Genomic DNA, 57,671 nt, shown 5'->3' on the forward strand with positions numbered 1-57,671 from the left:
CCCAGCCTTCGGCCGGGGGGACCCCCAGAGCACGCACCGGACGCCGCGGGGCCCGCCCTCCGGGCGGACGACGGGACTTTGCGGACACGACCTAGCTGCCGGAGAGTGTCCGAGCCGCCTGGCGGATGACGGCCGCCACAGCGGCCGGGTTGGACACATGGACAGCATGGCTGCCCGGTGTCTCGGTGACGGTGGCGCCGGCCCGCTCGGCCATGGCGCGCTGGGCAGTCGGCGGGATCATGCGGTCGTCGGTCGCGACCAGATACCAGGACGGCTTGGTCTGCCAGGCCGCCTCGGTGACGACTCCACCCAGCGCGGCGAGGCCCCAGGGAACCTGCGAGTCGGCCATGAACGCCGCCAGATCCTCGGGCACGTCCGCGGCGAAGGAGGCAGCGAACTTGTCGCGGTCCAGGAACAGGAAGCCGTCCCGGGGCGGCAGGATCGGCGGTACCGGGTCCCCCTGTGCGGGATCGAGGACCTGCTCGACACCATGGAGGACTGGCGCTACAGCGCCGATCCGTGGCTGCGGGTGTGGGGCGTGAAGTTCGCCCTCGACGGCGGGCTCGAAGCCGGGGCCACCGAAGAGCCCTACGCCTGCGACCACGCCTTCTCCGGCATCCTGACCTGGGATCCCGACGCACTGGCCGAGTCGGTCGAGGCCGTGGTCCGCCGCGGCTGGCGGGTCGGCACCCACGCCTACGGCGACCGCGCCGTACGCATCCTGCTCGACGTCTACGAACGGGTCTCGCCCGCAACCCCGGACTGCCCGCCGGCACACTCGTCATGGAGCACGGCGGTCTCGCCGGACCCGAACAGCGCGCCCGAGCCGTCCAGTTGGGCATCCCCGTCACCATCCAGCAGCCGCTCCTGCACGACACCGCCGAGGTCGAGCGGGGGTTCTGGGGCCCGGAGCGGGTCGCCGCGCTCTTCCCCGCCCGCGGCTGGATCGACCAGGGCGCCCAGGTCACCGCCGGATCGGACTTCCCCGTCGGCCAGTTCGGCGCCATGCGCTCCGTCTGGGGCATGACCACCCGGCAGACCGTCATCGGTGTCCAGGGACCCGAGCACGCCATCACCTACGACGAGGCCGTCGCCCTGCACACCACCATGGCCGCCCGCCTGCACGGCGAGGAACACCTGCGCGGCACGCTCACCCCGGGCCGTCTCGCCGACCTCACCATCTGGGACCGGGACCCCGCCCAGTGCCCGAGCGACGCCCGCCGCGACCTGAACCCCACGCACACCCTGCTGGGCGGCCGTTTCGTGCACAGCCCGAAGTCCACCGGCTGACCCCGGCGACAGGCGGCCGGGGCGACCGCACCCCGCGAGACCACCCCCCGGTTCCTCCGACAGCCGCCGCATCGGCACGAAGAACACCGAGAAGGGAAGCATCATGAACGACTCGACAGCAGGCATTCAGGTCGCCACGACAAGCGGCCTGGTGCGAGGCGCACACCAGGACGGGCTCGCCGTCTTCAAGGGCGTGCCCTTCGCGGCTCCCCCGGTCGGCGACCTGCGCTGGCGCCCCGCTCGGCCCCACCCGGGATGGGACGGCGTCCTGGACGCCACAGTCGCCGGGGCGAGCGCACCTCAGCCCTATGCGGAGGGCGGAGACCCGGTACTCGGCGGTCATGGTTCCCCGCCCTTCGACGAGGACTGTCTGACCCTCAACGTCTGGACACCGGCCGCCGACAGCGCCGCGCGGCCGGTCCTGATCTGGATCCACGGCGGCGGGTTCGTCTCGGGATCGGCCAACGTGCCCTTCTACGCGGCCGACACCTTCGCCCGCGACGGCGACCTGGTCGTGGTGACGGTCAACTACCGCCTCGGAGCACTGGGTTTCCTCTATTTCGGGTCGGAGCACGGCGGTTCGGACACGGAACCCGGCAACTACTGGCTCACCGACCACGTCGCGGCCCTGCAATGGGTCCGGGACAACATCGCCGCCTTCGGCGGGGACCCCGACAACATCACCATCGGCGGACAGTCCGGCGGCGCCTACTCCGCGGTCGCGCTCGCCGGGCACCCGCAGGCCAACACCCTCTTCCACCGCGCCATCCTGCAAAGCACGCCCTTCGGTTTCCATCTCCCCGACCGCGCCGAATCCCAGCGGATCACTGCCACGTATCTGGACATCGTCGGCGCGAAGGACCTCGACGAACTGCGTCAGGTCCCCTGGACACGCCTGATCGAGGCGTGGCCCGAGGTGTTCGAACGCGCCGACAAGTGGGGCCACTTGCCGGTGCCGATCAAACCGGTGCTCGACGGCGTGACCATGACTCGCGACGCGGTGGAACTGGTCCTCGACGGAGCCGCGCTCGACATCGACATCCTGATCGGGTGGGACCCGGCACTGGTGGTGACCCACGCGCACCTGGATCACCTGGGAGGCGCCCACGAGTTCGACAACTGCTACGCCCACGCGGCGGAGACCGTCGACACCCCGGCACCCGGCACCCGGCACCCTACGGACCGAGCGGCTCGCGAGCACGCTCGGCCTGCGGGCGGCGTACGCGGCGGAGTTTCCCCGGCTGATGGTGGACGCCGCGCCCGTCCCGGGATTCGACCCGGACTCCTATGCGCTGCGCCCCCCGAAGTCCTGTCTGCCCGTCGAGGACGGAGACGTCATCGACCTCGGTGACCGCACGCTGACCGTCCTGCACCTGCCGGGTCACAGTCCCGGCAGCATCGCGCTGTTCGACCCGGACGAGGGCGCCTTGTTCTCAGGAGACGTGGTCTACGACCTTCGTGAGGGCGAGGAACTGCTCGACGCGATCAGCGGCGCGAACGTACCGGACTACGTCGACTCACTGACACGGCTGAGCGAACTGCCCATCTCCATGGTCTATCCGGGCCACGGCGAACCCTTCGGCCGCGGACGCCTGCTCGAACTGATCCATGGTTACGTCGACTCCCGCACCCGCCCGGGAACGATCTGACGGAGCCTCACGCACGGTCGGACAGGGCACGGCGCCGCGCCCTGGTCGGCAGCGCCCCGGGCGCCCTGGAGATGCTCATCGCGCTGTGTGCGCAGGTCACCGTTGCGGTGACACGAGACGGCAAGAAGGCCGGCACCCGAAGTCGAGGTGATCCACGTCCGGCCGCTGGGCGCACCGGCGCTGACACACTCGTGGCGCCAACGACGTGCCGTCACCCCCGACTCCGCCGACACCATTGGTGACGGGCTCGTCGGCCGGCCGACCCGTCCCGGCTGTCCTGGACGACCTCCTCCTGGTCTCTGACGACGCCGTCCTGGTCCAGGAAGCGTCGATCATCGCCGGTATGCGGATGCTCCTCGAACACGTCGGCCTCGTCGTCGAACCGTCGGCCGCGCTCGGCGTCGCAGCAATCCTCGAAGACCGTGTCCGCTTCGCCGGCCGGCACGTGGTCACCATCGAACCGCAGGCGGCTTCTCATGCCGTGGCCCGGCATGACGACAGGCGCGGTGCCGCCCGTCCGTGACATACGTGAGGTCCATGACGTCTGCGAGGTCTGTGACTGCCGTCGGACCACGCTCAGCCGCGCGGTGGTGTCCAGTGCCCCACCGTCATGGCCACGGCTTCGTTCGCGTCGAGGGACTGGAGGCGGTCGGCCACGTCGGTCAGCATCTCCGTGATGCCCGGCCAGCGGGGCGCCCGGTGGTGTCCGGTACGGGTGAAGGGGACGACGCAGCCGTGGAGTTGCCCCGGCCGCAGGTCGGTGAACAGGCCGCCGCCTCCACCGTCGACGGCCACGGGCAGCCACTCCGGCAGCCATACGGGTACTGCTTCCGTGGGGTACAACGTGCCCGCGGGATCGGCGCTGCGAGCACGGGTGTGATGTTCCCAGGCTGCCGCGAGCGGCGGGGGCACGATGTCCTGCGCCGCCTGGAGGTGGATCGTCCGGCGTTCGTCGGCCTCGGCCGCGCCGCAGGGGTCGTAGAAGTCGGGGATCAAGTGGCCTGCCGGGGGCGGTGATTCGGGGGCCGGCGCACGGTCGAGGCCGTCCGTCCGGGCCCACCAGCACAGCAGGGCCGGGGGCAGTTCGGCGCCCGCCGAACGCTCCGCGACCCGGCGCAGCACCTCGCTTTCGGCGGGCGGGCGCAGGCGGGCGCGGTAGCCGGGGGCGTGGTCGGACAGCCAGCGGTCGATCCGGTCCCAGGCGTCAGCCGGTGCATGAGTCACGGTCACCGCCTCCTTTCCCATCGCAGTTGTGATCGTCGGCCTCACAGGTAGGTCACAACATCTCCCCGCGCACATCGGGGGTTTCAGCCAGTGTGCCCCTGTGCGTCGTCGCAGGTGCCTCGCGGGTGTCCGGTGAACCGTATGGTCACAGCGGACACGCACCCTGCCTGGTTATCGCGCGTACCCTTCCCGGCCCAGCCGTGATGATGGCCGTGTTCGGTCAAAAACGGGGGCCGCTCCATGCGTCACATCTGTACGCGAGTGCACAGCCTTGCCCTGACGGGGTGGCCCCTCTTGCATCGAGGGGGAACACCCGCATGTCGTTGTCTCGCATCAGGAGGCGGTTGCGCTGGTTCGCAACCGGGCTGCTGATACCGCTGGCCATCGGTCTGTCCGGCCCTGCGGCACACGCGCAGGACGCCAGGACCGCAGCCACCGCATCCACCGCCGGCACGAAACTGATCGGCGAACCCGTCCTCCTGCCGTACAAACTCGGCAAGGTCCGTCCGGGCGAGAAGGTGGGCAGGCCCGCGCCCGCCGCGCAGCCCGACCGTACCTCCGCGCTGTCCGCGAAGACCGTCGCGAACGCGCTGCTCAACGCGGGCAAACAGGACCAGCACAGCTACGCCGACACCTCCGAGGTGCCCCTGACCAAGGACGCCACGGTGCCGAGCTCCGAGGCGGCCGCCGCGGCGGCACCGCCGACCGGCTGGGGTGACGAGCCGCCCCCCGACAGCGCGGCGTGCCTGGACCGGGACGGTTCCGAGACGGCCGCGGGAGAGACGTACAACCGCTGGCTGTGGTGCAAGAAGGGCCGGCTCGGCATCGACTACTACACCGTCAACAGTGACGGCACCCGCGAGTTCCACGGCACCGCCAGCGTCGCGTACGACGCGGTGACCGTGGGCAACGGCAAGGAGCGCGCGGTACGCACCTACTTCCAGGCGCAGTACGGCTCCGTCTCGTACGACGGGTGGAACCCCCTCGACGGCTGGATCTGGGAGGTCGACGACCTGTCGATGTACGTCCTGTCCGACTGCACCCAGGACGCGACATTCTGCTACGGCACCGGTAGCGGGATCGAGCACACCTGGGACGAGTGGGACTACCACGACGAGTGGCTGCACTGGGACATCTACTCCAACGAGACCGCCTCCACCGCCGCTGACAAAGTCCTGTACCACCAGTGGCACTTCCGCTTCGGCGGCAGCGGCGGCGACTACGTCTACACCACCGGCACGACCGAGAACCACACCATCCGCTGCGACTCCGCCAACTACTTCACGTTCTTCCAGGACTATCCGAAGGCGTGCGTGAACTACGACGTCATCCCGCATCTCCAGTACAGCGTCGGTGACAGCCGGGTCACCTCGGTCGCCCAGCACATCCGGTTCGCCCAGAACGATCCGACGCGTACCTATCCGATCGAGATCGAACCCAAGGACATCCCGGGCAAGTACACCGGCTCCCGCGACGAACGCGGGCTGCACCGGGTGCCCGCCGGGCCGATCACCAGTACCAACAGGTACTACAAGGACGCGGCCTGCAACCGCACCACCCCGTACAACGACCAGACGGGCCTGCCCGCCTACGACACGGCGACGCGGGACTGCGACGAGTACCCGTTCCAGTCCACCGACGAGGGTGCGGGCAGTCCGGTGTGGGACTTCTCGGTACGGGCCGTGCCACGGACCGAGAACCAGGCCGCGGGCGGACTGCTGATCTGGTACTACTTCAGCGACCGCATTCTGTACAACACGGACGAGTTCTGGGTCGACATCACCGACTGACCGCCGGCGAACTCCGTCCACGCGACAGCGCCGACAAGAAGGACGGGCCCGTCCGGCACCTTGCCGTCCCGGACGGGCCCTACGCCGTGGCTCCGGCGTCAGAACCCCGCACGGCCTGAGACCGGCCGCCGCGCGCTCACGGGTTGCCATCACGCCGCCGTCACGTGTCCCACGAACGCAACCAGCGGGCCCGCCGTTTCCGGCAGACCCGCTGGTGAACACGGTCGGGACGACAGGATTTGAACCTGCGACCCCTTGACCCCCAGGAGTAAGGGTCAAGGTGATTTTCTGGATATATCGGGCCTAAGCTGGGCACGTGCCGTACCTACGACGGTACGTCGTGCATCATCGGGCACACCGTGTGGTCCCCAACTGGTCCCCAGAGCCATTGCTCTGCAGGCAGCCCTTCGCAGGACAGGGAATAACCTGCACGCCAATCAGCCGCGAGCCGATGCACTCCAGTGGGGCGCCCTAACCGGATCTGCCATACCAGGAGGTCACGTTCAGTGAGTCTCGCTGAGCTGAGGGCATCGCGGCGGAGAAAGCAACCCGTTCGAGACATCGACCTGTGCAATCAGATACTTTTCCGCCTGGCACTGGTGACGCCCCGCAGCACGGTCGAGCGCCCGGTGGACGGTTTCGGTGAGCGGGACCGGATCGGGAAACGCCTCACGCTCCATCGGCCCGATGCCCTCCACAGGGCCGCCGTGTTCCAGTGCCCTGCATACAGCCCCTGCCAGCAACGCTGGATCAAAGAACTGAGTAGCAGGGCCGGCCATGACGGGCGGAGCGCCATCGGAATCTCCGTCCTTGATGCCCCTCACCACACTGGCGCACGCAACTCGACCGAGCACCCGCTTGACGCCGCCCACCGTCACTGCGGCCCGGCCCGCCAGCAGTTGTCCTCCGGCCGAAAGATGGGGAAGTGCGTCCAGCAGGCCACGACGACCCGAATCGGTGCGCAATAACAGGACGACGTCAGTGACGGCCGCCGCGTAGGCCGTACGCCATGGCGTACGGCCCGGCGAGCGGTGCGGGGACCCTCACTGTGGTCAATGCGACCACGACCGCCATCGCCCCAACCAGCAGCATGACCCGTTTCGGCAGCGGTGTTCCGAGCACGGCCCACAACCTCAGTCCGTCAGCGGCGGGCGTACCGAATAACCCGGCGATTAACGCAGCCACCGTCCACAGAAGTGCCGACCGACGGGCCCGGCGTCCCAACCACGGTGCTCGTGCCAGAGAGGCACGGGCGAATGACAGCACCTGGGGAGCCCACGGCAGAACTCAAACCAAAGTCAGGGCCACAGCCGCTGGCAGGCCACCGGCTGGCCGACTCCAGCACCAGCAGGACAAGCCGCCACACCCCTTCGGTATCCAGCCGCTCGGACAGTCCCGACGGGATGTTGACCTTGCCAGTGGTGACGGACCCGGCCAGCCGTGCGCGACCGGCCTCTTGGCCAACTCCCGCTCCAACTGGGCGAACTGGGCCTCGCTCAGCCTCGGTGGCGAGGCCGAACCTGCCGAACGCAAAGCCAACGGACCGCCCCTGCCCCAGTCGCGTCGCCATCGCTGCATCAACCGGACACTGACACGTACCTCCTTCGCGCTCACCGAACTCGGTTCGCCCAGGGCGAACCGCTCGGCTGCCATCATCCGAATCCCTTCGCGGAACTGTCGGCGCTCATCCGACAGACCGCCTTGCGCATACCTGATGCCACTGGCGTACGGCGACGATCAAGCCCCGTCAGCAGCTACGACAATCCGAGTTCAAGGTCAGTAGTTCGGCCAAGACGTCATCGGCTCGAACTACCGCCCCGCTGGCTTCACACCGCCGCCGCGCCATGGTCAGCATGGTCTAGTGATGGACCATCACGATCTCGACGCCAAACTCAGCAGCCAGACGCACACAGAACCACCGCCCCACGCGAGGCATCCAATCTCCGCCTGATGCGCGGCCAGTTGACGGACGAGGCGGCGCAGATACGCGGTGAGCCCTGGTCCCCAGACCGCTGATCAGCGATTTCCTCGTCAACGGCTACCAGTCCAACGAGCACTTCTAACCGGCGAGATGGGGTCAGGTCAACGTGATAGCCGACACCCTTGACCTCCACGATCAGTCAACACATGATCCTCACAGCTTTCTGTAAGAAAAAGTTAAGAAAACGGGTGGGGTGTGGTTTCACAACAACGGCGGCACAGCTGGCGCCAGACGGTGCGAAATGGGGCGATAGCCGTCGCGCTCCTGGCATGTGCGGTTCCGGTGGCCGGGGCGTCCCCGGCGCTCGCCGATGACAAGGCGGTCTCGGAAACGGCTGACGGGACTCCTGAGTCGCAGGCGAGTTCTCTCGCGACAAAGACCGGCGACCGGGTGATCGTGGACGCAGCGACCACTGAGTCGTCCCAGGTGTTCGCCAACCCCGACGGCACCTTCACCCAGGAGATGAACGCGGCGCCGGTCCGCGCCCGCAAGGACGACGGCACCTGGGCTCCCATCGACACGACCCTCGTGCGTGAAGCCGACGGCTCTGTGCGGGCGGAGAACACCACGGCCGGTCTCACCTTCTCTGGCGGCGGCAGCGGTGACGGGCTGGTCACGCTGAAGGACGAGGGGCACGCGCTGCGGCTCGGCTGGCCCACCGCACTGCCCGAGCCCCGGCTCGACGGCGCCACCGCCACCTACACCGGTGTCCTCCCGGACGTGGACCTGAAGTTGACCGCGCTGGACTCCGGCTACACCTCGGTGTTCGTGGTCAAGACCGCGGAGGCGGCAAAGAACCCGGCGCTCGCGACGATCAGGATGACGGTGTCGGGCAGCGGTCTGGACATCGCCCCGACGGCGGACGGCGGATTCGTCGCGCGTGACAACGATGGCACCCCGGTCTTCGAGAGCCCGGCGGGGCGGATGTGGGACTCGGCCGGTGACACCCCGGCCACCAACGTCACCACTCAGCTCTCCCGCGTGGCCACTTCGGCAGAAGCCGAAACCCCGGACCCGGAGCCGACGGACGGCACCCCGCTGCCCGCTGCCGGCGGCGAGCCGGCCCCTTCGGAGGGCCCCGGCAGCGGTGACACGGCGGCCGAACTTCCCCTCAAGGTCGCCGGCTCCACCCTGGAGATCACGCCCGATCCGGCGCTGCTCCACGGCAAGGACACCGTCTTCCCTCTCTACATCGACCCGCCGACCAAGGGCATCGTCCTGGGTGACTGGACGGCGCTGGCCTCCAACGGCACCAAGTACTGGGAGTTCGACGGAGACAAGGGTGTGGGCCGCTGCTCCAACTACGCCGGCTACCTCTGCTCCAACACCCCGTACACCCAGCGCATGTACTTCGAGTACCCGCTCTCGTCGATCCACGGCAAGAAGGTCCTGGACGCGACGATGGAGGTCTACCAACTTTGGACGTTCAGCTGTGACCCGCACTGGTACGACCTGAGCCATGTCACCAAGGGCATCTCCTCCAGCACCACGTGGTCGACCCGCCCCACAGCGGACGACCTGATGGGCGACCGGAACGTGGCTTACGGGCGGGGCAGCCTGTGCAGTCCGTCGCAGCCGGCGAACTGGGTGCGCTTCAGCGACAACGTGGCCGAGGAGTCCAACGAGAACCTGACGACCACGCTGGCCTCCGCCGCCACCAACAAGGATGCGCAGATCACCTTCTCGCTGACCGCGCACGACGAGTCGGACGCCGGCGCGTGGGCGCGGTTCCGCAACGACGCGAAGCTGTCGGTGACCTATGTGTCCTACCCGGGCAAGCCGACCTCCTACGGCGTCCAGCAGGGCACCACCGGGCGTGCCTGCAACGCCTCCTCGCTGCCCTTCGCCACCAGCGCCACCAAGCCGAAGATGCTGGCCACGGTGCAGTCTGCTGACGGCTCCAACGCCCAACTGCGGGCCCTGTTCGAGGTGTGGAAGGCCGACGGCTCCAGCCGTGCCTGGTACGCGGCCTCGCCGGACGGCGCCTGGGTGGCGGACAACGCCACCCGCGACGCATCCTCCAGCGCGCTGCCGCCGCAGACCGACTACCGGATGCGGGTCAAGACACAGGCGTATTACAAGACGGACCGGGGCGTCACGGGTGTCCTGGACTCGTCCTGGTCGTCCTGGTGCTACTTCCGGGTCGACACCGATTCCCCGCCACCTCCGGTGGTGACCAGCGCGGACGGCGTTTACCAGCCGGCCGAGACCGATCCGGCCGCAGGCGGGGTGGGTACACCGGGCAAGTTCACTTTCACTCCCGCGGACACCAACCCCACCACTGCCGGTATCCAGTCGGACGTCGTCAGCTACAAGTGGAAGCTGAACAGCGGCGCTGTCTCGTCTCCGATCACCGTCGCCAAGGGCGCGGCCACCACCCAGACGATCACGCCGAACCAGGCCGGTGAGAACACCATCCAGGTCTGGGGTTTCGACGCGGCAAGCCACAGCTCGCTCACTGGTTACTACAGCTTCCTGGTGAAGGGCGCTGAACAGCCCTCGGGGATCTGGCATTTGGACAACGGCCTCACCGACTCCACCACTGCGACCCAGCACCCGCTGACCTCTTCGGGGACCACCTGGGACACACTGGCCCGCAGCGGCTCCGGCGCGGCGAAGCTGAACGGCACGACCGCGTACCTCTCCACCTCCGGTGCGGTGCTGGACACCACCAAGTCCTTCACCGTGTCGGCCTGGGCGCGCCTGACGAAGAAGGACGTCAACTACACCGTCCTGACCCAGGCGGGCACGAACGCCTCCGGGTTCCAGCTCTACTACTCGACGGCCTACAACGCCTGGGTCTTCAACCGGCACCAGACCGACGTCGCCAGTCCGGTACTCACCCGCTCGATCGGAACCAAACCGCCGGTTCTGAACGCCTGGACCCATCTCGCCGGTGTTTACGACGCGGCGGCGCAATCGATCCAGCTCTACGTCAACGGTGTCCCTCAGGGCGAGCCGACACCGTTCCCCGTGACCCCGTGGAAGGCGTCCGGCGGACTGCAGGTCGGCCGACTGCTGGCTTCAGGGACTGGCAAGGAGAACTTCGCCGGCACCATCGACGAGGTCAAGGTCTGGTCCCGCGCTCTCGCGGACACCGAACTCGCCCACGACGCCTGGCTGGAAGACGAGGATCTGAGCGACGGTACCGCCGGCGACCCGGTCCCCGCGCTTGTAGCCAAGTGGGACGCCACGGACATGGCCAACGCGACCGGCACCACGGTCAAGGACACCAGCGGCTTCGGCCGGAACCTCACCCTCAACGGCGCAGCGCTCACCCAGTTCACCACCGGCGACCCGGACATCGGCGAGGAGGTGACGACCACGCAGGCCATGACCTTGAACGGCACCAGCGCGTACGCCACCGCCACCGGTCCGGTCGTAGACGATGCCGGTTCGTTCACCGCGACCGCCTGGGTGACGCTGGACCCCGCCAAACTCGCCGACACCAGCAAGTCGTACGCGGTGCAGGTGTTCGGCCAGTCGGGCACGAGCCAGTCCGCCTGGGGCGTCTGGTACGAGCAGCCGGCCGGCAGCACCCAGGGACGGTGGACGTTCGGCCGCCCCGACAGGGACGGCACCGGAGCGGCCTGGACCAAGAACGAGTCCAACGCTTTCACCACAGCCCAGCTAGGTGTCCCGGTCATGCTGACGGTCGTCTACGACGCCCAGTCGGCAGCCGACGCCGAAGACACCTCCAAGCTCGGCGGACTCAAGCTCTACGTCGATAGCGCCCTGATGGGCGACGAGGACGGCGTGCCGTACTCCGCCCCCTGGCAGAGCGCCGGGGCGTTCGAGATCGGCCGGGCGAAGATCAACGGCGCCGCCGCACGCTACTTCCCCGGAAGCATCGACAGTGTCCGCATCTGGGCCGGAGCCACCTCCACCGACACCATCGCCAACCGGCGCAACACCGAGCAGCACTAAGAGCAAGGCGGGACAGGGCGGGCCAGTTGCCTGCCCTGTCCCGCCTTGCCTTCTTCCGCTCTTTTCCGTTCCGCCCTCGACGCTCCGCATGTCTGCGCGGATACGCGATCGAGATCCGGCGTCTCGGGCACCGACACCGCCGCCCGAGCGCCTCCTGCCCATTTCCCTTTCCGAAAACGGGACATCACCGTGTCTTCAACACCCTTCCGCACACGCTTGCCAGGGGCAGTCATACGCCGCTGGCTGGGCCGTGGAGCACTCGTCACCTCACTCGCTCTCCTGCCGCAAGTCGTGGCTCCCTCGGGCTTCGACTTCGCCGCGCAGGCCCAGTCCCAGACCGCCCGTAAGCCGCTGGAGGACCGGCCCGAGGCGAAGACCGACAAGGTGGGCGTGCTCAAGCCCGGCACGTCCAGAGCACCGAAGGACAAAGCCGCGTCGGCGGCCCGCGAGACTCGTGAACGGCTGAAGAAGGCCGCCTGGCCGAAGCCCGGAAAGGCCACCGCCGCGGTCGCGGCGACCGGCAGGGCCGCCGTCACCGTCGGCGGGCTCGGCATGACGCTGGCCCAGCAGCCCGCTGCCTCGGCAGCCAAGTCGGCGAAGACCTGGAAGAATGCGAAGGCCACCGGGCCGGCCGAAAAGGTCGCGCTCAGCATTCACTCCGAGTCGGCAGCGAAGAAGGCGGGCGTCAACGGCGTCCTGCTCACTGTGGACCCGGCCGGAGCCACTTCCGAGAACTTCAGCGGTGACAGCGACAAGCTCCGGGTCTCCCTGAACTACTCCTCTTTCAACGACTTCTACGGCGGCAACTTCGGCGCCCGTCTGCACTTCGTGACTCTCCCGGCATGCGCGCTGACCACCCCGCAGAAGAAGGCGTGCCGCACCCAGACCCCGGTGACGGGCGCGGACAACGACACCCAGTCCCAGACCCTGAACGGCACCCTCCCCGCCAGCACGCTGAAAGCCGGCACCCCGATGCTCCTGGCAGCGGCTCCCGACAGCTCCGGCGGCGGGGGCGACTACGCCGCCACCACACTGTCCCCCACCGCGACCTGGGAGGCCGGCGGCAGCACAGGTGACTTCACCTGGAACTACCCGCTGCGGGTTCCTCCGGCGACAGCCGGCCCGGCCCCCAGCCTGTCGATCTCCTACAACTCCGCCTCGGTGGACGGCCGCACGGCCGGGGAGAACAACCAGACCTCGGTGATCGGCGAAGGCTTCTCGATGACCGAGTCCTTCATCGAGCGCAAGTACGCCCCCTGCCGTGACGACGGCCAGTCCGGCAAGGGCGACCTGTGCTGGAAGTACGCCAACGCCACCCTTGTCCTCAACGGCAAGGCCGTGGAACTGGTCAACTCCTGCGCCGACAAGGCCGCCTGCGACACCGCGGCTTTGTCCCAGGCATCCGGCGGCTCGTGGAAGCTGAAGAACGAGGACGGCACCCGCGTCGAGCACCTCACCGGAGCCACCGGCAACGGCGACGACAACACCGAATACTGGAAGGTCACGGACGCCTCCGGTAACCAGTACTTCTTCGGCAAGCACCGGATGCCCGGCTGGAGCGACAACGGCACCGCCGCCGACGACCCGGTCACCAACTCCGTATGGACCGTGCCGGTCTTCGGCGACGACTCCGGCGAGCCCTGCTACAAGTCCACCGGCTTCGCCGACTCCTTCTGCAACCAGGCGTGGCGCTGGAACCTGGACTACGTCGTGGACACCCACGGCAACGCCTCCACGTACTGGTACACCCCGGAGACGAACTACTACTCCAAGAACGCCGACACCGCGGTCAACGGCACCGGCTACACCCGGGGCGGCTACCTCAACCACATCGACTACGGCCTGCGCAGCGACCTGATCTACAGCAAGCCCGCCGCCCAGCAGGTCCGCTTCACCTACGCCGAGCGCTGCGTCGTCTCGGACGGCTGCTCCAGCCTGACCAAGGACACCAAGGCCAACTGGCCCGACGTGCCCTACGACATGATCTGCGCGGCGAGCACCAAGTGCACCACCCAGATCGGCCCTGCCTTCTTCACCCGCGAACGCCTCACCGACATCACCACCTCCGTGTGGACCGGCAGCGGCACCACCCAACGGGACGTCGACACCTGGCACCTGGAGCAGAGCTTCCCCGACACCGGCGACGCCTCCTCGGCGAGCCTGTGGCTGAAGTCCATCCAGAACACCGGGAAGGCCAACACCACCACGGCCGCCATGCCGGCGATCGTCTTCGGCGGCGTCCAGCTCTCCAACCACGTCGAGGGCAGCGGCCCTGACACCCTGCGCTACCTCAAGTGGCGCGTACGCACCGTCAAATCCGAGACCGGCTCGACCCTCACCGTCAACTACTCCGACCCGGACTGCGTCTGGGGCTCCGGCATGCCGGCGGACGTCGACAAGAACACCCGGCGCTGCTACCCGGTCAAGTGGTCCCAGTCCGGGGCGACCCCGGTCACCGACTGGTTCCACAAGTACGTGGTGACCTCCGTCTTCCAGGACGACCCCTACGGCCACGGTGACACCGGCGAGAAGTACTACGACTACCAGGGCGGCGCCGGCTGGGCCTACGCCGACGACGAGGGCCTGACCAAGCCGTCCAACCGCACCTGGTCCCAGTGGCGTGGCTACGGCAAGGTCGTGGAGACCTCCGGCGACACCGACGGGGGCCCACGCTCCAAGAAGTCCACGCTCTTCATGCGGGGCCTCAACGGCGAGAAGGAACTCGACGGCACCGCCCGGGTGGAGAAGGTCACCGACTCCACCGGCACGGCCATCGACGACACCCGCCATTACGCCGGCTTCGTGCGCGAGACCATCGTCTACAACGGCACCGACGAAGTCACCGGCACCATCAACACCCCCCTTTCGTACAAGACCGGCAGCCACGCCTACAGCTGGGGCACCACCGAGTCCCGGATCGTCCAGGCCGGCGAGACGGTCACGCGCACCAAGACCTCCACCGGCACCCGCACGGTCAAGCAGAAAACCACGTACGACTCCGTCTACGGCATGCCACTGACTGTCGAGGACAGCGGCGACACCGCCAAGTCGGGCGACGAGTCGTGCGTGCGCACCAGCTACGCCCGCAACACCTCGGCCTGGCTCGTGAACACGGTCTCGCGCACCGAGACCTACTCGGTTTCCTGCGCGACCACCCCGGTGGTCCCCGACGATGTCGTCTCCGACATCACCACGGCCTACGACGGCCAGGTGGTCGGCGCGGCACCCACCATGGGCGAGATCACCTCCTCCTACCGGGTCGCAAGCTACGACGCCGACAAGAAGCCCGTCTACCAGCAGGTTTCCGGCGCCACCTACGACAGGTTGGGCCGCCCGCTCACAGCGGTCAGCGCCCTGAACCGCACGGTCAAAACCACCTACGTCCCCGACGACACCGGCTACGGCCCGCTGACGTCCAAGACCACGACCGACCCCAAGCTGTACACCTCTACCACCGAGGTGGACCCGGCCTGGGGCACGGCCACCAAGACAACCGACGCCAACGGCAATGTCACGGAGTGGTCCTTCGACGCACTCGGCCGTCTCAAGTCGATCTGGAAGCCGGACCGCTCCCGCACACTGGGCGACGCCGCCAGCATCGGCTACGCCTACAGCATCAACAACGACAAAGAGACCTGGGTCCGCACCGACGCCCTCAAGGCCGACGGACAGACCTACAACAGCTCCTACGAGATCTTCGACGGCCTGCTGCGCTCCCGCCAGAAGCAGACCCCCGCGCCGAGCGGCGGCCGGGTGATCTCGGAAACCCTCTACGACGACCGCGGCCTGGCCTACATGGCCAACAGCCAGATCCACGACGACAACGCCCCCTCGGGCACCCTGGCCAACACCTTCACCGGCTCCGTCCCCGCCTCCACCGAGACGGTCTTCGACGCCGCCGGACGCGCCACCGAATCGATCTTCCGGGTCTACGGCCAGGAGAAGTGGCGCACCAAGACCGACAACCAGGGCGACCGCACCGCCACCACCGCCGCCGAGGGCGGCACCGGCACCCTGACCATCACCGACGCCCGCGGCCGGACCACCGAGCGCCGCGAGTACGGCGGCCCCGTCCCGACGGGCAGCGACTACACCCTCACGCTGTACGAGTACAACCCCGGCGGCCAGATCAAGAAGATGACCGGCCCGGACGGGGCGGTCTGGACGTACGACTACGACCTGCGCGGCCGCAGGACCACCTCGACCGACCCCGACAAGGGGAAGGTCGACACCACCTACAACGACGCCGACCAGCCACTGACGGCCACCTCCACCCTCAATGGCGCCTCCCGCACCCTTGTCACCGACTACGACGAACTTGGCCGCACGACCGGCACGTGGGACGGAGTGAAGGACAACGCCCACCAACTGACCAAGTTCACCTACGACTCCCTGGCCAAGGGCAAGCCGACCGCCTCCATCCGCTATGTCGGCGGCACCACCGGCAAGATCTACTCCCAGGTCGTCACCGGCTATGACGCCCAGGGCCGCTCCAAGGGCACCAAGACCGTCATCGCCGCCACCGACCCCCTGGTCACCGCCGGCGCGCCCCAGACCTTCACCACCTCCACGGTCTACAACATCGACGGCACCGTCCAGAACACCTCCATGCCCGCGGTGGCCGGCCTGCCCGCCGAGACGGTCACCAACAGCTACAACGGTCTCGGCATGCTCACCGGCACCGACGGCATGACCGACTACGTCCAGAACATCGGCTACTCCCCGTACGGCGAGATCGAGGAAACCCGCCTGGGCACCTCCACCGCCGCCAAGCAGCTCCAGGTCCTCAACCGCTACGAGGACGGCACCCGCCGCCTGTCCAACACCCACACGGTCGACCAGACCAACACCGGGAACACCAGCGACGTCGACTACGTCTACGACACCTCCGGCAACGTCAAGTCGGTCACCGACAAGGCGGGCGGCAAGGACACCCAGTGCTTCGCCTACGACGGCTACCGCCGCCTGACCGAAGCCTGGACCCCGTCCTCCAACGACTGCGCGACCGCCCGCTCGGCGAATGCCCTCGGCGGACCTGCCCCGTACTGGACCAGCTGGGCCTACAAGCCCGGCGGCCTGCGCGACACCCAGACCGAGCACAAGGCCACCGGTAACACCGCCACGGCCTACGGCTACCCCGCCGTCAACGCCTCCGGCACCGGCCAGCCCCACACCCTGACCTCGGTCACGGTGAACGGCACCGCCGCGAAGCCGTACGCATACGACGAACAGGGCAACACCACCAAGCGCTACGGCTCCACCGGCACCGCACAGAGCCTCGTATGGGACATCGAGGGCGAACTCACCCGCCTCACCGAAGGCACCAAGACCACCGACTACCTCTACGACGCCGACGGCGAACTCCTCATCCGCCGCGGCCCCGTCAATACCGTCCTCTACCTGGCCGGTCAGGAACTCCACTACGACACGGGCGCCAAGAAGTTCACCGCCCAGCGCTACTACCCGGCCGGCGACGCCACCGCCGTCCGCACCGAGGCCGGCCTGTCCTGGATGGTCGACGACCACCACGGCACCGCCTCGATGACGGTGGACGCCACCACCCAGGCCGTCACCCGCCGCTACAACAGGCCCTTCGGCGAAGCACGCGGTGCAGCCCCGTCGGCCTGGCCCGACGACAAGGGCTTCCTCGGCAAACCGGCCGACACCGACACCGGCCTCACCCACGTCGGCGCCCGCGAGTACGACCCGGCCACCGGACGCTTCCTCTCCGTCGACCCCGTCCTGGCCCCCGAAGACCACGAGTCCCTCAACGGATACGCCTACGCCAACAACACGCCCGTCACCAAGTCCGACCCGACCGGCCTGCGGCCGATCACGGACTGCGAACGCGGGTGCAGCGACGGCAAGGGCGGCAGCTACCACGACTACATGACGATGGGCCCGGGTGGCACCTGGGTCTACCACTCCAGCAGGACCTACACCCAGACCTTCCAGTACCAGAAGACGGGCGGCGGCACCGGCAGCGGCACCATGACCGTCACAGTCCGCACGGACGGGGGCCACAAGTCAGCCCAGGTGGTGTTCAAGAAGGGACCCGACCCGAAGCCCAAGAAGGATGACGGCTACTGCAACGCCTGCTGGGCGATGGGTACGAATCCGCACTACGACCCCACCGCCAACGACCTACCGGACACAGGAAAGCTCGCAACCTGGCAGAAGGTCGTACTGGGCGCCGTCACAGTCGTGGCAGCAGTTGTGGTCGCCGCCCCGGTCGCCGTCGCCCTGGGCGAAGGCTGCCTGGCCACGGCCCCGGTGTGCGCCGCGGAAATCGCGGAGATGGTGACCGGTGGGGCGTCCGGCGGAAGCGCCACAGTAGGTGGAGCGGCGTTGTCTGCTGCAGGAGCTGCCGCTCTGCGGCGGGATCTCGCGGCAGCTGAAGTTGCGAACGATACGCTGGGGAGTCTCGTAAGCACTGGAAAACTTCCCAGCAACTACGTAACCAAAGCGGAAGCAATGGCGCAGGGCTGGAAGCCTGGAAAGGCGCTTGGGAACAAAATACCTGGCGCACAGCTTGGGGGCGACATCTTCGAGAATTCGGATGGTAAACTCCCATCTGCAAATGGACGAGAATGGTATGAAGCTGACATTGGAATCGATTCCACTCGGACGCGAGCTAAGCAGCCGGGTACTCGACTTCTCTATTCAAACGACGGACTCGCCTACGTCACAGCCGATCACTATGAGTCCTTCTACCAGTTGCCCAAATGGAAGTGATGCCGATGATAATCGAAATTGACGGAACGCGAATCGGCAGCGTGGATGACTTTCATGCCGCGATGGCTGGAGCGCTGAGCCTCGGCTCGTACTATCGCCCGAACCTGGCCGCCCTGTGGGACATTCTGTCGGCGGACGCCGAAAGGCCGATTCAGATCGTCTGGCGTGAATCAAACGAAAGTCGAATCGCTATAGGGAAGCAGGACTTCGATCTGATTCGCGACCTGTTGCTGCGGGTTCAGGCACAGGACGAAGAATTCGGATGGGATGAGCGGTTCACTGTTCGTTTCGAATAGACGATCAGGCCGCGTGCCATTCACAAAGCGGGCGTGTCGGCCGAGTGCCACCTGACCGACACGCCCGAACGGGCAATAGACCAGGCGCACAAAGGGTTTAGGGCTGACAATGTCCACGTCTTCACCTTGCCGGGAGATTGAAAATGGGAGATGGTTTCATTCGCTGATACGGGGAGTCGCGAAAGGATCCAGCCTTTCCCGACCAGGTAGCTGCATTCGATCGGCGCGGCGTCGCGATCGTTCACCCGACGACGGGTACCGCAACGGTGATCGATGTGGACGGCGACGACGTCCCCGTCACCCTTGAGGCGCTTGCATGGGTGATCGGCATAAGAGCATCGTCAATCACTGTGACCTGGTGGCTCTCACCTGACGTCAACGTGGTGGGCGAGTACTCGCACGAACCGCTGGGGTGTGAAATGCAGACCTTCTGGCTGGATGGTCTGAGCCTCGAAGAGGCGGAAGTGGTCAGGTTGGCCGTCAGGGGCTGGTGCACGATCGGGTGACATCTTGACCTGCACCAGCCCCTCATGTCCGCAATCGATGATGTATCGACACCGACGCGTGCCCTGGTGTGCGATGTCAAGGGAGCCACGGACGCCGACAGTTGGGATTCAGTGATCCTCTACGAAGGCACTGAACTTCCCGGCGTCGTCGATTCACTGCTTACGGCCCCAGAAGTCACGGACCGACTTCTCCCCGCTTCGAGGCTTCTAGCCCCGGCACGTTATGTCGACATCGGCCCTCCGATCACCCTGGATCCGCCAGCAGGCCCGCGGAGCGAGCCCGCGCAGGTCAGCAGCCCGAAGCCACCGTCGCGGCAGGTCACCAGGCTCGCAGGTCTCTTCCGGGACATCTGACCCCGAGGGCGCCCGAGTGCTGCGCTCCGGCACAGTCCCTTTAGTAGTGCACCGGCACCTTCCGTCCTGGCGTCGCTCACGAAGCGTGACCGGCACACTCATCCGGCGAGCACTCAGGATCACACTCAACGACTGTCATCACAGCCATCCTTGGGAGAATCCGGGGAGTCTGCGCCGCGCCGGGGAGCGCATGGAGCGAATCAACTGCGCAACGTGGCACGACACCGAAAGAGCCTGAAAGGACTATCCACGCAGGTCAGAGTAGGTAATTGCCGCATCGCCGCAGGTCAGCGTTACCAGGTAGACAACTTCAAGAAGATCTCAAGCTGAGCGGCGATTCTGTTTGCTCCCACATTCGTAGAGCTCGTAACACGATCTTGTCGGTGGCATTGGTGAGGTACGGGGTGCCGGTCGGATGCGGCTGGGATGAGCACCAGGTCCGCCGTTACCCTTCCTGGAGCCGCTGGGGTCACTCTCGCGATGCTCGCCCACGCCTTCCTTGCCGTCGAACACACCCGTCGCCCCGGGCCCGCGTCTCCAAATCCGCAGGCACATCACGACAATTCACCAACTCCCGCAACTCAGCGGCCTGTTCCACGAAAAGGTCCATGCCAGCACCAACTAGACACGCAAGATCACGAAACGTGAACGTGATCACGGGACACTAGGGAGTCGACATCTCGCATGCGAGGTCAACGATCCCGGTCATGCTCCGTCATCCATCCCCGTACAGCCCACCGGCCGTCGCGACAGCCAGTGGAGTCAAAATGCCCGAGCCATCTTGAAGCGCCGAACACCGGCAACGTCAACCGCTCCGAATCGAAAGGATATATTCGATTCTGCAGCACAAAGATGGAAAATATACCGACCAGCAGGATCAACGTCCGCCCGCATGGATCCGATTCCATTAAATCCGCGAACAACCAAGTCATCCACCTCTTTGAAAACGACACTGAACCTCACTGCATTCAGCTCCGTGTCGTCATCGGGGGCTGGCGATTCGAAAGTCATCACGAGTTCGTTCGGATCAGGACCAACATACACCGAGATTAGATTGAAATTGGACAGCGCGACAAAGGAATTCGATCGGATGCGCTCGTCAGTTAGCTTTGCGGAAAAACGGACAAATTCATCAAAGCTTCCCATGAAATGCCTCATTCCACGGATCAGGAACCGTCTGATAGAGCTTGCTATCTACCGCTCCCAGGAAGTAATGCCGCCGACCTTCTTCGGCATCCCCAGGGATTTGGCGTCGATAGGCACTCACATGTCCCGCGCGCAGTCGTCCGAAAGCACGAAACCGTACATCGAGGTCCTGGCCCGAGACCCTGAAAGCAGCCAGCTGCTCGCCCAGGTGATATCCAGAGATTTCAACTTGCCTGGGTAGCTGGGGAAGCGACACACGCACCTCGTCTGCGGCGAGGAATTCCAGCGTCACCTGCACCGTGTCACAGCCAGCTAGGGCCCATGCAGCCGGAACTTTCTCAGGAAAGACGGGAAGATCCAGTCTCATAAGGATCGTCGGCCCCGCAGGTCTGAGGCACAACGATTGGAGTTGCACCTCAGACCGCTCGGGAAATTTCCCATAAAGATCCCGAAGTCGACTATTAGGATCCAAGAACTTAACCCAAGGATGGATCATAGTAATAATGCTCCTGTGCGCCTGGGGCTATCCCATTACGCTGCTCTTCGTAGGGACGGACATGCACATGGGGAGGCTGATCACCAACCCCGCCTGCACCATAACTATGGCCTGTATAGTGATCCTGATAGACCACGATTTCCCCACCCTCCGTGAGATAGAACTCCTCAGGGAAGAAAATGGGCTGATAATTCTCGTCAAATAGTTGTTTATTTCCTTGCGACTCTTTGGTTGTCGACGCAGTGGCCCCTGTCTCGAGTGGCTCCGTTCCGTGCGGAACACCAGCATCCGAAAGGGCCTGCGCCTTCGCCGTGGACCGTGAGATTCCCTCGCCCGGTCCACCGGCGGCCGGCACAGAGCAGGCCATGCTCGGGCCACCGCTGTTGTGAACCAAGATCGGGACGCCGCCCGCCACAACATAGTACGTGTGCTACGCGAAGCCTTCGACCTGCCTTTTCGCAGGTCAAGCGCGGTTTGCTGGTCCGGTGACGTGCGTGGGTGTTCGTGGTTGTACGGGGTTGTTGCCGTCGCTACTGCCGTCAGGCGGTTCAGCCCAGGTACGGCTTCTCGCGCTGTTCCAGGAAGTGCCGGAGCCTGAGCCGTTGGGTGTGGTGTATCGGCAACTGCTCGATCTCTTCCGGCGGTACGAACCGGAGTTCGGTGGACTCGTCGGAGATCTCCAGCTGGCCGCCAGTGATGCGGGCGGTGAAGCAGACGTTGAACTGGCGGCGGACCTCGCCGTCGGTGTAGGCGATGATGTGTTTCGGGTCGGTGTAGGTGCCGACCAGGCCGGTGATCTCTACGTCGAGGCCGGTCTCTTCCTTGACCTCGCGGACGGCCGTTCCTGGCAGGGAGTCGGTGAGGTCCATACCGCCTCCGGGCAGGGCCCATAGGTCGTTGTCGCGGCGGCGCTGGAGGAGGATGCGCCCGTGATCGTCGGTGACGACGGCGGAGGCGGCGACGACCATGCTGTTCGGCTTGGGCGCATTCGGGTCGTCGTAGTACTCGGTGCGGGCCACGGTCAGCCTTCCTCTCGTACGGGGGTTGCTGTCGTCCACACGGCGTCGAAGCTCTCGGCGTAGGTGTCGAACATGCCGCCTGCCTCGTGTCGGCGAAGATGCCATACGGGGGCGGCGTACGCGTTGACGCCCCAGACATGGGCGTTGACGAGTTGCTGGTCGTCGGCGCGGTAGAGGGAGTTGTAGAGCGTAGTTTCGTGGGTGCGGACTGCGATGCCCGGGGTGCTGGCGAGCGGTCTGTAGTGCATGAGCGCGAGGCGGCAGCGGGATTCGATGCCGTGGCCGAACCGCTCCTCTTGGCCGCGGGCTTGGACGTTGTCGCTGTCGGCGTCCCCGATCGCGATGCGGACGGTGCAGCCTTCGGCGGCACGTTCGGAGAGGAGTTCGTTCAGCCGCGGGTACGCCTCGTGGAGGAAGACGGCCGCGTAGACGAGGATGTCGATCCGTTCCCGGGCCTGGGCCATCAGGTCGGTGAACGCCGAGACGGGGAGGTCGGCCCGCTGCTCGTAGAGCGCCACCAACTCAGGGCTGATGGCGCGGGCGGGGCGGGCCTGGCGGAGCGCCGGCCAGAGTGCGTGCACATCTTCTCCCAGGGCCTTGGCCGCCTGGAGGGCGGTGGCACGACGTGGGATACGCCCGAGGTTCACCCAGCGCTCGACCGACTTGGGGTCGACCTCGACCTGCTGGGCGAGTGCGGCGTACGTCCAGCCTCCCGCCTCCATGACGGCTCGTAGTCTCTCGTTCGGCACGAGTCTCCCCCTCGTCTCAGGACGGCACTAGGGACGTTCTACACGGTGCAGGACGTCCCGAAGTGGGGTTTGGTGGAGGTTCCTTCGTCCCGGTGACCGGCGTGAGTATCGGTGCCGACCCTGCGGCACCGACGGGCCCAGGGGCACGCATCAACGCCGCCGAGGAGCGTCACCGTGCGAATGAGCGCCACCCCATATGTTCCCGCCCTGCGACTGGACGCCCGGTCGCGCGCCGCCTCGCCGGGGTGGTCACGATGACGGCCCCCACCCCTGATGCCTACGGGCACACCGTCTCGCCCGATACCGGCGCCCTGATGGTCGACCGGCGGAGCGGCAAGGTGGGCGTGGTGATGGGGCATGTGGGGCCGTACGTGCAGCTTCGACCGCCACGCGGTGGCCTGGAGTGGGACGTGCCGCCCGAGGACGTTCGCCCACCGACTCCGACGGAGGAGTTAAGCGCGAAGGTGGCCGTGGCCAACCGGAGGTGGGGACGGTGACCCCTCGCTCGGTCCTGCGCTACGAGACCTGGACTCTCCAGCCCGACCGCGAACCGGACGCGGAGCCAGTCCTGTACGCGATGCAGTGCGCCGTGGACGGAGAGACCTCACCGACAAGCAAGGACTTCGCCGAACCGCAGAACTGGGTGCTGCGGCACTGCGGCCAGAACCCGTCCCACCACACCTACCGGGAGATCATCACCCGGCCCTGGCGGGCCTGGCGGCGGATGTGACCCGTCCCGCTCGCTCAGGAGCCGCACCGCGCTGACCTACCCAACTCCCGTCCCTGCCGGGCACGGCCGATCGAGGCTCCCCCTCCTCGTCAGCCCTGGCAGGGGCGGGCCCTTACGTGCGTGCCGTGCCCATGGCCATGAGGTTCTGGCCTCAGCCGCAGAAAGTCAGCCACGACGGCGGGCGCCCCGACCGATCACCCGTCACGTGTGTCTCGCTCAACCCCGCACCGGCATCAGCCCAGTTATCTCCATCGTCACGGTGCCAGCCAGGCACAACGGCCGCGTTCCGGACGACAGCTCCGCCGGGGTGTCGACGCCGCACGGTACGAGCTCGCCGGACGGCCTCTCGGGAACCCAGCCGGTCCGCTGCTGAGCGGTCGGACAGCGGGGCTTCCGATTGACAGTCCGGCCTATGCCTCTGGGCCCTGCGCGCCGAGTGGTCGGCGGCCGTCGCCAGCGGGGCGGCAGACAGGAGCGGGCGGCGGTCACCGACCGCCGGCGCGCGGCGGCCCGCGCAAGCGGGACGCCCTTCTTGATCAAGTAAAGAAACTCTGAACAGCTCACCCTCTGGTCGATCTGTCAGACTGTCGATCAGGGGCGCTGCTGCCGGCGCTTCTTCGACTCGGCCAGTGCGGCCTCCAGCTTCTCGCTCGGCGACACGTCCGGATCGGTGTCGTCGTGGAGGGGTGGCAGGAACAGGCCGCGGCGACTCTTCTCGCGTTTGATCTTCCGGCGCTCGTTGAAGACTCGCTGGTGTTCCTCGCGGATCGTGACCCATCGCTGGTCCAGCTCGGCTTCCCGTTCCAGCAACTCGTCATCGCTGAGGTCGGCGAACTCGGCGGCAGCCGCGCGGGCCTCGCGGGCGATCTCGTCTCGCAGCAGGTAGTTCGTGATCGGCCCGTGGTGCTTGCCTGGCTCCGGGGTCTGGCGTACGAAGACGCCGCGCCCCTTGACCGCGTACACGAGTCCGGCCTGCTTGAGATACCGGTAGGCGTTCTGCGCCGTGGAGTTGGCAACCTTGAACCGCTCCTGGATCTCACGGGCCGGAGGGAGCTGGGATCCCGGGGGGTAGGTACCTTCCGTGATCTCGCGGCGGAGGATGTCCGCTACCTGGGCGTATGGAGGGCGGCCGTCGTCGTTGCGGATGACGTCTGTCGGCCAGTCCGGGCCTTCGGGCTCGGCGTCGCCGTGGTCGTCGTCAGCTGGGCCGGTGCTCTGGCCGACGGAGGCGCTGACGTAGCTGCCTCGGCCGAGCTGGGAGTAGACGAGCCCTTCTTGCTTGAGCACCCGCAGAGCGTTTTGGACGGTGGAGCTGGAGACGCCGAACCGCTCCCGCAGCACGTTGGCCGAGGGCAGGCGCTCGCCGGGGCGGTACTCGCCGTTCAGGATCGCGTCCCGCAGGGCCTCGGCGGCCTGGAGGTACGGCGGCCGGGAGTCCTCGTCCAAGGGCAGGGTCATGGCCCCACGGTATCGCCAGCAAGCCTTAGCGCTACAGGCACATCCGCGCGTTCCCCACCTGACCGCCTACCAACCTGATCGAGTTCACAAGCTAATCGACCTTGCAAGATGAGCGATCATCTCCCTATGCTCATAGCGAGTCGATCAAGCGGCTCCATCGATCAAGGAATGTGATGGCATGGCCATGTCTCGAATCCGTGTTGCTCTGCTGCCGTCGGCGGTGTGCATCGCGGGCACCGAGCCGGTACTGAAGATCAAGGACCAGCAGACCGGGGAGGTCGCCACCGACCGGGAGACCGGAGCGTCGCTGTACACGGTGACCGTGATGCTCATGGAGGACGGCCGGGCCGAGGTCCTGAAGATCACGGTTCCGGAGACGGGCCTGGCGGCCGGGCTCAAGCCTGGGGCGATGGTGCGCCCGGTAGAGCTGTTCGCGACCCCGTGGGCGCGGATCTTCAACGGTCAGCTCTCCGACGGTGTCGCCTACCGGGCCGCCCGTCTGGAGCTGGTGACGGTGGAGGCGGCTCAGTGAACCGCTTCGAAAACTCCGTGCCGGAGCGGGAGTTGTACCCGCTCCGGCCTCTGCCGGGGACCGAGGGCAAGGCCACGTTCGCCGCCTCGGCCTCGGTGCTCGATCTGCTCAGCCTGAGCCCGGAGCAGGCGGGCCGCCTGGACCTGGGCCACATGCTCCGCCTGATACGCGAAGAGGGGGCCTGACGTGGAGGCCGTGACGGGATACGCGCCGGACACCTTGTTGGCCGTGGTCGTGCTGGTCGGTGTGTGGCTGGTGGTGACGGTGGTGCGCTATGCGCGGGCCGACCGGGGCACGCGGGTCAGCATGCGGCAGGCCGTCCGGGTGCGCTGGGGCTGGGTGCGGCTCGCTCGGATGGCCGGGCTGACAGTCACCGACAAGACGCCGGGACTGCTCGCGCAGATCACCGCGCAGAAGGGCAGCACGCCACCGCCGCGCGTGCTGACTCCCCGGATCAAGGTGAAGGCGGACCGGTTCGGCGTGATCGTCCGGGCGCGCACGCTGCCGCAGGTCGGGCTGGAGGAGTACCAGAAGGCGGCACGCTTCCTGGCCGACGCCTGGCGCTGCACGCGTGTGTCCGTGCTGCCGGACGGGCCTGGCAAGGTGGTGATCCAGGGCGTGCGCTCCGACCCGTTGACCACGCCGACTGAGCACCGGCCCACCGGCCGCCCTCCCACAGACCTGACGCGCTGGGAGCTGGGTGTGGACGAGTACGTCGCCCCGGTGTGCGTGTCCCTGGCCAACGTGCCCGGGGTGACCGTGGCCGGCGTCCCCGGCGCGGGCAAGACCTCGGGGATCAACAAGTTCGTCTGCGACTTCGCCCCGTCGGCTGCCGTACAGATCGCGACTGCGGACGGGAAGGTGTCGCGGGCCTCGGAGGGCGACTACGCGGACCTGGTCAAGCGGATGTTCACGTTCTGTGGTGACGACCTGGACGAAGCGAACGCGCTGTTCAAGCGGCTGGTGGAGCTGCGTCGGCAGCGGTCCTCGGTGATCCGTGACGTGCTGGGCGTGAAGAACATGTGGCACGTCGGCCCCTCGCCGCAGTGGCCGCTCACGGTCCTGATCATCGACGAGGCACACACGTTCTTCCGCGAGTACAAGGGCAGCGACGCCGAGACGAGACGTTTGGCCGCGCTGACGGCGGAGAACGCCCGCCTGGTGGAGGACCTGGTCAAGAAGGGTCGCAGCGTCGGGATCCTGGTGATCCTGATCAGCCAGAAGACCACCGGCGACGCGATTCCGACCTTCATCCGCGACGTGTGCCCGATCGGGCTGTCCTTCGCGCAGAAGACCGTGGAAGCCGCGGTGGCCGCACTCGGTGACGACATCCGCAACTGGCCCGACGCCAGCCCGGTCACCTTGCAGGACCCCGTCTACGTCGGCGTCGCGGTGATGGCGATGCAGGGCCGCCCCGGTTACACCCGCATCCGCACCCCCTACGTCTCCGACGCCGACGCCGCCCGCATCGCCGAGGACACCTCGCACCTGACCGCCGATCCCGCCTTCCTCCTGGACGCCCTCCTCGACACCGCTGGCCGTACGGCACCCGACGACACCCCTGTTCCGCTCACCAAGTAGTCCCGAACACCCCGTATCCGAGAGGAGGTTGAGGTCATGACGGAGGAACGTTTCACCCGGCGCACCGTGACCGTGGTCATGGCGGTCATCGCGGCCCTGGCCTTCGTCTTCTCCTTCGGCAACGTCTGGGCACTCGCCCTGCGCCTCGGTGTTCCGCACCCGATCGCGCCGCTGATCGCTCCCATGGTGGACCTGTCCGTCGTCGGACTCCTGGTCGCCCTGCGGTTCCTGGCCCTGCGCGGCGTGTCCAAGGCGGAGTTGCGGGCCGGTACCAAGCTGCTGCACCTGTGCGGACTGCTCACCCTCGCCCTGAACACCGCCGAGCCCCTGCTGACCGGACGCTACGGCCGCGCCTGCCTGGACACCGTCGCCCCGCTCCTGCTGCTCGGCTGGGGCCACGTCGGCCCCGCCTTCCTCGCCCAGTTCCACACCCTCACCCGCCCTGTCCCGCCAGTGGAGGCCACCGCCCCCATCTCTGAACCGGTTCCCGACGAAGCACCCGCATCCGAGCCCCCGACGCCCGGCCCGGTCGTCGCCACCTCCCCGGCCGAGGAGCCGCAGATCGCCCCGGCGCCGGCCGCCGCTGTCGCCAAAGTGGCCCAGCCCGCCGCTGGCCCGACCCTGCCGGCCGCCCTGTTGGACGCGGCCCGGCGCATCGCGGACACCCACCGTGCCGAGCACGGGACACCGATCACCGCCGCTCACCTGGGGACGCGCATGGGCGTCGCCCTTCCGGTGGCCACCGCAGCGCTCGCTCAGCTCTGAGTCCCAGCCCTCGCTGCCCGAAACCCCTCGTTACACCACGCCCGCCCATGGGCCTGGTTCGTCATGCCCCGAGCAGCACCAACACACCTCCCTGACTGGCTGGTTGCTGTTCGGGGCCGCCACCCCGAACAGAAGGGACACGCCCCGAATGGTCACCCTGGACCTGCGCCACGTGGCAAGCCCCGCCGTGCGGGATCTGCTCCACCTCGTCAACCACCCCGACTTCGACCGCGCACAGCAGCAGATCGAACACCTCGGCGGCTGCACCGAACCCGTCCGCCTGACCGGCCACACCGCCGCCGTCGACACCACAACCGGTGAGGTGCTGCGCTCCTACACCGCCTCCGACGAACCCACCGGCAGCCTGCTCACCACGTGCGGCAACCGCCGCGCCTCCCGCTGCCCGGCCTGCTCCCGCCTCTACGCCGCCGACACTTACCACCTCATCCGCGCCGGCCTGTCCGGCGGCAAGAACGTCCCCGACACCGTCCGCACCCACCCCCGCGTCTTCGCCACCCTCACCGCGCCCTCCTTCGGCCCCGTCCACAACCGCCCCACCACCCCCGGCGGCGAGACCCGGCCCTGCCACTGCCGCAACCTCCATGAACCCACGGACGCCCTGCTCGGCACGCCACTGAACCCGGCAACCTACGACTACGCGGGCGCAGTCCTGTTCAACGCCCACGCCTCCACACTGTGGGCCCGCTTCACCACCTACCTGCGCCGTGAGATCGCCGCCCGGCTCGACATGACGCAGAAGGCCGCCCACTCTGTCCTACGCGTGTCCTTCGCGAAGGTCGCCGAGTACCAGAAGCGGGGCCTGGTCCACTTCCACGCGGTGATCCGGCTCGACGGCCCGGACGGCAGCACCCAGCCCCCACCTTCGTGCGCCACCGTCGCCGTACTCGCGGACGCCATCAGGGCCGCCGCCGCACGGGTCCGCATCACGGTCGAGTCGAGCGCGGTCGGGGAACGCGAACTCGTCTGGGGCGAACAGCTCGACGTGCGCGAGATCGCCGTCTTCGGCACCGACACGGAGCTGACTGATCAGGCGGTCGCCGCCTACGTGGCCAAGTACGCCACCAAGTCCGCCGACGCCTCCGGCACCCTCGACCGCGCCCTGTTCTGCCGCCCCTGCCAGGGACGCGGCGCCACCCTCCTGCCCCGGGGGACCCCGCTCCCCTGCACCGCATGCGATGGAACCGGACAGGCCCGGCCCCTGCCCCGGCTCGCCGTCGCCCGCCATCTCCGGCAGATGATCCGCACCTGCTGGGAACTGGGAAGACTGCCGGAGTTCGCCGGCCTGAAGCTCTGGAAGTGGGCGCACATGCTCGGCTTCCGGGGCCACTTCTCCACCAAGTCCCGCCGCTACTCCACCACCCTCGGCGCGCTGCGCGCCGGCCGCCGCACCTGGCGCACCGAACAGGCCCGCGCCCACACCGGCCTGCCCGATTACGACCCGGCCACCACGCTCGTCGTCTGCCACTGGGCCTACCAGGGATCGGGTTACAGCCCCGGTGGCGCCCTCCTCGCCGCCGCCGTCTGGCACCGCAGAGAACTGGAACGGCAGTTCGCGGCAGAAGGGGGCTGCTGATGACCACGGCCTCCGAGGGGGCGCCGGAGGAACTGCTGACGGTGCCACAGGTCATGGCCCGCCTGCAGCTCGGCCGCTCAGCCGTCTACGACCTCCTCCGCACCCGGCAGCTCGCCTCGATCACTCTCGGCCGCGCCCGCCGCATCCCCGCCCACGCCCTGACCGACTTCATCCGCACCCGCCTCGAACAGGACGCTGCCTGATGACCATGTCCCGCGACACCCCCGCCTCCCGCCGTGTGCGCGCAAACGGCGACGGGACCGTCTACCAGCGCAAGGACGGCCGCTGGGAAGCCGCCGGATACGTCCTCGCCCCCGGCAACACCCGCAAGCGCATCCGTGTCTACGGCACCACCCGCAAGGAAGCTCTGGCCAAGCTCACCGAGAAGATCGCCGCCAGCAACCGCGGCCTCCCCGTCCCTTCCGCTCAAGGTAGCGTGGCCGCGTACCTGACGTACTGGCTGGAGAACGTCGCCGTCTACCACCTCCGCGAGACCACCCACACCCGCTACACCGCCGTCGTAGACCAGTACCTCATCCCCGGCCTCGGCCGGAAGAAGCTTGCCAAGCTCACCGCCAAGGACGTGCGCACCTGGCTGAACGCCCTGCGGACCGTCTGCCAGTGCTGCGCACGTGGCATCGACACGGGACGCGACCCGCAGGCCCAGGCCAGCCGCCGTCCGCGCTGCTGCGCGATCGGCCAGTGCTGCCGCAAGCGCCTCTCCCCACTCACGCTCATCTACATCCACTCCGTGCTCAAATCTGCCCTGGAGCACGCCGTGCGCGAGGAGGAGATACCCCGCAACGTCGCCCGCAACGTCCGCACCGGAACACCCCGCCCCCGCCGGTTCAACCCCCTCACCGCCGACGAAGCCCGACGCTTCCTCACCGCCGCCCAAGGCCACCGGCACGTCGCCCTGTTCGAACTCGCCCTGCGCACTGGCCTACGCAAGGGCGAACTGCTCGGCCTGCGTTGGGAAGACCTCGACCTCGACGCCGGCACCGCCACCATCCGCCGCACCCTTCAACGCACCCGTACCGGCGGTCTGGCCACCCTGCCGACCAAGACCATCAGCTCCGAACGGCGCATCGCGCTGCCGCTCTCCTGCGTCACCTCGCTCCGTGCGCACCGCCAGGATCAGGCAGAGGAGAAGGAGGAGGCGGGCTCGGACTGGCAGGGCGGCGGCCACGTCTTCACCCGGTCCGACGGTCATCCGATCGAACCCGCCACCCTCACCCGCCACTTCAACGCCCTGCTTCGCGACGCCCGCCTACGGCCAATCCGGTTCCACGACCTCCGCCACTCAACGGCGACGCTCCTCCTGGAACAGGGCGTCGAACTCGTCGTCATCAAGGAACTCCTCGGCCACGCCCACATCGGTGTCACCGCGACGGTCTACGCACACGTCCGCCTCCGCCTCCAGCGCCAAGCCATCGACCTCCTCAGCCACAGCCTCCAGGCTCCGCAGGAGCCCACCACCGAGCCAGACGACGGCGACGACTCGACCGCTTGTGCAGCACCCGTCCACTGACGTTGCCGTCAGCTACTGCCGTCAGACCCCCTCAGCACGCCACAGCGGTCCCACCGGAAACAAATCCGGTGGGACCGCCAAGCTACTTATTTGAGAACCCGAAGAACTCCATTACAGCTCGACGTTGATCTTCGACCGTACCCACCTCGGAAAGTTTAGCTGGCGCGAATATGTCCACAAGATCCGCGTCGGTCAGAGGCGGATCGCGCCGCAACGGATAAGCAAGCCTCCCGTTTGACATCTGACGTCCCATCCCCGATGGAAATACCGTCGGTCGTGATCCTTGACAGCAAACGAGGAGACCTTCCGCCTCAAGGTGACGGCGCAAAACCTTGAGGCACTCGAAGAGATCTCCGCCTTGATGGACGCTAGTCATCCTATTGGCGCGGACTAGCTTGATGCTCGGCGTGCCTGAGTCATCGACTTCGAGGTCAATCTCCTCGCGACGGCCATCGTCGCTGGCAGCGGTGAGGTTCAGTACATCCATCACTTCCCCAGAGGAACATAGTTGGGATTGTCCATCCAAGTCCCATCACGCAACCGCACGCCGATGATACGGCTCGGATCAATGCGACCCGGAACAGCAATTTCCTGTTCGTCGGCAAATGGATTGTCTGGCCACTCGCCATTCACATCGAGGCCCTCGACCCCGTCTACGTGATAGACGTTTCCGCCGCGCCCGATGGCTATGCTCTCGTGTTTAGTCGTCGCCACATAACCGGAATCTGTCGACCAACCAGAAGCGTGCTCCATTAGGTCCATATTTGATCCACGCGGCTCGAACCCATTCTTGAAGATCTCATCCGGGCCACGCGTATCACTCCGATACGTGGTTTTAGGTCCACACGTATTGTGGACCAGGACCGGCGTGGCCCCCGCCATCACATAGTACGTGTGCAGTTCCTGGACAGTAAGGTTCCACCGTCTCGCCGAGCCAGGTGTGGGCTGAGCAGCAACGACGTAGGCACGGCCGTTGGTGACGGTGTTGAGGGCGTCACCTCGGTGGAGTTTGCCTGCGGCTACCCAGGTGTGGGTGGTGTCGTTCCAGAAGGGGTGGTTGGCGGTGGTGTGGAGAGTGGCGGTGTGTCCGTGCTTGGTGCGGATCTTCAGGTCGAGGAGGTCGTTGTCATGGTTGATCCACACGTGTTGGACGGTGCGGGCGCCTTGATGCTTTCCGCTCTTGGGGTCTGCGGCTTCGACCTTGTCACCGGGCTTGATGGCCCCGATGGGCTTGGTTTTCCCGTTGGTTAGGAGAACCGGAGTGGCAGGCGCGAAGCTGCAAGCCTCGCTCGCGATTCTGGCTTCGCTCGCTTCTGCTTCGACCTCTTCGCCAGCGCCCCTCGTGGCGAAAAGCAGGAATGCATCGAATACCAGCTTTCCGGTGCCTTCGGCGCTTCTGCCGTGGGCGAAATCGCCATAGATCTCAGATCCGCGTCCCACTACCGCATTAACGAGACCGAAACCGGGGTTGATCTGAGAAAGCAGGGTTGTGCAGTTGGCGCCGCTGGTAAGGCACTGCTTGTCTGCTTCGTACTGGGTGTAGGGGGACTCGACCAGTCCGACGACGGTCTTCTTGGCTTGGTCGACCACGGTGCTGACCACGCCACCGAACCAGCTCCCACCCTTATTGGTGTTGCTGTCAGTGCTCGGCGAGCCGTCGAGAATCTCCGCGGATTTTGTGCCGTCTCCGCCGCCCTCGGTCCATTGCAGCATGAGCCCGGTCGGGTCGCTGCCGGTGACAGGATTGTCGGCCGCGTAGGTGTAACCGCCCATCTGCTGTGGGCTGGTGGCTTCGAAGACGGGGTCGGCGCTGATGAAGCTTCCGAGGCCGGGGTCGTACTTGCGGGCGCCGACGTCGGTGTAACCGGTAGTGGTGTCCTGCGGTTTGCCGAGGTAGGAGTGGGTGGGGTCGGGCCAGGTAACGGTGTTGGCGCTGCTCCGTGGCTGGCCGTAGGGCGTGTACTGCTGGCGGGCGACCTGTTGGGTGGTGGTGTCCATCGCCAGGGTCGACGTGCCGTGGGCGTCGTTGAAGAGGTACTTCACTCCGCCGCCTGTGAGGCTGGAGCGCATGGCCACGGGGGTACCTGCACCCCCGTGGCTGTAGGTGCGGACGGCGCCGAGCAGGGTGTTGGGAGTGACGCTGGTGTTGACGACGATCTCTGTGTCGCCGACAAAGAGCGTGGTCTGGCCGGGGTCACGGCGGATGAGCTGGTTGCCGTCGGCGTCGTAGAGATACTTGGTGGACGTGGGGCTGGAGCCCGTGGTGTCCACCTGGGCCAGGTGGCCCTCGTCGTCCCAGGTCAGGGTCTGGCCGGGTCCGGTGGTGGGCGTGCGGGTGTGCAGGTTGCCGTCTTCGTCGTAGCCGAACGCCGTCGGGTTCGTGCCGCCGGTCGTGGCGGTCAGGGTGTGGGGCTGGGCACCGGTGGAGTTGCAGTTGGCGGTGCAGCCGTCGGCGTAGGTGGTGGTGACGGTGCTGCCTGTGGTCCCGATGGCGTGGTCGATGCTCTGGCGGCGGTTGCCGATGGCGTAGTAGCCGAAGGACTGCCAGTAGGAGCCCGGCGCGGTGGTGAGGGTGCTGCTGGTCGGTGGCCTGGCGTTGCAGTTGTCGTTGGCGGTCCAGGCGTCGGTGAGCCGGTCCAGGGCGTCATAGGTGTAGCACTGCTGATCGGTGACGGTGTTTCCGGTCTCCGACTGCTGGTCGATGGTGCTGGTGGGATTGCCGGACGCGTCGTATGAGTATTTGGTGTCGTCGACCGTCGGGCCGGGTGCCTGGGTCCGGCTGATCACGCGATCCGTCAGCCGGAGAGTCTGGTCGTCGTAGTCGTAGGTGGCCGTTGCCGGGTTGGTCGAGGCCCCCATGGTGACTCGGGAGAGCTGGCCGAAGTCTGTGTACACCGTCCCGCTGACGTAGGCGAAGGCGCTGCTGCCGGAAGCGGTCGGATTGCCCAGTGCGTCGCGGTCGTAGGTGATGAGTTCGCTGGTGAGGCCCTGGGTGCGCGGGTCGGTCTGGGTGGCGAGCAGCTGGTCACGGGTCGTGTAGGTGTAGGTCGTGGTGTAGGTCGAGGGCAGCGGTGTCTCGGACGCCGGCAGGGTGATCTTGGTGCCGGTCGACCTGCCGAGTGTGGTGTAGCCGGTAGCGGCGATGGTGTAACCGCCGGTGGTGCCCTGGACGTAGCGAGTGGAGGAGGTCGGCAGGCCGATGCGCAGGGTGTCGTAGGTCCAGGACGCGAACTGGAAGTTGGACTTGGCCTTGTCGGTGGCGGTGAGCTTGCGGCCCAGGAGGTCGTAGGTGTAGTCGAGTTCGACCTGTTTGGCGTCGGTGGTGGAGAGCAGGTTGCCGGCGTCGTCGTAGTGGTAGCTGCTACTGCCCGTGTCCGGGTCTGTCTGGTGCTCTTTGCGGCCCAGCAGGTCGTAGTCGAATGTCCACACCGACTTGTCGGGGCCTGTGATTTGGTGCTGCTGGCCCGCCGCTGCGTAGGTGTAGGTGGTGGCGGAGGTGGTGCCGCCGGTGGCGGTGAAGCCGGCAGCCGCGGTTCCGGACATGGTGGGGAGTGCGGTGTACTGGTCGAGTTCGGTGGTCTGGCCGCGTGCGTCGACGACCTTGGTGGAGGCCACTCCGCCCTTCGGCGGCAGAACAACGGTCCTGTCCCCGGTGTAGGCGGTGGTCGTGGTCCAGGTCATGAGCCCGTCGTGTTCCTCGGTGACCAGGTCGGCCCGGCCCTGTCCGTCGTAGTCGGTGACGGTGGTGTCGGGGATGGAGACCTGGGACACGGGGATCAGGCTGCTGCGGGGGCTGCCCGAGACGCTGTAGTTGTTGTTGGTGGCGACCGTCCAGCCGTGGGAGTCGTACTGGGTGTCCGTGACCGCGGTGCTGGAGTTCTCCGCGGTCTTCTGGACCTGCAGAGGTCGCAGCATCGCGTCGTACAGCGTCTCGCTGGTCTGATAACTCCCGCTGTCGAGCAGGCTGTTGGAGGTGACGATCGACGGTGTCGACTGGGAGATGCTGTACGTGTAGGTCGTGTTCGCCGGCGCGCTGTTGGCCTTGATCTCGTTGGGCAGCCACACGCCGGTCAAGCGGCCGAACGCGTCGTACGTGAGTGAGGTGAGTTTGCCGGCCACGTCCGTCTTGGCTATGGGCAGGCCCCGGGCCGGATCCAGGGTGTTGGTCGCCAGCTGGCAGTCCTTGGACGAGACGGTGACCGTGGAGCAGTCCACGCCGGGCGTGACCTGGGTGATGGTCGTGCTGCCGGTGGGCAGTTCGCCGCTCGCGGGGGTGTAGGAGGTGAAGACGCTCTGGGCGAGGCTCTTGCCGTCCGGTGAGGTGGAGTTGGGGGTCCGGGTGGCCTTGGTCGCGCGGCCGTAGGAGTCGTACTTGGTGGCGGTCTGGTCGACGAAAGCGGTGGCGGTGGCGCCGCTGGCGGCGGACGCCGTCTGGACGAGGGTGGCGTCACCGGTGGTGGGCAGGGAGGGGTTTGTCTGCCCGTCGCCGTCGTAGGCGAAGCCGTTGGTGTCGTAGGACGTGCGGGTGTCGGAGATCAGAGTGCCGCTGGGGGTGGCGCCCGCGGTCGAGCAATCCTGGGCGGTGGTGATGGTCTCGGCGGCCACCACCAAGGTGGCGACGCTGCCCGTGAGGTAGCGGTTGTAGGTGCATTTGGCGACGTTGCCACTGGCTGTGGTCTCACCGCGGTCGTCGACCTGTACGGCCATGCCCGTGGTCGACTTGCCCAGGGCCGTGTTGTAGAACGTGTCGGTCTCGGTCTTGCGCCAGCCGTAGGACACGGCCTGACGGGTCAGCGTCTTGGCGGGGCGGGCCATCTGCGCCGTCAGGTCCGGCAGGCCGCTGCGGCTCCGACTGGCCGTGGGACCGATGACCGTGGGCACGGTGACCACGGCCTTGTCCAGGCTGCCCGTGGCACCGGTGTAGGTGTCGGTCTCGAAGGTCTGCCCCGCCAGGGCGTTGTCATCGGCTACGGAGGTGGCGCCGTCCTGGCTGGTCAGTGCCGGAACCGAGCGGGTCTTTCCGCCGGGCAGGGTGTCGCCGTTCATGCCCAGGAAGTAGTAGGTCTTCGTGAGCGTCTTCTGGTCGTGGACCGCGGCGCCATTCGTGTTGTGGAAGACGGTGGGGTCGCCGGTGGTGACGTCGACTTCCGGGTAGCCCCGGAACTGGCCCCAGGTGCGGTTCTTGGCCTTGACGGTCTCGTTGTCGTCGTAGTGCCAGCCGGGGTTGCCCTTGTAGGTGTAGTCCGTCTCCAGCTTGGGTTGGGTGCCGTCCTGGTAGGAGTTGTTCGGGTCCTCGGTGAGGACCGATGTCACCTTGTACTTGTAGAACCAGTCCATCCACGGTGCGGGCTGCCCGTCGGGGGTCCAATACACCGGGAAACAGGACAGCGTATTGGTGGAGGCGAAGGTCTTCGCTGCCGCGTCGGTCGGGTCGTCGGGGTCGCTCGCCGGTGCCTTGGAGCAGTCGGGGCGGTCGTAGGTGACCGTCGTCTGCGCGCCGGACTCGCTGGTGACCGTCTGGATCCGGTCGTGGTACATCAACGGCATCTGCGGGATCGTGCCGACCCGGTTGGCCAGTTGCAGCGGCGGGTCGAAGCTCACCGCCGGGGTGGACGTGCTGCCCGTCGCGCCGCCGAGGGTGTCCAGGCCGGTGTGTTTGATGGAGTCCAGCCACAGAGTGGGGGCGTGGTCGCCGCCGTCGGGGAAGGACTGGGTGAAGGTGTACCTGTCGACCTGCTGGGTCGCGCCGCCCGTCTGGATCTGGGTGGTGATCGACGTCAGGCGCTTGCGGGACCAGAAGCTCGTGCCGTGGTTGGTGCAGCTGCTGTCCTTGGCGCAGTTGAGGTCGATCGGCACGTCCGGCCAGTACGCGGCGTTGGCGGCCGTGAACTGGCTGTCGGCGCAGGTGTTGCCGGACGGTGTGCCGGCGATGCAGCGTTCGGCGGTCGTGTCGAAGAGGATCTGCTCCGGCGCGGTACCCGAGTAGATCGTCGAGGCGGTCATCCCGTAGTCGACCCGGGACAGAGTTCCGCCGCGGGTGTACGGCACCGCGGTGTTCTTCATGTCCGCGCCGTAGTAGCCCGTTTCCGGCGCGTAGTACCAGGCGGTGGCATTGCTGTGGGTGTCGACGACGTAGTCGAGGTTGAAGCGGTAGCCGAGTGTGCAGGAGGTGGCGGCGAAGTCGGTGCTGTCCGGGCAGTCGGAGACTCCGCTGTGTGCGTGGTAGACCGGTTCGGTCCACACGGACTTCGTCTCGTCCTTGCCGCTGGTCCAGCCCGGCAGGCGGTTGCGGCCGAAGAAGTACTGCACTCCTCCCTCGGTGACCTTGAAGTACTCCCCGTTCGCCGTGCCGTTCGTGGCGCCGGTCAGATTCTCGATCTTGATGGTGGAGCTGTCGTCCGTAGAGTGGAACGTCTTCGTCGAGTCGTCGTAGACGATCTGCGTGGACGTGCCGTTCAGGGAGAGTGTGAGGATCTGCCCAGCCCAGCACTGGTCGCCGTCGTTGTCCGGGGCCCCCGACGACGAGTCGTCCTTGCATGACTTGTACGTGCGCTCGACGTAGTTCTCCGCCGAGGTCCAGCCGTCGCCCAGCCACGAGGACTGGTTGTTGGTCCCCGCGGTGCGCGCGTCCTGGCTGGCGGAGTTGTAGGAGAGATCGACGTTCGGGACCGTGCCGCCGATCGCCGGCGGCACCGAGATCGGGTAGCTGTAGGTGAACGCGCCCGTGTTCCCCGAGTTCGACCAGGATCCGCCCGGTGACAGGCTTGTCGCCGAGTAGTCACCCGACGAGCCAGAGGTGCCCGAGGTCGCCGCCATGACCACCAGCGCGCCGGAGGACGCCGTCGCCGAGCGGGCGGACCCGACGGCATGGGCGGTCGCGGTACTCGGGGCTCGCATGGTGACCTGTGCGGACAATGGGGTTCCGGGGGCGGTGCGCACGGCACTCTGGGTCTGGCACTTGGACAATGTCGGCGTGGTCAGGGCGCAGGCGGGCAGTTGGACCAGGTGCAGACGCGAGGCGAAGTCACCGCCGAAGGCGTTGCGGAACGAGGAGTCGTCGACCCGCAGGGCGACCTTTCCCCCAGCTGGGCTGGTGCGTTGGAGAGTGAAGAGCACTCCGTGGACGCCGGCCGCCTGCGTGGCCTTCTGATCCAATACGCTCACCCGCACGCGCTGCGAACCGGTGACGGAAGTCGCCTTGGCCCCTGCTCCTGCGACGGCACCCAGCAGGACGGGAGTGCCCTTGGCCCGTACCTCGGTCGCCTTCGCACTTAGCCGTGTCGAGGCGGTGGCGACCGGCAGGGTGACTACCGCGCTGCCCGGCGCGGGGAGCTTCGCATGGCCGCTGGGATCGAAGTGTTTGAAACTCTTGGACGCGGAGCCCCACTTGGGCCTGGAGTGGGTCAGGGGGACCCGCTTGTTGTGCGGAGCGGCGGGAATCGACACATGCCGCTGCGTCGCTGAGGCCGCTGTGGCCACACCGGCGGGCAGCAGACCCACCACCAAGGCGCCGACCATCACTGCCGCCGTACGCCGAACCCTCCGGGCACCCCACGCCGCCCGCCCGCGTCTCCACCCCGAAATCCGCGCCATGCTGTGCGTCCCCTCCCGATCCCAAACTGCTCAAGTCCCCCTCGACCAGGGCAGTTTGAGAGAACGTCAGAACGGAGGCACACGTCGGTCAAGCCCCCCGCAGAGGATCACGCTAGAGCCAGCGGCCGACCTGAAAGCAAAGCGTTTTCCGAGGAAAAGCAAAGGAAGCGCACAGACTCGAACGCATTTTGACCTGTATGCGTCAAAAACGGACTACACGTGGGCACATGTCGACCAATTGACGATGGACCGGGCTCACGCCAGCCACACAGAATGCACACGGCGCGGGGCCCACGGGGGGAACCGCCTGACCCCGCGAAGGACCACAACCTCGATGTCCTCCTCTCGCACAGCCATGCGCGCGTCCAGACGCCCCGCGTCAAAACCGATCGCGACCGCCATCGTCGCCGCCCTGGCGGCGAGTTCACTTGCGGCCACCGCACCCGCGCACGCTCTGCCCAGCACACCGACCACACCACAGAGCAACGATTCCCCGACCGCCGCCAGGCGTCTCAACCCCACGGAGTCGGCGTCCGCGCAGGCGAAAGCAACGGGCGAGCCGGTGACCGTCGACCAGCTCACCGACACGAGCACGGAGGTGGTGGCCAACCCGGACGGGACCTTCACCTGGACCGACTCCTCGATGCCGCAACGCGTACAGCAGCAGGGCAAATGGGTCCCCATCAACACGACCCTGGTACAACGGGCAGACGGGACCTGGGCCCCGAAGGCCGCCGTCACACAGGTGGCCTTCTCCGACGGTGGCTCCGGCGCTCTGGTCACGATGCGCAGCGGGGCCGACAAGCTGGGCTTCTCCTGGCCGGGTACACTGCCCAAGCCGGTGGTCGCCAAGGACACCGCCACGTACCCCGAGGTGTTGCCCGGAGTCGACCTCCAACTGACCGCCGACGCCTCCGGTTACTCCTCGATCCTGGTGGTCAAGACCGCCAAGGCCGCCGCCGACCCGCGTCTGCGGAGCCTCGCCCTCAACACCGCGTCGACCAACCTCAAGCTGACTGCCACGTCCAACGGCGGTGCTCAGGCCACCGACAAGCACACCGGCAAGACGCTGTTCCACAGCGACACCGCACTGATGTGGGACAGCACCGGCCAGAAGCCCAGCAGCGCCCCCCTCACCCGGACGGCGACCGTCTCGGCCGCCCGCGCCGAGCACACCGCGGCAGCCAAGGTCGGCAAACACCGTGCCCAGGTCCATGTAACCCTCAAGAGCGGCAAGCAACTACTGGGCCTGGACCGGTCCTTGCTCACCGCCCAGACCACCACCTATCCGGTCTATGTGGACCCAGAGTGGAGCGGCAGGCCCTCCCAACTCGACTGGGCCCGGATCTCCGACAACGGGTGGAACGTCTATAACTCGACGTCCACCACAGGTGCGACCAACGCCCGCGAGGGATGGGACAACAGCACCCCAGGCAACGGCGAACGCGCCCGCACGTACTACCAGATCAACACGGGCGGCATCAAAGGCGCCGTGGTCAGCCACGCCTCCCTGTACGTGAAGCAGCTCTCCGCCGCTTCCTGTTCGGACACCCCGGCCGCCGTCTACGGCACCGACCGCCCCGTCGGCTGGGGGTCGTCCTCGCTGTACTGGGGCCACGAGCCCGGAGGACGCACCGGTGCGCTCGGCACCAACCCCAAGAGCCACGAGGCCGGCACCTGCCCGGTAACCGACGGCTCCAACTCCTGGGTCAGTCCACCGTCGTTGGAGTTCGACGTGACCTCCCGGGCACAGAGCGCGGCGGCCGGCGGCTGGAGCAGCATGACGCTGATGGTCCAGTCGCCCAACATGGATGACGCCTCCCAGTGGAAGCAGCTCGCCTACGGCGGCGGGGCCACCATGTCGGTCACCTACAGCTACCGCCCCAAGCTCAAGAACGGCACGGGAACGCCCGCGATCAAGCCGTCCATCGTGAGCTCGGGCAAGACGATGACCACCACGCACACCCCGACGCTGTCCGCACGCGCGGTCGACCCCGACCTGGCAGGCGGCAGCGAACTGCTACGCGTCGACTACCAGGTCTTCAACTCCTCGGGCACCATGATCCACCAGGGCTACGGCCCCAACCTGGACTCCAAGAAGCGCGCACGCTACAACACCAACGGCAGCGACTGGACGACACCGAGCCTGCCGGACGGCACGTACACCTGGAAGGCCACGGCACAGAACGCGGCGGGCTACTGGGCCGGCACCGGCTCCGGGATCTGGACCAAGACCCAAACCTTCACGGTAGATACCAGCGCGCCGCCCGCGCCCACGGTGACCTCCAGTCAGTTCCCCGCCAAGCAGATCGGCGCGGCATACGGCGACTCTGGCACGTTCGTCCTGAGCAACAACCACACCAACAACGTGACCGGATACCTATTCGCCCTGGACGCCACGCTCAGCAGCACGGTGTACACCAGCAGCGGAGTCACCCACCTAGTAGCGGGCACCAAGATCGCACAGGGCCACATTTACTACGCCACGGCCGACAACGGACCCGGCACCGGCACCTCGGCGATCAACGGCAGCGCCTCCCCCGCATTCGCCCCGGGCGTGTCCGGACCGCACACCCTCTACGCCAAGGCGGTGGACCAGGCCGGATCGACGTCCATCTCCCAGACTGCCTACGCCTTCTACGCCGGAACCAGCACTCCGACATACGCCTACGGCGACAAGATGATCAGCGGCTGGACCGCGACCAACACGGACAGCACCACCAGCGTCGTGCCAAAGGCCACAACCACCAGCACCGGCGGCCAAGTGGTCAGCCAACCCGCCCACAGCGGCTACGAGTTCGCCGACGGGTACCAGGCCATGCTCGGCGACAAGAGCACGACGTCGAAGGTCATCAGTGGAGACAGCGCCACCTTCAGCTTCGACATCCCCAAGGCAGGTCCCTGGGGATTCGGCGCCAACCTCACCAAGGCCAAGGACTACGGCATCTATCGTCTGGTCCTGGACGCGGGCACAAGCACCCAGTCCACGTTGATCAGCGGATTCGACGCCTACAACTCGTACACCACCACTCAGTTCCTCAACCTGGGCATCCCCAAGGACGCGAGCGGCCAACTGCTCACTCTGAGACAGGGGGTGCACACTCTGACCCTCACTCTGACCGGTAAGAATCCCAGCTCGGCCGGCTATCAGGCCGGTATTGACGTATTGCGTCTCGCACCGGCGCTGACCTGCGCGATCAACGCCACCGGCAGCTGCCTGAACAACACTGCCACCAGCACCTTCACCACCACGACCAGTGCGGCCGACGCCGACGGCTCCGGCGACAGCATCAACTCGGCCGATCTGACCAGCACTTCGGGCTGGCAGAGCAGCAAGACGGTGACCGTGGACGGCGCGACCGTCACGCTGCCGAAGTTCGGCACCGGCACGTACGACAACATGCTCGCCTCCGGCCAGACCGTCACCCTGCCGGGCAGTGGCGTGGTGAACACCGGCGACGCTCTGGTCTTCCTCGCCTTCGCCACCGGCGGAGCTGCCAAGGGCGCCTTCGGCACCGTCACCTACGCCAAGAACAACTGCCTTGACCCGAACGGCGACCCTGCCGACCAGGTGTACCAACTGGACACCGTGCCCGACTGGCTCTCCGGCCCGGCCTCCGCGGCCTCGATCACCCTGATCCACGAGAACCACAGCAACAACACCCAGAACAGCCCGAGTTCCGGCCCGAAGATCTACGCGATCAGCGTCCCCCTGCAGTGCCCCGGCTCGGTCATCAACAGCATCTCCCTGCCCCTGTTCACGAACGGCGTCCAGACCGGTCAGCCCAGCCTGCACGTCCTCGGAGTGGGTGTACGGCCCATGGCGGTCACCGGGAGCGGATCAAGTGCCCAGCACTGGGTCGGTACCTGGTCCTCGGTCCAGGACACCGCCAAGGTGCAGCTCTCCAACGGTGGCACCGCGACAGCCAATGGGCAGACGCTCCGCATCCCTGCGCACATCAGCGTCGGTACCGATGACGGCAATGGGGTACGCATCCACCTGTCCAACGCCATGGGCACCACCCCGGTGACCTTCGACGCTGCCTCCGTCGCCCTCCAGGACACCACCGCGGGAGGGGCCGGCGCAGCTGCGGCCCCGACGCCGCTGAAGTTCGGCGGCTCCGCCTCCATCAGCATCCCAGCGGGCGGCGACGTCACCAGTGACCCGGTGACCCTGGCCGTCGCACAGCAGTCCACTGCTCTGGTCAGCCTCCAGGTGCACGGCTCAGCGACCGCGATGTCGGGTCATGCCGCGGCGCAGACTCCCGTCTGGGTCAGCGATGCCGCCAACCGCACCGGCGACACCGCTGCCACCAACTACACACAGTCCACCTACACGGGCCTGCCCTACCTCGCAGGCATCGACGTCACCACTCCCACCACAGCGCCCACAGGCTCGCTGGTCCTCTACGGCGACCAGAGCGTCAACGGCGACACTGCGAGCGGCGACGGCCAACACCATCTCAGCGATGCCTTCACCGACGCGCTGGTCAACGACTCCGTCGGAGACAACTCCGTGGACTACGGCGTGCTCAACGCGGGCACCAACAGCGGCAGCCTGAGCAACAACCTGCTGCCGCAGATCACCAACAGTTCCACTCCAAGGAACGCGCTGAACCCTCTGGACCGCAACGTACTGACCCAGGGCAACGTACGGACCGTCCTCGTCTCCACCGGTGCCACCGACCTGCTCAACTGCACCGGCGACGCCAACAGTTGCGCCACGAACGTGGAGAACGAACTCGCCTCGCTCAACAGCCAGTTGAGCTCGTACTACACGGACGACAGTCAGTCCTACGACGCCTCAGGCAACCCCATCACCCAGAACTCAAACATCACCGTCTACCTCGCCACCATCCCACCCTTCACCGCCACCCACCCGGGCACGGCAACCCAGGAGGCCGCACGCGAGCAGGTGAACACAGACCTGCTCAACAACCCGGGCCAGGTCATCGACTTCGCCTCGGCGGTCTCCACGGACGGCACCGCCACCTCCTCGACCGTCAAAGCAGCCGACCTGTCCAACGGCAACCCGGCCAACGCCTACTACACAGACCTGGCAGCCCTGTACATCAGCGTCACCGACAGCGGCAGCTTCACGCCGAACCTGGTCGTCCCGCTCGCCACAGGCAGCGACACTCCCGAGGACGAGTGGCAACTGGACACGGACGGCACCGACAGCCAGGGAGACAACCCGTTCACCGCCGTCGGCGGCGCGACGCTCGGCTCCGACGGCCCCGATGCGGTCAACGCAGGATCAGGCTCGGCGTCCTTCGACGGCAGCACCGGCTTCCTGGAGAGCGACCACACCGCCGTCAACACCCTCGGCGACTACACCATCTCCGCCTGGGTGAAGATCAACTCGGCAACCAGCGCCACCGCCATCTGCCAGGGCACGAGCCAGCATCAATCGTTCTACGTCGGCTACGACAGCGGCAACAAGGGCTGGATGTTCCAGACCACCACCACCAACGACGACAGCGCCGACTTCCCCACCGCGGAAGGCGACACCAACACCGGCGCCGTGGGCACCTGGGCACACCTCCTGGTCACCTACACCGCGCCAGTCGACGGCGACTCCAACACAGGAGTGATGTCGATCTATCAGAACGGCAGCCTGATGGGCACGGCCGCCAACCTCACCCCGCAGTACGACTCCTCCATGCCCCTGACCATCGGCGGCTGCGTCAACAGCGTCGACGCGACCACGCCGTACTCGGCCTTCCCCGGCTCCGTGGCAGACGTCCACGTCTACCCGTACGCGATGCCGCCCAGTCAGGCGAGTGCCACCAGCGTGATCGTGCCGACAGGCTGGGAGAACGGCATGCCCGAGGACGAGTGGAAGCTCGCCGCCAACGGCAGTGACACGGCCACCCTCAACCCGTTCACGGCCTCCGGCAGCGCCACCTTCGGCACCGACGCACCGAGCGGGGCGGCCGGCAGCGTCGCCTTCGACGGCAGCACCGGCTTCCTCAAGAGCAAACAGAGCGCCGTGAACACACTCGGCGACTACACCGTCTCCACCTGGGTGAAGATCAACTCAGCCCTCGGCACGACCGCCGTCTGCCAGGGCACCACTCAACACCAGGCTTTCTACCTCTCGTACGACAAGGCAAGCAGCGCCTGGATGTTCCAGACGACCACCACCAACGACGAGAACGCCGACTTCCCCACCGCGGAGGGAGACAACAACTCCGCACCGATCGGCACCTGGACCCACCTCGTCGCCGCGTTCCGCGCACCGGTCGCCGGAAGCTCCAACACCGGCAACATGGCCCTCTACCAGAACGGCACGCTGGTGGGGACAGCCACCAACCTCAGCCCCCAGTACGACTCTTCGATGCCATTGACCGTCGGCGGTTGCGTCAACAGCGCCTCCGCCACAGCCCCGTACCTGGCGTTCCCCGGCTCCGTGGCGGACGTCCACGTCTATCCGCGGACACTGTCGGCGAGCGAGGTCGCCGCGTTGCACTGAGCCACCGGCCGTGAGCCCCGCCGCCCCCATCAGGAGCGGCGGGGCTCACGCGTCGTAACCACCAGTAGCTGTCGGACCTGCATGGGCACCGCGCCGCGCGCGCTCATAAGCAGGGTCTCCCACGGGGAGAATCTGGGGAGTTCGGACGGCACCGAGGAGCACGTGGAGAGAATCGACTGCGTAACGCGAGACGATCCTGAACGACACCGAAAGACTCGTCTGCGCAGCGCAGAGGCGGAAGTCGGCGCATCACCGCAGGTCAGCGCCCCCAGGTAGACAACTTCAAGAATATCTCGCCCCCCTCCAGCTTGGGAGACCCCGAGTCAGCTCACACAGCCCACGTCCCACCCCGTCGGCGGCCGACTCCGACCAAGATCCGGACCAGGTACGGGCCAGAGACCGCCCATCCCTCCCACGGGTCAGCGTTTCCCCAGGTCACGGGGGGGGGTGCGGCCTATACCACCAGCAGACGAAGAACCTGTTGGGCATTCTGCACACATGGCTGAGCACCACCTCTGACATCACGAAATCCTCAGCGACATCCCTCAGCCAGACTGCACACCACATCGCCTGACCAGGGATGCTGCGCGACTGACACCCCATCAGGACGAGCGTCACGAGCGTCATTTCAGCGTCAAGATATCGCCCGTAACGCCCACACCGCACATGATGCGCACGCACAAAACCGCAGGTCAGGACAGCTTGGCGACCGGTTCAAGGATCGCGACGCACTCCACATGGTGCGTCATCGGAAAAGCGTGAACGGCACGACATTTGACACATCAGGCATGTGTGCAATCGTCGACGCATCCGACGAATCTCATCGCCCTGCGGGAGCCGCGCTCCGGCGATCTCGTCGTGAGCGAGGGGAACATAGCCGCACATCGCCGGTTAGCCAAACCGGCGTTTCTGCAGACGATTGTTGTCCAACGTCTGCCCCGAGCACCACCGCGGATTGATCCATCGGCGCGAATTTACCACCGCCGCAGAGGTGGAGTCCCCTGTTCCCCGATTGCGCGACGTCCGTCGCCGGAGGTTCCGCTCCTCCCGTAGCCGATTGGTGCTGCATACCGCCCGGAGATCCACCACACTTGCGCCCCGAAGCAATAACAGATTCGACAAACCGTCAGCCGCGTAAGCAAAGGGAAGGCGCTCCGCACTCCGTAGCCAGATGCACCGCCGCCACCTCAGCTGACAGCCGTTCGCCCCTCCTGACCAACGCCTGGTATTCGACGAATGACCTAGCCACCCGCCTGCACGTGGACGCCTCGACTCTACGTCGCTGGCGCACCGCTCGGCCGCCGCATGGCCCGCCGTTCGTCTCCGTTTCCGAGCGCGTGGTCATGTACAGCGCGCTCGACGTCGAGGAATGGCTGCGCAGCCGCCGAACCGTCCCGAGCAGGGAAGCCTGATGGCCGAGAAGGCCATTGTTCCGGTCGGCGTCAAGCTCTCCACCGACATCGAATACCGGCCCGATCGCCCCCGCCCCTACCGAGCACGCGTCCGCTGGTTCGATCCCGCTACGAAACGGCGCATGTCCCTGTCGGAGGGAAAAGCCGACGAGGACGAAGCGCAAGAGTGGCTCAAGGACATCATCGAGGCCGCGCAGGCCGGGCTGTCCCCGTCGCTCGCCACCATGAAACTCGCCGAATACGGCGACGCGAACATGGATCTCACCCTGCGCGGGCTGGAGTTGAAAACCCTCGACCCGTATCTCGCGGGATTGCGGGTCCGCGTGGTCCCCGCCCTGGGCCACCTCGCCGTACGGATGATCACCAACGGCGTCGTCGACCGCAGCGTGCAGAACTGGATCGTCGACGACCACAGCCGCTCCACAGTCAAGAACACCATCGCCGTCCTGGTCCGCGTCATGGAGCAGGCCGTCCGCGACGGCATCATCAAGGTCAACCCCGCCCGAGTCAGCGGCTGGCAGAAGCTCTACAAGCAGGCCGAGGACGAACTCCGCGACCCACGGGCCCTCGCCCTGCCCGACTGGGACACGCTCGTCCAGTCGGCCGACGCACTCGTGGCCGCCTCCTACAACCAGTACCGCGGCTGGGGCGACGTCGTCCTCTTCGCCGCGAGCACCGCCGCCCGGATCGGAGAAGTCTCCGGGTGCCGCGTCGCAGACATCGACACCAGCCAGTGGATCTGGACAGTACGGCGTCAGACCACACCCGCACCCGGCGGGACTCACCGACAAGGGCACCAAGGGCAAGCGCGCCCGGAAGGTTCCCATCATCGAGGAGATCCGCCCGCTCGTGGCCCAGCGCATCCTCTCCGCCGGCCCCGACCCCGATGCGCGACTGTTCACCGGCCCACGCGGAGGACGCATCTCCACCGCAGTCCTGCGCGACGCGACCCACTGGGACGAGGTCGTCACCCAGCTCGGCTACGAGCACCTGCGCCGCCACGATCTCCGCCACACCGGACTGACCTGGTTCGCAGACGCCGGAGTCCCCCTCCACGTCCTGCGCAAGATCGCCGGCCACGGTTCGCTGACGACCACTCAGCGCTACCTGCACCCAGACGTCCACAAGGTCACAGCCGCCGGTACGGCACTCTCCGCGCACCTCAGCGTGCTGCGCGCCCCGCGTTCCCTTCCCGCGACGGCTGTCCTCACCCGCTGACACCGGTCAAGGAACGCTAGTCCCCATCTGGTCCCCAGAAATGATCGAGGGGCGGTTTCGGATTCCTCCGAAACCGCCCCTCACCTGCGACTCTGCCGAGTCGGGACGACAGGATTTGAACCTGCGACCCCTTGACCCCCAGTCAAGTGCGCTACCAAGCTGCGCCACGTCCCGTTGCCCGTCTGACCTGGGGTTTCCCCTGGTCGAACGCGCATGGAAACAATACCGCACTCCCGTCGGTGATCGCGCACGCCTTTATCGGGGGCCGGCTTCCGGGCGACTCGTCCCGTGGCGCTTGACCTGAAGTTTGGTTGAGGTTGCACGATCGTCCGCATGACCATCACCACGGAACTCAGCCGCCCGTACACACACGGCGACCTGCCCCGGCTCATGAGCCTGATGACCGGCGACGAGAAGCACGGTCCGGCGGCGACCTCGACGCTGGACGTGCTGTGGGTGCTCTACGACCGGGTGCTGCGGGTCGGCCCGGAACGCATGGGCGACCCGGGACGGGACCGGTTCCTGCTCTCCAAGGGGCACGGGCCGATGGCGTACTACGCCGTACTGGCCGCCAAGGGATTCGTCCCGGTGGAATGGCTCCCGGACTTCGGCTCGTACGACTCTCCGCTCGGGCACCACCCGGACCGGGTGCTGGTGCCGGGTGCCGAGATCGGCAGCGGGTCGCTGGGGCACGGGCTGCCGATCGGCGTCGGGACGGCACTGGGGCTGCGCGCACAGGGGCTCGCCGAGCCGCGGGTCTGGGTGCTGGTCGGGGACGCCGAGCTGGACGAGGGCAGCAATCACGAGGCCATCGCCTTCGCCGGGCCCGCCGGACTGGACCGGCTGCACACCGTCGTCGTCGACAACTCCTCGGCCACTCATGCCCGGCCCGGGGGCATCGCCGCCCGCTTCGAGGCCGCGGGCTGGTCGACCATGACGGTCGACGGCCGCGATCACGAAGCGCTGTACGCCGCTTTCACCGCGCCGCATCCGGGCCGGCCTCATGTGGTCGTGGCCCGGGTGGAGCCCAAGTCCGCCTGATCGTCCGTCCGTTCACCAATCCGCTCACCAGTGGCTCAAGAAGGGCTGTCTCTCCATGGACACCATGCGTGACCGTTTCGCCCCGGTCGTCTCCCGGCTTCTCGACGAGGATCCACGCGTCGCGGTCGTCCTCGCCGAGATCGGCGCGGTCAGTCTCGAAGAGGCACAACTCCGCCACCCGGACCGGGTGATCAACGTCGGCATCCGCGAGCAGCTCCTCGTCGGGGCGGGCGCGGGACTCGCGCTGACCGGGATGCGCCCCGTCCTGCACACCTTCGCCAGTTTCCTCGTCGAGCGACCCTTCGAGCAGGTCAAGCTGGACCTCGGGCACCAGGGCGTCGGCGCGGTGCTGGTGAGCGCGGCGGCCTCGTTCGACTGGCCCGCCGGCGGGCTGACGCACATGGCTCCGGGCGATGTGGCCCTCCTCGACACGCTCGACGGCTGGACCGTGCACGTGCCGGGCCACCCGGACGAGGCCGAGACCCTGCTGCGGCACGCGGTCGCCGCGGGCGACGACAAGGTGTACGTACGGCTGTCCGTCCAGGCGAACGCCGACGCTCTCCCGGTCGACGGCGAGCGTTTCCTCCCCGTCCGCGAGGGCCGCTCCGGTGTGGTCGTCGCGGTCGGGCCGATGCTCGACGCCGTGCTCGACGCGACGGAGGGCCTCGACGTCACCGTCCTGTACGCCACGACCGTACGGCCCTTCGACGCGACCGCGCTGCGCCGTGCCACGCGGACAGCCGGGACGGACGTCGTTCTCGTCGAGCCGTACCTCGCGGGCACCTCGACGGCCGCCGCGAACGACGCCCTCGCCGACGTGCCCCACCGGGTACTGGGCCTGGGCGTGGCCCGCCCCGAACTGCGCCGCTACGGCACCCTCCCGGAACACCTGTCCGCCCACGGCCTCGACGCCCGGACACTGCGCGAACGGATCGGGAGTTTCGTCGGGCGCGGGCACGCCGACCCGCGGCGCTGAGACCGGCCGGCCGCCTCCGGCGGCTCAGCCGTCGGCCGGCAGGCCCAACTCCGGGTAGGACTCCAGGAGTCGGGGCGGGGCCGCCTGGCGCCAGGAGTCGGCGAGGATGTCGCGCAGTTCCTCCTCGCTGTCCAGCGCGGCGAGCCGGGCCCGGACCCAGGCGAAGCCCGCCTCGTGATCGGCGACCCAGAACTTCTCGGGCTCGGCCAGGACGAGTTCGTCGCGCTCCTCCTTGGGGCAGCGCACGGCGATGGAGGTCTCCTCCTCGGGCAGCGTGACGAACATCTTCCCGGCGACCCGGAACGTGGGCATGCTCCAGGCGATCTTCTCCGTCGTGTCCGGGAGGGAGAGGGCGATACGGCGTACGTCTTCGGCATCCGGCATGACACGCAAGATAGCGGCCGGCACTGACAATCACCTGGTGGGAGTGTGTACCCCCGCCCCCACCCGCTTGTAGTAGAGCCTCGTCGGCCGCAGCACCCCCGCCGGGCTCGCCGCGTAGTCGGGGATCGTGCCGGCCCGGGTCCAGCCGGCCGAGTCGTAGAGGCGTTCGGCGGTGCTGTCCGTCTCGGTGTCCAGGTGGAGGAGGGTGATGCCGGCCGCCACCGCCGCGTCCTCCGCGACGGTCAGGAGCCCGCGCCCGAGGCCCTGTCCGCGGGCGTCCCGGTGCACCATCAGTTTGACCAGCTCGGCGCGGTGGCGGCTGTTGGGTTTGTCGGCGAAGGCCAGGCTCACGGTGCCGACGACCCGTTCGCCGTCCCACGCCGCCCACACGGCGAGCCGCCCGGCGCTCACCGCGTCGGCGCGCTCCCGCCACCAGGCGACGGCCTCCGCCCGGTCGAGCGGCGCGAGGAATCCGACCGACGCCCCGTCGTGCACGGTGTGGGTCAGCAGGTCCGCCAACTCGTCGAGTACGGCGAGCAGTTGGGGCGCGTCCAGTCGCTCCGTCCTCGTCCTCACGGCAGCACCACCGCCAGTACGTAGCGGACCCCGTCCGGACCAGGGCAGCGGAACCGGGTCGGGCCCCACACCCGCAGCCGTAGACAGTCGCCGGTGTCGAGATGGTGGTCGGTGTGCCCGGCCGTCACGTCGAGGGTGCCCTCCAGGACCCAGATGTGCTGTTCGAGGCCGGGGACGGGCGGGCGGTCGTAGGCGATGTCGGCGCCCGGTGTCAGTCGTCCCTCGACGAGTTCGCCGCGCAGGCCCGTGTGCGGGGGCGACACGGAGCGTCGTACGAAGCCGGAGGTGCGGTCCTCCCACACGGGCTGGTCGGCGGTGCGCAGCAGCGGGGTGGGTTCGGCCTCCACTTCGCTGAGGAGTTGGGACATGGTCCGGCCGTAGACGCCGCAGAGGCGGTTGAGGAGGGAGGCGGTGGGGCTCGTCTCGGCTCGTTCCGCGCGGGACAGGGTCGACCGGCTCACCCCGCTGCGTTCCGCCAACTCCCCGAGGGACCAGCCGTGTTGGGCTCGAAGTTCGGCCAGGCGGGAGCCGAGGCGGACGTCCACGGGGTCCGGAACCTCGTCTTCGTGCTTCATATTCGGGACGGTATCCCGGATATGAAACGCCGAGGTTACGTCCGTGCCACTTCCGCCAGCGCGTCCAGGACCGGGCGGATCAGCGGGTGCTCCTCCGTGCCGCGTCGTACGGCCGCGAAGACCCGGCGGGTCGGCGCCACCCCGTCGACGGGCCGGACGACGACTCCCGTCAGGTCCATGCCGCGCAGGGCCGAGCGGGGGACGAGGGCGACGCCCACGTCCGCCGAGGCGAGGGCGACCACGGCTCGGAAGTCGTCCGAGGAGTGTTCCAGGCGGGGCTGGAATCCGGCGTTCTCGCAGGCCAGGACGACGACCTCATGGCAGGGGTTGCCGGGGTAGGGGCCGATCCACGGGTCCTTGGCCAGTTCGGCGAGGGGAACCTCGTCGGCGCCGGCCAGGCGGTGGGCGAGCGGGACGACCGCGTCGAACGGCTCGGCGTAGAGCGGGACATGGATCAGTCGCGGGTCGTCGGCGGGCGGGGCGCCCCGGTACTCGACGGCGACCGCGACATCCACCTGCCGGTCAAGGACCATCGGCAGACTGGCGTCGCCCTCGGCGTCCTGGACGCGGATCCGGATGCCGGGCGCCAGCGAAGAGAGCCGGGTCACTGCCGGTGCCACGACCTGTGCGATACCCGTCGCGAACGCGGCCACCGTCACCGTGCCGGCCTCGCCCGAGCTGTAGGCGGCGAGTTCCGCCTCGGCGCGCTCCAGCTGGGCCAGGACGACGTTGGTGTGGCCGAGCAGGATCTCGCCGGCCGGGGTCAGCCGTACGCCCTTGGCGCCGCGCTCGACCAGGCGGTGGCCGGTCTCCTGCTCCAGGGCGGCGAGCTGCTGGGAGACCGCCGAGGGGGTGAGGTACAGCGCGGCGGCCGCCGCCGTCACGGTGCGGTGGTCGGCCACCGCACGGAGGATATGGAGCCGCCGCGCTTCGATCATGGGACCGATTATCGCAATATGTCCGAGCCTCCGGACGAACCCGGGCCCGGGACGAACGAATCAGCCCTCCAGTTCCGCCCGCGCCGCCACGAACGCGTCCACCGCGCGGTTCACGTCGTCCGTCGAGTGCGCGGCGGACAGCTGGACCCGGATACGTGCCTTGCCCTGCGGGACGACCGGGTACGAGAAGCCGATCACGTACACGCCCCGTTCCAGCAGGAGTTCCGCCATCCGGCCGGCCACCGCCGCGTCGCCGATCATCACGGGGGCGATGGCGTGGTCGCCGGGGAGGATGCCGAAGCCCTCCTCGGTCATCCGGCGCCTGAACAGGGCGGTGTTCTCGGCGAGTTGGACCCTCAGGTCGTCCGCCGACTCCAGCAGGTCGAGCACCTTGAGGGAGGCCGCGGCGATCACCGGGGCGAGGGTGTTCGAGAAGAGATACGGCCGTGAGCGCTGGCGGAGCAGTGCGACGATCTCGGCGCGGGCGGCGACGTAACCGCCGGAGGCGCCGCCGAGCGCCTTGCCGAGGGTGCCCGTGATGATGTCGACGCGGTCCATGACGCCGTGCAGTTCGGGGGTGCCCCGGCCGCCGGGGCCTACGAAGCCGACGGCGTGGGAGTCGTCGACCATGACCATCGCGTCGTAGCGGTCGGCGAGGTCGCAGATCTCACGGAGGGGGGCGACATAACCGTCCATGGAGAAGACGCCGTCGGTGACGATCAGCTTGCGCCGGGCGCCCGCCGCTTCCTTCAACTGCTGTTCCAGGTCGGCCATGTCGCGGTTCGCGTACCGGTGGCGGCGGGCCTTGGAGAGGCGGATGCCGTCGATGATCGACGCGTGGTTGAGGGCGTCGGAGATGACCGCGTCCTCGGGGCCCAACAGGGTTTCGAAGACACCGCCGTTGGCGTCGAAGCAGGAGGAGTAGAGGATCGTGTCCTCCTGGCCGAGGAACGCGGAGAGACGGGCCTCAAGTTCCTTGTGCACCTCCTGAGTTCCGCAGATGAAGCGCACGGACGCCATGCCGTAGCCCCAGCGGTCGAGGGCCGCGTGGGCGGCGGCGACGACCTCGGGGTGGTCGGCGAGGCCGAGGTAGTTGTTGGCGCAGAAGTTGAGGACCTCGCCGGGGCGGCCGCCCGAGGTGACGTTCACCGTCGCGGACTGCGGGGAGCCGATCACCCGCTCGGGCTTGTGGAGTCCGGCGGCGCGGATCTCGTCGAGGGTGGTGCGGAGGTCGTCGCGCACGGAGTCGAACATCATCAATTCCCTTGCTACAGAGTCCAGTCGAGGATGACCTTGCCGCCGCGTCCGCTCGCCGCGTCCGCGAACGCCGCCTCGAAGTCGCGGTGTCCGTAGCGGCCGGTGATCACGGGCGCGAGATCCAGGCCGCCTTCCAGCAGCACCGACATGGCGTACCAGGTCTCGAACATCTCACGGCCGTAGATGCCCTTGATGGTGAGCATCGAGGTGACGATGCGGGACCAGTCGACGGGGAACTCCTGGGAGGGCAGTCCCAGCATGGCGATACGGCCGCCGTGGGTCATGTTGGCGATCATGTCGCGCATGGCCTCGGGGCGGCCGGACATCTCCAGGCCGATGTCGAAGCCCTCGCGCAGGCCCAACTCCTTCTGCCCGTCCGCGATCTGAGCGTCCGTCACGTTCAGGGCGAGGGTCACGCCGATCTTGCGGGCCAGGGCGAGGCGTTCCTCGCTGACGTCGGTCACCATGATGTTCCGCGCGCCGGCGTGCCGGGCAACTGCCGCCGCCATCAAGCCGATTGGCCCCGCCCCGGTGATCAGTACGTCCTCGCCGACGAGCGGGAAGGACAGCGCGGTGTGCACGGCGTTGCCGAACGGGTCGAAGATCGCGGCGACATCGAGGTCGACGGGGACGCGGTGCACCCATACGTTGGCGGCGGGCAGCGCCACGTACTCCGCGAAGGCGCCGTCCCGGCCGACGCCGAGCCCGACCGTGGCGCGGCACAGGTGGCGGCGCCCGGCCAGGCAGTTGCGGCACTTGCCGCACACCAAGTGGCCCTCGCCGCTGACCAGTTCACCCACGGCGATGTCGGCGACGTCCCGGCCGGTGCCGACCACCTCGCCGACGAACTCGTGCCCGAGCACGAGCGGTGTGCGGATCGCCTGTTGCGCCCAGCCGTCCCAGGCCCGGATGTGCAGGTCGGTGCCGCAGATCCCGGTGCGCAGCACCTTGATCAGTACGTCGCCGGGTCCGACGGCGGGCTCCGGGACGTCCACGAGCCACAGCCCGGGCTCCGCCTTCTCCTTGACCAGCGCCTTCAACGCTACGGCTCCTGTGCGTGAGGCCCGGGGCCGGGCTCGGTCCGGGCATGCCGGACGAGCCCGTTCCGGGGTGGGGGGTGGATTGTGCTAGCAATCTGCCCTACCGGAGCGCCCGGGTCCATCGAGGTTTTCTTAAGCGGTGTCGCAGCTTTCCTTCACACCTGTCACCCGGCCGGCCGCGAGACCTGGTAGTGGGCGATGTACCAGCCCTCCCCCAGCCGCCGCACCAGCACGGCGAGCTTGACGTCGACCGGCGGCCGGTCGGTGAACGTGAACTCCGCGTCCAGGTAGCCGAGTACGAGGTCGTCGGCGTAGCGCCGGGTCTCCAGGACGTCGTAGGCCGCCTTCATACCGAGCGGCTGGGAGGCGTAGTACTCGGCGACGCCCGCCCGTCCGACGCTGAAGGGGTGCAGCCCCTGGAAGATCGCGTCCTCGGTGAAGAGCCGGGCCACCGCCTCCGGGTCATGGGCGTCCACGGCCGCTTTCCAGGGGTCGAGGACACCGCGCAGGACGAGTTCGTCGTCGTCGCCGCTGTTCATCTCCGTCGACCTTTCTCAGTGACCGGCGCTCATGCCGCCGTCGACATGGAGGATCTCGCCGGTGACGAAGGGAGCGTTCTCCAAGAAGACCACGGCGTCGACGATGTCGCTCACTTCACCCATCCGGCCGACCGGGTGCAGGGCGGAGAGGAAGTCGTGGGTCTCCTCCGCGTGCATCGGGGTCTTGATGGTGCCCGGCGACACGGCGTTGACGCGGATGCCACGGGTGGCGTACTCGATGGCGAGGGACTTGGTGGCGGACTGGATTCCGCCCTTGGTCAGCGAGGCCAGGACGGAGGGGACGCGGGCGTCCGCGTTGTCGACGAGGCTGGTGGTGACGCTGACGATGTGGCCGCCGCCCTGGGTGAGCAGGTGCGGGACGGCCAGCTGGGTGAGCCGGAAGAACCCGGCCAGGTTGATGCCGAGCACGCTCGCGTAGTCGTCGGCCGTGTAGTCCGTGAAGGGCTTGGCGACGAAGACGCCCGCGTTGTTGACCACGGTGTCGATCCGGCCGAACCGCTCGATCGCGGCGGCCACGACCCGCTCGGCGGTGGCCGGGTCGGCGATGTCGCCCCGGACGGTCAGGATGTCCGCGTCGTCGGCGGGGGCGATGGTGCGCGAGGTGGCGACGACCGAGTAGCCGAGCTTGCGGTAGGCGTCGACGACGCCCGCTCCGATGCCCTGCGAGGCGCCGGTGACGATCGCGACCTTCTGGTTCCGAGTGCTCATGACGACCTTCTCCGAAGTGGTGAGTGCGGTGCTCCCGGTTGGTCGTTTTTACTAGCCGACCGGTCGCCTATGAATGAACGTAGGCGACCCGGAGAGATGAAAGCAAAGGTCAGATGGGCTTTCCCCAGGACCGGAATCCTCGCTGCTGGGAGGCCTGGCCTCCCAGGCCACGTCAGCGGTGCGGGTCGCCCTCGGGCAGCCAGGCGTCCGGGGCGCGCAGCCCGAGGTCGCCGACGCCCTCGCACAGCGCGTCCACGGCGGCGAGCACCGCGGCCCGCGTCTCGCCCTCGCGCCACACCAGCGACCAGGTCCAGTGGACCGACGGTCCGACGACCTCGCGGCGCACGAGGTCGGGCGGCAGCGGAGTGGTCTGTCCCTTGGGCGAGTTGACGACCGGGCGGCGGCTGCGGCGGACGTGGTCGAAGAAGGCGGGTCCTGTGATCCCGCCGTCGGAGATCGGCACCGCGTGCGCCCCGGTGTCGTGGGCCAGCTGCTCGGCGTAGACGTTCCAGGACGACCAGGACTGGGTGTCGTCGTCGAGGAGGACGGAGGTGTCCCGGGCGCGTACGTCACCGGTGTCGGTGCCCGTGGCCACCGCGTACAGCCGGTCGGCACCGAGCAGACGGGCCCGCAGTCCGTGCCGCTTCAGGTCCTCGTCCCGCACCCAGCACACCGCGAGGTCCAGACTGCCGTCCGCGACCCGGGCGGCCTGCGTGTGCGAGGGCGCGATCCAGGCGTCCACATGCACCTGGGCCACACCCGCGGTGCGCGCGGTCAGGTCCGCGGGGAGCCAGTTGACGTACCCGAGCCGGACCGCCTCCGAGCCCGCCAGCCGGCCGGCCCGGCGCCGGAGGTCGTCGGCGCGCTCCAGCAGGGCGCGGGTGTGCGGGAGCAGGGCGGCACCGGCGGGGGTGAGGGAGACCGAGCGGCGGTCGCGGTCGAAGAGCCGTACGCCCAGATCGCGTTCGAGGGCCTTGATCTGCTGGGAGAGGGAGGGGCCCGCGATCAGGAGGCGATCGGCGGCCCGGCCGAAGTTCAACTCCTCGGCGACGGCGACGAAGTACCTCAGTTGGCGCAGCTCCACGCCCGTCATGCTACGCGGACTGGGAGGCCGGAACTCTCAGCAGGGAGCGAGCCCGTCGTGGCGCCCGCGCCGGACCCGGGCCACGATGAGGGCATGGAGACCCGGCACCCTGTCGCCTGGCCGGGCGGGCCCGAACGGAGCGAGGTCATGCGAGAGTTCCTGGTCGAGATCACCACCACCGTCCCCGAGGGCACCCCGAAGGACGAGGTCGACCGGCGTCGCGCCGCCGAGGCCGTCCGCTCCCGCGAACTGGCCGTGACCGGCCACCTGGGACGGCTGTGGCGCCCGGTCGGCGAGCGGCGCAGCATCGGCGTCTGGCTCGCGGACGACGAGGACCAGCTGCACGAGAAGGTGCTCGGCACGCTGCCCCTCGCCCCGTGGATGACGTTCGCCGTCACTCCGCTGGAACCGCACCCGAACGACCCCGGCCATGCGGAGTAACTCGCCCTGTCTGCAAGGGATTTGGCCGTCATGAGCCCCG

General features: G+C 67.7%; 43 protein-coding genes, 1 tRNA gene and 3 pseudogenes (1 of these 47 running past the window's edge). 26 read left to right on the forward strand and 21 right to left on the reverse strand.

Annotated elements, in window-relative coordinates; translation table 11 throughout:
- Nucleotides 1-91: 91 nt before the first annotated feature.
- Nucleotides 92-778, reverse strand: coding sequence for an alpha/beta fold hydrolase (locus tag ACIBJH_RS31095; protein ID WP_399120202.1), 687 nt, complete (start codon nt 776-778; stop codon nt 92-94).
- 5 nt (nt 779-783) lie between these two features.
- Between ACIBJH_RS31095 and ACIBJH_RS31100 the strand changes: the two genes are divergently transcribed.
- From ACIBJH_RS31100 to ACIBJH_RS31115, 4 genes and pseudogenes are all read left to right on the forward strand, one after another.
- The gene (locus ACIBJH_RS31100; RefSeq protein ID WP_399120203.1) at nt 784-1,290 is read left to right on the forward strand and encodes an amidohydrolase family protein; all 507 of its coding nucleotides are present in this window, start codon (nt 784-786) and stop codon (nt 1,288-1,290) included.
- Nucleotides 1,291-1,393: 103 nt separating this feature from the next.
- Complete coding sequence (locus ACIBJH_RS31105) at nt 1,394-2,641, forward strand: carboxylesterase family protein (protein WP_399120205.1); 1,248 nt, start codon at nt 1,394-1,396, stop codon at nt 2,639-2,641.
- Complete coding sequence (locus ACIBJH_RS31110; RefSeq protein ID WP_399120206.1) at nt 2,535-2,939, forward strand: MBL fold metallo-hydrolase; 405 nt, start codon at nt 2,535-2,537, stop codon at nt 2,937-2,939. Before ACIBJH_RS31105 ends, ACIBJH_RS31110 begins: the two co-directional genes overlap by 107 nt.
- Before the next feature lie 132 nt (nt 2,940-3,071).
- A pseudogene (locus ACIBJH_RS31115) lies at nt 3,072-3,462 on the forward strand (pyridoxal-phosphate dependent enzyme); the annotation flags it as partial.
- A 53-nt stretch (nt 3,463-3,515) separates the two neighbouring features.
- Here the strand turns inward: ACIBJH_RS31115 and ACIBJH_RS31120 are convergent.
- The gene (locus ACIBJH_RS31120) at nt 3,516-4,163 is read right to left on the reverse strand and encodes a hypothetical protein (protein ID WP_399120208.1); all 648 of its coding nucleotides are present in this window, start codon (nt 4,161-4,163) and stop codon (nt 3,516-3,518) included.
- Between the two features lie 344 nt (nt 4,164-4,507).
- Between ACIBJH_RS31120 and ACIBJH_RS31125 the strand changes: the two genes are divergently transcribed.
- Nucleotides 4,508-5,953: a NucA/NucB deoxyribonuclease domain-containing protein gene (locus tag ACIBJH_RS31125; protein WP_399120209.1), complete on the forward strand. Its 1,446-nt coding sequence runs from the start codon at nt 4,508-4,510 to the stop codon at nt 5,951-5,953.
- An 11-nt stretch (nt 5,954-5,964) separates the two neighbouring features.
- On the opposite strand, the pseudogene ACIBJH_RS31130 reads toward ACIBJH_RS31125, so the two are convergent.
- Both ACIBJH_RS31130 and ACIBJH_RS31135 read right to left on the reverse strand, forming a co-directional pair.
- A pseudogene (locus ACIBJH_RS31130) lies at nt 5,965-6,018 on the reverse strand (DUF397 domain-containing protein); the annotation flags it as partial.
- Nucleotides 6,019-6,456: 438 nt separating this feature from the next.
- Nucleotides 6,457-6,918, reverse strand: coding sequence for a hypothetical protein (locus ACIBJH_RS31135; RefSeq protein ID WP_399120210.1), 462 nt, complete (start codon nt 6,916-6,918; stop codon nt 6,457-6,459).
- A gap of 1,406 nt (nt 6,919-8,324) precedes the next feature.
- Between ACIBJH_RS31135 and ACIBJH_RS31140 the strand changes: the two genes are divergently transcribed.
- The 5 genes and pseudogenes from ACIBJH_RS31140 to ACIBJH_RS31160 all read left to right on the forward strand — a co-directional run.
- Nucleotides 8,325-11,861, forward strand: a complete 3,537-nt coding sequence (locus ACIBJH_RS31140) for a LamG-like jellyroll fold domain-containing protein (protein WP_399120211.1) — start codon at nt 8,325-8,327, stop codon at nt 11,859-11,861.
- A 291-nt stretch (nt 11,862-12,152) separates the two neighbouring features.
- Nucleotides 12,153-18,596 (forward strand): RHS repeat-associated core domain-containing protein, encoded by a 6,444-nt coding sequence (locus ACIBJH_RS31145; RefSeq protein ID WP_399120213.1) that lies wholly within the window; start codon nt 12,153-12,155, stop codon nt 18,594-18,596.
- Nucleotides 18,587-18,892 carry a barstar family protein gene (locus ACIBJH_RS31150; RefSeq protein WP_399120214.1) on the forward strand — a complete coding sequence of 102 codons (306 nt, stop codon included), beginning with the start codon at nt 18,587-18,589 and terminating at the stop codon, nt 18,890-18,892. Before ACIBJH_RS31145 ends, ACIBJH_RS31150 begins: the two co-directional genes overlap by 10 nt.
- 266 nt (nt 18,893-19,158) lie before the next feature.
- Nucleotides 19,159-19,398 (forward strand): hypothetical protein, encoded by a 240-nt coding sequence (locus ACIBJH_RS31155; RefSeq protein WP_399120215.1) that lies wholly within the window; start codon nt 19,159-19,161, stop codon nt 19,396-19,398.
- 779 nt (nt 19,399-20,177) lie between these two features.
- Nucleotides 20,178-20,298 (forward strand): annotated as a pseudogene (locus ACIBJH_RS31160) (IS701 family transposase); the annotation flags it as partial.
- Between the two features lie 216 nt (nt 20,299-20,514).
- Here the strand turns inward: ACIBJH_RS31160 and ACIBJH_RS31165 are convergent.
- The 5 genes from ACIBJH_RS31165 to ACIBJH_RS31185 form a co-directional block, all read right to left on the reverse strand.
- Nucleotides 20,515-20,898 carry a hypothetical protein gene (locus ACIBJH_RS31165; protein WP_399120216.1) on the reverse strand — a complete coding sequence of 128 codons (384 nt, stop codon included), beginning with the start codon at nt 20,896-20,898 and terminating at the stop codon, nt 20,515-20,517.
- Complete coding sequence (locus tag ACIBJH_RS31170; RefSeq protein WP_399120217.1) at nt 20,885-21,394, reverse strand: Imm50 family immunity protein; 510 nt, start codon at nt 21,392-21,394, stop codon at nt 20,885-20,887. Before ACIBJH_RS31170 ends, ACIBJH_RS31165 begins: the two co-directional genes overlap by 14 nt.
- Complete coding sequence (locus ACIBJH_RS31175; protein WP_399120218.1) at nt 21,375-21,761, reverse strand: HNH/endonuclease VII fold putative polymorphic toxin; 387 nt, start codon at nt 21,759-21,761, stop codon at nt 21,375-21,377. The genes ACIBJH_RS31170 and ACIBJH_RS31175 overlap by 20 nt, the downstream gene beginning before the upstream one ends.
- A gap of 181 nt (nt 21,762-21,942) precedes the next feature.
- A complete protein-coding gene (locus ACIBJH_RS31180) occupies nt 21,943-22,413 on the reverse strand; it encodes an NUDIX domain-containing protein (protein WP_399120219.1) in 471 nt (156 codons plus the stop codon).
- Between the two features lie 2 nt (nt 22,414-22,415).
- Nucleotides 22,416-23,162, reverse strand: coding sequence for a helix-turn-helix domain-containing protein (locus ACIBJH_RS31185; RefSeq protein ID WP_399120221.1), 747 nt, complete (start codon nt 23,160-23,162; stop codon nt 22,416-22,418).
- 245 nt (nt 23,163-23,407) lie between these two features.
- Between ACIBJH_RS31185 and ACIBJH_RS31190 the strand changes: the two genes are divergently transcribed.
- Together ACIBJH_RS31190 and ACIBJH_RS31195 are read left to right on the forward strand one after the other, a co-directional pair.
- A complete protein-coding gene (locus ACIBJH_RS31190) occupies nt 23,408-23,659 on the forward strand; it encodes a hypothetical protein (protein WP_399120222.1) in 252 nt (83 codons plus the stop codon).
- Nucleotides 23,647-23,892 (forward strand): hypothetical protein, encoded by a 246-nt coding sequence (locus ACIBJH_RS31195; RefSeq protein ID WP_386606288.1) that lies wholly within the window; start codon nt 23,647-23,649, stop codon nt 23,890-23,892. Before ACIBJH_RS31190 ends, ACIBJH_RS31195 begins: the two co-directional genes overlap by 13 nt.
- Nucleotides 23,893-24,483: 591 nt before the next feature.
- On the opposite strand, the gene ACIBJH_RS31200 is transcribed toward ACIBJH_RS31195, so the two are convergent.
- Nucleotides 24,484-25,350: a GntR family transcriptional regulator gene (locus ACIBJH_RS31200; protein ID WP_399120223.1), complete on the reverse strand. Its 867-nt coding sequence runs from the start codon at nt 25,348-25,350 to the stop codon at nt 24,484-24,486.
- Nucleotides 25,351-25,528: 178 nt separating this feature from the next.
- Here ACIBJH_RS31200 and ACIBJH_RS31205 point away from each other — a divergent pair, with 178 nt between their 5' ends.
- The 7 genes from ACIBJH_RS31205 (at nt 25,529) to ACIBJH_RS31235 (ending at nt 31,353) form a co-directional block, all read left to right on the forward strand.
- Nucleotides 25,529-25,882 (forward strand): hypothetical protein, encoded by a 354-nt coding sequence (locus ACIBJH_RS31205; protein ID WP_155059895.1) that lies wholly within the window; start codon nt 25,529-25,531, stop codon nt 25,880-25,882.
- A complete protein-coding gene (locus ACIBJH_RS31210) occupies nt 25,879-26,067 on the forward strand; it encodes a hypothetical protein (RefSeq protein WP_399120225.1) in 189 nt (62 codons plus the stop codon). Before ACIBJH_RS31205 ends, ACIBJH_RS31210 begins: the two co-directional genes overlap by 4 nt.
- A gap of 1 nt (nt 26,068) precedes the next feature.
- Nucleotides 26,069-27,463, forward strand: a complete 1,395-nt coding sequence (locus ACIBJH_RS31215; protein ID WP_399120226.1) for a cell division protein FtsK — start codon at nt 26,069-26,071, stop codon at nt 27,461-27,463.
- 36 nt (nt 27,464-27,499) lie between these two features.
- Nucleotides 27,500-28,228 carry a DUF2637 domain-containing protein gene (locus ACIBJH_RS31220; protein ID WP_399120227.1) on the forward strand — a complete coding sequence of 243 codons (729 nt, stop codon included), beginning with the start codon at nt 27,500-27,502 and terminating at the stop codon, nt 28,226-28,228.
- 148 nt (nt 28,229-28,376) lie between these two features.
- Nucleotides 28,377-29,822, forward strand: a complete 1,446-nt coding sequence (locus tag ACIBJH_RS31225; RefSeq protein ID WP_399120228.1) for a replication initiator — start codon at nt 28,377-28,379, stop codon at nt 29,820-29,822.
- The gene (locus ACIBJH_RS31230) at nt 29,822-30,025 is read left to right on the forward strand and encodes a helix-turn-helix domain-containing protein (RefSeq protein WP_399120230.1); all 204 of its coding nucleotides are present in this window, start codon (nt 29,822-29,824) and stop codon (nt 30,023-30,025) included. The genes ACIBJH_RS31225 and ACIBJH_RS31230 overlap by 1 nt, the downstream gene beginning before the upstream one ends.
- Entirely contained in the window at nt 30,025-31,353 is a 1,329-nt protein-coding gene (locus ACIBJH_RS31235; RefSeq protein ID WP_399120231.1) for a tyrosine-type recombinase/integrase, read from the forward strand. The genes ACIBJH_RS31230 and ACIBJH_RS31235 overlap by 1 nt, the downstream gene beginning before the upstream one ends.
- Before the next feature lie 486 nt (nt 31,354-31,839).
- Here the strand turns inward: ACIBJH_RS31235 and ACIBJH_RS31240 are convergent, their stop codons facing one another.
- Complete coding sequence (locus tag ACIBJH_RS31240) at nt 31,840-38,871, reverse strand: polymorphic toxin-type HINT domain-containing protein (protein ID WP_399120232.1); 7,032 nt, start codon at nt 38,869-38,871, stop codon at nt 31,840-31,842.
- 409 nt (nt 38,872-39,280) lie between these two features.
- Between ACIBJH_RS31240 and ACIBJH_RS31245 the strand changes: the two genes are divergently transcribed.
- The 3 genes from ACIBJH_RS31245 (at nt 39,281) to ACIBJH_RS31255 (ending at nt 48,051) form a co-directional block, all read left to right on the forward strand.
- Nucleotides 39,281-45,421 (forward strand): LamG-like jellyroll fold domain-containing protein, encoded by a 6,141-nt coding sequence (locus tag ACIBJH_RS31245; RefSeq protein ID WP_399120233.1) that lies wholly within the window; start codon nt 39,281-39,283, stop codon nt 45,419-45,421.
- A gap of 1,259 nt (nt 45,422-46,680) precedes the next feature.
- Entirely contained in the window at nt 46,681-46,833 is a 153-nt protein-coding gene (locus tag ACIBJH_RS31250; protein WP_399120234.1) for a hypothetical protein, read from the forward strand.
- Nucleotides 46,834-47,682: 849 nt separating this feature from the next.
- Complete coding sequence (locus ACIBJH_RS31255) at nt 47,683-48,051, forward strand: tyrosine-type recombinase/integrase (RefSeq protein WP_399120236.1); 369 nt, start codon at nt 47,683-47,685, stop codon at nt 48,049-48,051.
- Nucleotides 48,052-48,151: 100 nt separating this feature from the next.
- Here ACIBJH_RS31255 and ACIBJH_RS31260 read toward each other — a convergent pair.
- Nucleotides 48,152-48,225, reverse strand: a tRNA-Pro gene (locus ACIBJH_RS31260).
- A gap of 159 nt (nt 48,226-48,384) precedes the next feature.
- Here ACIBJH_RS31260 and ACIBJH_RS31265 point away from each other — a divergent pair.
- Nucleotides 48,385-49,092, forward strand: coding sequence for a transketolase (locus tag ACIBJH_RS31265; RefSeq protein WP_399120238.1), 708 nt, complete (start codon nt 48,385-48,387; stop codon nt 49,090-49,092).
- A 55-nt stretch (nt 49,093-49,147) separates the two neighbouring features.
- Nucleotides 49,148-50,068 (forward strand): transketolase family protein, encoded by a 921-nt coding sequence (locus ACIBJH_RS31270; RefSeq protein WP_399120239.1) that lies wholly within the window; start codon nt 49,148-49,150, stop codon nt 50,066-50,068.
- Nucleotides 50,069-50,092: 24 nt separating this feature from the next.
- On the opposite strand, the gene ACIBJH_RS31275 is transcribed toward ACIBJH_RS31270, so the two are convergent.
- From ACIBJH_RS31275 to ACIBJH_RS31315, 9 genes are all read right to left on the reverse strand, one after another.
- Nucleotides 50,093-50,452, reverse strand: a complete 360-nt coding sequence (locus ACIBJH_RS31275) for an MmcQ/YjbR family DNA-binding protein (RefSeq protein WP_399120240.1) — start codon at nt 50,450-50,452, stop codon at nt 50,093-50,095.
- Between the two features lie 30 nt (nt 50,453-50,482).
- Nucleotides 50,483-51,028 carry a GNAT family N-acetyltransferase gene (locus ACIBJH_RS31280; RefSeq protein ID WP_399120241.1) on the reverse strand — a complete coding sequence of 182 codons (546 nt, stop codon included), beginning with the start codon at nt 51,026-51,028 and terminating at the stop codon, nt 50,483-50,485.
- Nucleotides 51,025-51,603 (reverse strand): helix-turn-helix domain-containing protein, encoded by a 579-nt coding sequence (locus ACIBJH_RS31285; protein WP_399120242.1) that lies wholly within the window; start codon nt 51,601-51,603, stop codon nt 51,025-51,027. Before ACIBJH_RS31285 ends, ACIBJH_RS31280 begins: the two co-directional genes overlap by 4 nt.
- A 35-nt stretch (nt 51,604-51,638) precedes the next feature.
- Nucleotides 51,639-52,541, reverse strand: coding sequence for a LysR family transcriptional regulator (locus ACIBJH_RS31290; RefSeq protein ID WP_399120243.1), 903 nt, complete (start codon nt 52,539-52,541; stop codon nt 51,639-51,641).
- Nucleotides 52,542-52,601: 60 nt separating this feature from the next.
- Nucleotides 52,602-53,795, reverse strand: coding sequence for a glycine C-acetyltransferase (locus ACIBJH_RS31295; RefSeq protein ID WP_399120470.1), 1,194 nt, complete (start codon nt 53,793-53,795; stop codon nt 52,602-52,604).
- 14 nt (nt 53,796-53,809) lie between these two features.
- Nucleotides 53,810-54,838 carry an L-threonine 3-dehydrogenase gene (gene tdh, locus ACIBJH_RS31300; RefSeq protein WP_399120244.1) on the reverse strand — a complete coding sequence of 343 codons (1,029 nt, stop codon included), beginning with the start codon at nt 54,836-54,838 and terminating at the stop codon, nt 53,810-53,812.
- Between the two features lie 164 nt (nt 54,839-55,002).
- A complete protein-coding gene (locus tag ACIBJH_RS31305; RefSeq protein WP_399120246.1) occupies nt 55,003-55,377 on the reverse strand; it encodes a YybH family protein in 375 nt (124 codons plus the stop codon).
- A gap of 15 nt (nt 55,378-55,392) precedes the next feature.
- Nucleotides 55,393-56,106: an SDR family NAD(P)-dependent oxidoreductase gene (locus tag ACIBJH_RS31310; RefSeq protein ID WP_399120247.1), complete on the reverse strand. Its 714-nt coding sequence runs from the start codon at nt 56,104-56,106 to the stop codon at nt 55,393-55,395.
- 172 nt (nt 56,107-56,278) lie between these two features.
- The gene (locus ACIBJH_RS31315; protein WP_399120248.1) at nt 56,279-57,199 is read right to left on the reverse strand and encodes a LysR family transcriptional regulator; all 921 of its coding nucleotides are present in this window, start codon (nt 57,197-57,199) and stop codon (nt 56,279-56,281) included.
- A 138-nt stretch (nt 57,200-57,337) separates the two neighbouring features.
- Here ACIBJH_RS31315 and ACIBJH_RS31320 point away from each other — a divergent pair, with 138 nt between their 5' ends.
- Both ACIBJH_RS31320 and ACIBJH_RS31325 read left to right on the forward strand, forming a co-directional pair.
- Nucleotides 57,338-57,631, forward strand: coding sequence for a muconolactone Delta-isomerase family protein (locus ACIBJH_RS31320; protein ID WP_399120471.1), 294 nt, complete (start codon nt 57,338-57,340; stop codon nt 57,629-57,631).
- Nucleotides 57,632-57,661: 30 nt separating this feature from the next.
- Nucleotides 57,662-57,671 carry the beginning of a YbfB/YjiJ family MFS transporter gene (locus ACIBJH_RS31325; RefSeq protein ID WP_399120250.1) on the forward strand. Its footprint extends 1,265 nt past the window's final position, so only the first 10 of its 1,275 coding nucleotides appear in the window; the start codon lies at nt 57,662-57,664; its stop codon lies off the right edge, out of view.

This window comes from Streptomyces sp. NPDC050548, assembly GCF_044457385.1.
Lineage (GTDB): Bacteria > Actinomycetota > Actinomycetes > Streptomycetales > Streptomycetaceae > Streptomyces.

What these genes read in the sequence shown, in the direction of transcription:
- ACIBJH_RS31220 (WP_399120227.1), top strand. Translation starts at nt 27,500, where the DNA reads ATGACGGAGGAACGTTTCACCCGGCGCACCGTGACCGTGGTCATGGCG.
- ACIBJH_RS31230 (WP_399120230.1), top strand. Translation starts at nt 29,822, where the DNA reads ATGACCACGGCCTCCGAGGGGGCGCCGGAGGAACTGCTGACGGTGCCA.
- ACIBJH_RS31320 (WP_399120471.1), top strand. Translation starts at nt 57,338, where the DNA reads ATGCGAGAGTTCCTGGTCGAGATCACCACCACCGTCCCCGAGGGCACC.
- ACIBJH_RS31170 (WP_399120217.1), bottom strand. Translation starts at nt 21,394, where the DNA reads ATGATCCATCCTTGGGTTAAGTTCTTGGATCCTAATAGTCGACTTCGG.
- ACIBJH_RS31225 (WP_399120228.1), top strand. Translation starts at nt 28,377, where the DNA reads ATGGTCACCCTGGACCTGCGCCACGTGGCAAGCCCCGCCGTGCGGGAT.
- ACIBJH_RS31100 (WP_399120203.1), top strand. Translation starts at nt 784, where the DNA reads ATGGAGCACGGCGGTCTCGCCGGACCCGAACAGCGCGCCCGAGCCGTC.
- ACIBJH_RS31205 (WP_155059895.1), top strand. Translation starts at nt 25,529, where the DNA reads ATGGCCATGTCTCGAATCCGTGTTGCTCTGCTGCCGTCGGCGGTGTGC.
- ACIBJH_RS31270 (WP_399120239.1), top strand. Translation starts at nt 49,148, where the DNA reads ATGGACACCATGCGTGACCGTTTCGCCCCGGTCGTCTCCCGGCTTCTC.
- ACIBJH_RS31245 (WP_399120233.1), top strand. Translation starts at nt 39,281, where the DNA reads ATGTCCTCCTCTCGCACAGCCATGCGCGCGTCCAGACGCCCCGCGTCA.
- ACIBJH_RS31310 (WP_399120247.1), bottom strand. Translation starts at nt 56,106, where the DNA reads ATGAGCACTCGGAACCAGAAGGTCGCGATCGTCACCGGCGCCTCGCAG.
- ACIBJH_RS31265 (WP_399120238.1), top strand. Translation starts at nt 48,385, where the DNA reads ATGACCATCACCACGGAACTCAGCCGCCCGTACACACACGGCGACCTG.
- ACIBJH_RS31315 (WP_399120248.1), bottom strand. Translation starts at nt 57,199, where the DNA reads ATGACGGGCGTGGAGCTGCGCCAACTGAGGTACTTCGTCGCCGTCGCC.
- ACIBJH_RS31150 (WP_399120214.1), top strand. Translation starts at nt 18,587, where the DNA reads ATGGAAGTGATGCCGATGATAATCGAAATTGACGGAACGCGAATCGGC.
- ACIBJH_RS31105 (WP_399120205.1), top strand. Translation starts at nt 1,394, where the DNA reads ATGAACGACTCGACAGCAGGCATTCAGGTCGCCACGACAAGCGGCCTG.
- ACIBJH_RS31200 (WP_399120223.1), bottom strand. Translation starts at nt 25,350, where the DNA reads ATGACCCTGCCCTTGGACGAGGACTCCCGGCCGCCGTACCTCCAGGCC.
- ACIBJH_RS31285 (WP_399120242.1), bottom strand. Translation starts at nt 51,603, where the DNA reads ATGAAGCACGAAGACGAGGTTCCGGACCCCGTGGACGTCCGCCTCGGC.
- ACIBJH_RS31305 (WP_399120246.1), bottom strand. Translation starts at nt 55,377, where the DNA reads ATGAACAGCGGCGACGACGACGAACTCGTCCTGCGCGGTGTCCTCGAC.
- ACIBJH_RS31165 (WP_399120216.1), bottom strand. Translation starts at nt 20,898, where the DNA reads ATGGGAAGCTTTGATGAATTTGTCCGTTTTTCCGCAAAGCTAACTGAC.
- ACIBJH_RS31235 (WP_399120231.1), top strand. Translation starts at nt 30,025, where the DNA reads ATGACCATGTCCCGCGACACCCCCGCCTCCCGCCGTGTGCGCGCAAAC.
- ACIBJH_RS31295 (WP_399120470.1), bottom strand. Translation starts at nt 53,795, where the DNA reads ATGTTCGACTCCGTGCGCGACGACCTCCGCACCACCCTCGACGAGATC.
- ACIBJH_RS31110 (WP_399120206.1), top strand. Translation starts at nt 2,535, where the DNA reads ATGGTGGACGCCGCGCCCGTCCCGGGATTCGACCCGGACTCCTATGCG.
- ACIBJH_RS31290 (WP_399120243.1), bottom strand. Translation starts at nt 52,541, where the DNA reads ATGATCGAAGCGCGGCGGCTCCATATCCTCCGTGCGGTGGCCGACCAC.
- ACIBJH_RS31275 (WP_399120240.1), bottom strand. Translation starts at nt 50,452, where the DNA reads ATGCCGGATGCCGAAGACGTACGCCGTATCGCCCTCTCCCTCCCGGAC.
- ACIBJH_RS31240 (WP_399120232.1), bottom strand. Translation starts at nt 38,871, where the DNA reads ATGGTCGGCGCCTTGGTGGTGGGTCTGCTGCCCGCCGGTGTGGCCACA.
- ACIBJH_RS31175 (WP_399120218.1), bottom strand. Translation starts at nt 21,761, where the DNA reads ATGGCCTGCTCTGTGCCGGCCGCCGGTGGACCGGGCGAGGGAATCTCA.